General features: G+C 54.6%; 54 protein-coding genes and 1 pseudogene (2 of these 55 only partly in view). 38 read left to right on the forward strand and 17 right to left on the reverse strand.

All coding sequences use genetic code 11. The annotated features are described in order from the left end of the window. Window positions 1–218, forward strand: the end of a protein-coding gene (locus E4Z61_RS15000; protein ID WP_135323465.1) for a DUF2238 domain-containing protein. Its footprint begins 415 nt before the window's first position; the window shows 218 of its 633 coding nt (coding positions 416–633); the start codon falls outside the window, past its left edge; it ends in the stop codon at window positions 216–218. Between the two features lie 44 nt (window positions 219–262). Here the strand turns inward: E4Z61_RS15000 and melA are convergent, their stop codons facing one another. Then, window positions 263–1,618 carry an alpha-galactosidase gene (gene melA / locus E4Z61_RS15005; protein ID WP_135323466.1) on the reverse strand — a complete coding sequence of 452 codons (1,356 nt, stop codon included), beginning with the start codon at window positions 1,616–1,618 and terminating at the stop codon, window positions 263–265. 271 nt (window positions 1,619–1,889) lie between these two features. On the opposite strand from melA, the gene melR reads away from it, so the two are divergent. The 7 genes from melR to pmrB all read left to right on the forward strand — a co-directional run bounded on the left by melR (window position 1,890) and on the right by pmrB (window position 11,360). Next, on the forward strand, window positions 1,890–2,822 hold the full coding sequence (gene melR, locus E4Z61_RS15010; RefSeq protein ID WP_135323467.1) for a transcriptional regulator MelR: 933 nt from the start codon (window positions 1,890–1,892) through the stop codon (window positions 2,820–2,822). Window positions 2,823–3,022: 200 nt separating this feature from the next. Beyond that, complete coding sequence (gene adiA / locus E4Z61_RS15015; protein ID WP_135323468.1) at window positions 3,023–5,290, forward strand: arginine decarboxylase; 2,268 nt, start codon at window positions 3,023–3,025, stop codon at window positions 5,288–5,290. 314 nt (window positions 5,291–5,604) lie between these two features. Then, window positions 5,605–6,366 (forward strand): AraC family transcriptional regulator, encoded by a 762-nt coding sequence (locus E4Z61_RS15020; protein WP_135323469.1) that lies wholly within the window; start codon window positions 5,605–5,607, stop codon window positions 6,364–6,366. Between the two features lie 126 nt (window positions 6,367–6,492). Then, entirely contained in the window at window positions 6,493–7,830 is a 1,338-nt protein-coding gene (gene adiC / locus E4Z61_RS15025; protein WP_135323470.1) for an arginine/agmatine antiporter, read from the forward strand. A 136-nt stretch (window positions 7,831–7,966) separates the two neighbouring features. Continuing rightward, window positions 7,967–9,604, forward strand: a complete 1,638-nt coding sequence (eptA, locus tag E4Z61_RS15030; protein ID WP_135323471.1) for a phosphoethanolamine transferase EptA — start codon at window positions 7,967–7,969, stop codon at window positions 9,602–9,604. A 4-nt stretch (window positions 9,605–9,608) separates the two neighbouring features. After that, complete coding sequence (gene pmrA, locus E4Z61_RS15035) at window positions 9,609–10,277, forward strand: two-component system response regulator PmrA (RefSeq protein WP_135323472.1); 669 nt, start codon at window positions 9,609–9,611, stop codon at window positions 10,275–10,277. A gap of 51 nt (window positions 10,278–10,328) precedes the next feature. Next, on the forward strand, window positions 10,329–11,360 hold the full coding sequence (gene pmrB / locus E4Z61_RS15040) for a two-component system sensor histidine kinase PmrB (protein WP_420808716.1): 1,032 nt from the start codon (window positions 10,329–10,331) through the stop codon (window positions 11,358–11,360). Here the strand turns inward: pmrB and pmrR are convergent. Together pmrR and proP are read right to left on the reverse strand one after the other, a co-directional pair. Continuing rightward, on the reverse strand, window positions 11,354–11,443 hold the full coding sequence (gene pmrR, locus E4Z61_RS24410) for an LpxT activity modulator PmrR (RefSeq protein WP_003826741.1): 90 nt from the start codon (window positions 11,441–11,443) through the stop codon (window positions 11,354–11,356). The genes pmrB and pmrR overlap by 7 nt on opposite strands. Before the next feature lie 81 nt (window positions 11,444–11,524). After that, on the reverse strand, window positions 11,525–13,027 hold the full coding sequence (gene proP / locus E4Z61_RS15050; protein WP_135323473.1) for a glycine betaine/L-proline transporter ProP: 1,503 nt from the start codon (window positions 13,025–13,027) through the stop codon (window positions 11,525–11,527). 697 nt (window positions 13,028–13,724) lie between these two features. Between proP and kdgT the strand changes: the two genes are divergently transcribed. Next, on the forward strand, window positions 13,725–14,723 hold the full coding sequence (gene kdgT, locus E4Z61_RS15055; protein ID WP_135323474.1) for a 2-keto-3-deoxygluconate transporter: 999 nt from the start codon (window positions 13,725–13,727) through the stop codon (window positions 14,721–14,723). 29 nt (window positions 14,724–14,752) lie between these two features. On the opposite strand, the gene E4Z61_RS15060 is transcribed toward kdgT, so the two are convergent. After that, on the reverse strand, window positions 14,753–15,646 hold the full coding sequence (locus tag E4Z61_RS15060; protein ID WP_135323475.1) for a diguanylate cyclase regulator RdcB family protein: 894 nt from the start codon (window positions 15,644–15,646) through the stop codon (window positions 14,753–14,755). Beyond that, a complete protein-coding gene (gene crfC / locus E4Z61_RS15065) occupies window positions 15,643–17,997 on the reverse strand; it encodes a clamp-binding protein CrfC (protein WP_135323476.1) in 2,355 nt (784 codons plus the stop codon). Before crfC ends, E4Z61_RS15060 begins: the two co-directional genes overlap by 4 nt. Before the next feature lie 553 nt (window positions 17,998–18,550). Between crfC and E4Z61_RS15070 the strand changes: the two genes are divergently transcribed. From E4Z61_RS15070 to cbrB, 17 genes are all read left to right on the forward strand, one after another. After that, a complete protein-coding gene (locus E4Z61_RS15070) occupies window positions 18,551–18,886 on the forward strand; it encodes a zinc ribbon domain-containing protein YjdM (RefSeq protein WP_096758651.1) in 336 nt (111 codons plus the stop codon). Between the two features lie 91 nt (window positions 18,887–18,977). Continuing rightward, window positions 18,978–19,427, forward strand: coding sequence for a VOC family metalloprotein YjdN (gene yjdN, locus E4Z61_RS15075; protein ID WP_135323477.1), 450 nt, complete (start codon window positions 18,978–18,980; stop codon window positions 19,425–19,427). Between the two features lie 132 nt (window positions 19,428–19,559). Then, entirely contained in the window at window positions 19,560–20,348 is a 789-nt protein-coding gene (gene phnC / locus E4Z61_RS15080) for a phosphonate ABC transporter ATP-binding protein (RefSeq protein WP_135323478.1), read from the forward strand. A gap of 65 nt (window positions 20,349–20,413) precedes the next feature. Then, window positions 20,414–21,430: a phosphonate ABC transporter substrate-binding protein gene (gene phnD / locus E4Z61_RS15085; RefSeq protein ID WP_135323479.1), complete on the forward strand. Its 1,017-nt coding sequence runs from the start codon at window positions 20,414–20,416 to the stop codon at window positions 21,428–21,430. A gap of 53 nt (window positions 21,431–21,483) precedes the next feature. Continuing rightward, window positions 21,484–22,263: a phosphonate ABC transporter, permease protein PhnE gene (gene phnE, locus E4Z61_RS15090; RefSeq protein ID WP_135323480.1), complete on the forward strand. Its 780-nt coding sequence runs from the start codon at window positions 21,484–21,486 to the stop codon at window positions 22,261–22,263. A gap of 20 nt (window positions 22,264–22,283) precedes the next feature. Next, the gene (gene phnF / locus E4Z61_RS15095) at window positions 22,284–23,009 is read left to right on the forward strand and encodes a phosphonate metabolism transcriptional regulator PhnF (RefSeq protein ID WP_135324949.1); all 726 of its coding nucleotides are present in this window, start codon (window positions 22,284–22,286) and stop codon (window positions 23,007–23,009) included. After that, window positions 23,010–23,462, forward strand: a complete 453-nt coding sequence (gene phnG / locus E4Z61_RS15100) for a phosphonate C-P lyase system protein PhnG (protein WP_135323481.1) — start codon at window positions 23,010–23,012, stop codon at window positions 23,460–23,462. After that, window positions 23,459–24,043 (forward strand): phosphonate C-P lyase system protein PhnH, encoded by a 585-nt coding sequence (gene phnH / locus E4Z61_RS15105; RefSeq protein WP_135323482.1) that lies wholly within the window; start codon window positions 23,459–23,461, stop codon window positions 24,041–24,043. Before phnG ends, phnH begins: the two co-directional genes overlap by 4 nt. Then, window positions 24,043–25,110: a carbon-phosphorus lyase complex subunit gene (locus E4Z61_RS15110; RefSeq protein WP_135323483.1), complete on the forward strand. Its 1,068-nt coding sequence runs from the start codon at window positions 24,043–24,045 to the stop codon at window positions 25,108–25,110. Before phnH ends, E4Z61_RS15110 begins: the two co-directional genes overlap by 1 nt. Before the next feature lie 46 nt (window positions 25,111–25,156). Further along, window positions 25,157–25,948 carry an alpha-D-ribose 1-methylphosphonate 5-phosphate C-P-lyase PhnJ gene (gene phnJ, locus E4Z61_RS15115; protein ID WP_240703882.1) on the forward strand — a complete coding sequence of 264 codons (792 nt, stop codon included), beginning with the start codon at window positions 25,157–25,159 and terminating at the stop codon, window positions 25,946–25,948. Continuing rightward, window positions 25,945–26,703, forward strand: coding sequence for a phosphonate C-P lyase system protein PhnK (gene phnK / locus E4Z61_RS15120; protein ID WP_135323485.1), 759 nt, complete (start codon window positions 25,945–25,947; stop codon window positions 26,701–26,703). The genes phnJ and phnK overlap by 4 nt, the downstream gene beginning before the upstream one ends. 9 nt (window positions 26,704–26,712) lie before the next feature. Beyond that, window positions 26,713–27,393 (forward strand): phosphonate C-P lyase system protein PhnL, encoded by a 681-nt coding sequence (phnL, locus tag E4Z61_RS15125; RefSeq protein ID WP_135323486.1) that lies wholly within the window; start codon window positions 26,713–26,715, stop codon window positions 27,391–27,393. Continuing rightward, complete coding sequence (gene phnM, locus E4Z61_RS15130) at window positions 27,390–28,526, forward strand: alpha-D-ribose 1-methylphosphonate 5-triphosphate diphosphatase (protein ID WP_135323487.1); 1,137 nt, start codon at window positions 27,390–27,392, stop codon at window positions 28,524–28,526. Before phnL ends, phnM begins: the two co-directional genes overlap by 4 nt. Before the next feature lie 2 nt (window positions 28,527–28,528). Then, window positions 28,529–29,083 carry a ribose 1,5-bisphosphokinase gene (gene phnN / locus E4Z61_RS15135; protein WP_135323488.1) on the forward strand — a complete coding sequence of 185 codons (555 nt, stop codon included), beginning with the start codon at window positions 28,529–28,531 and terminating at the stop codon, window positions 29,081–29,083. Beyond that, on the forward strand, window positions 29,070–29,504 hold the full coding sequence (phnO, locus tag E4Z61_RS15140) for an aminoalkylphosphonate N-acetyltransferase (protein WP_135323489.1): 435 nt from the start codon (window positions 29,070–29,072) through the stop codon (window positions 29,502–29,504). Before phnN ends, phnO begins: the two co-directional genes overlap by 14 nt. Window positions 29,505–29,513: 9 nt before the next feature. Further along, complete coding sequence (gene phnP, locus E4Z61_RS15145; RefSeq protein ID WP_135323490.1) at window positions 29,514–30,272, forward strand: phosphonate metabolism protein PhnP; 759 nt, start codon at window positions 29,514–29,516, stop codon at window positions 30,270–30,272. Window positions 30,273–30,341: 69 nt separating this feature from the next. Next, window positions 30,342–30,782, forward strand: a complete 441-nt coding sequence (gene cbrB, locus E4Z61_RS15150) for an inner membrane protein CbrB (protein ID WP_135323491.1) — start codon at window positions 30,342–30,344, stop codon at window positions 30,780–30,782. 27 nt (window positions 30,783–30,809) lie between these two features. Here the strand turns inward: cbrB and yjdP are convergent, their stop codons facing one another. Beyond that, window positions 30,810–31,139, reverse strand: a complete 330-nt coding sequence (gene yjdP / locus E4Z61_RS15155) for a DDRRRQL repeat protein YjdP (RefSeq protein WP_135323492.1) — start codon at window positions 31,137–31,139, stop codon at window positions 30,810–30,812. A 69-nt stretch (window positions 31,140–31,208) separates the two neighbouring features. Beyond that, a complete protein-coding gene (locus E4Z61_RS15160; RefSeq protein ID WP_135323493.1) occupies window positions 31,209–33,473 on the reverse strand; it encodes a hybrid sensor histidine kinase/response regulator in 2,265 nt (754 codons plus the stop codon). 114 nt (window positions 33,474–33,587) lie between these two features. On the opposite strand from E4Z61_RS15160, the gene E4Z61_RS15170 reads away from it, so the two are divergent. From E4Z61_RS15170 to E4Z61_RS15195, 6 genes are all read left to right on the forward strand, one after another. Beyond that, on the forward strand, window positions 33,588–35,111 hold the full coding sequence (locus E4Z61_RS15170; protein WP_135323494.1) for a sugar ABC transporter ATP-binding protein: 1,524 nt from the start codon (window positions 33,588–33,590) through the stop codon (window positions 35,109–35,111). After that, window positions 35,104–36,099, forward strand: a complete 996-nt coding sequence (locus E4Z61_RS15175; RefSeq protein ID WP_135323495.1) for an ABC transporter permease subunit — start codon at window positions 35,104–35,106, stop codon at window positions 36,097–36,099. The genes E4Z61_RS15170 and E4Z61_RS15175 overlap by 8 nt, the downstream gene beginning before the upstream one ends. A 29-nt stretch (window positions 36,100–36,128) precedes the next feature. Beyond that, window positions 36,129–37,070, forward strand: a complete 942-nt coding sequence (locus E4Z61_RS15180) for an ABC transporter substrate-binding protein (RefSeq protein WP_135323496.1) — start codon at window positions 36,129–36,131, stop codon at window positions 37,068–37,070. 68 nt (window positions 37,071–37,138) lie between these two features. Then, window positions 37,139–37,822: a D-lyxose/D-mannose isomerase gene (locus tag E4Z61_RS15185; protein ID WP_135323497.1), complete on the forward strand. Its 684-nt coding sequence runs from the start codon at window positions 37,139–37,141 to the stop codon at window positions 37,820–37,822. A gap of 14 nt (window positions 37,823–37,836) precedes the next feature. Next, a complete protein-coding gene (locus tag E4Z61_RS15190; RefSeq protein ID WP_135323498.1) occupies window positions 37,837–38,697 on the forward strand; it encodes a ketose 1,6-bisphosphate aldolase in 861 nt (286 codons plus the stop codon). Next, entirely contained in the window at window positions 38,694–39,698 is a 1,005-nt protein-coding gene (locus E4Z61_RS15195) for a carbohydrate kinase family protein (protein ID WP_135323499.1), read from the forward strand. The genes E4Z61_RS15190 and E4Z61_RS15195 overlap by 4 nt, the downstream gene beginning before the upstream one ends. Here the strand turns inward: E4Z61_RS15195 and E4Z61_RS15200 are convergent, their stop codons facing one another. Further along, window positions 39,699–40,430 carry a response regulator gene (locus tag E4Z61_RS15200; protein ID WP_135323500.1) on the reverse strand — a complete coding sequence of 244 codons (732 nt, stop codon included), beginning with the start codon at window positions 40,428–40,430 and terminating at the stop codon, window positions 39,699–39,701. Between the two features lie 288 nt (window positions 40,431–40,718). Here E4Z61_RS15200 and fdhF point away from each other — a divergent pair, with 288 nt between their 5' ends. Beyond that, window positions 40,719–42,866: a formate dehydrogenase subunit alpha gene (fdhF, locus tag E4Z61_RS15205; protein WP_135323501.1), complete on the forward strand. Its 2,148-nt coding sequence runs from the start codon at window positions 40,719–40,721 to the stop codon at window positions 42,864–42,866. A 103-nt stretch (window positions 42,867–42,969) separates the two neighbouring features. Next, complete coding sequence (gene yjcO / locus E4Z61_RS15210) at window positions 42,970–43,659, forward strand: Sel1 family TPR-like repeat protein YjcO (RefSeq protein ID WP_135323502.1); 690 nt, start codon at window positions 42,970–42,972, stop codon at window positions 43,657–43,659. 53 nt (window positions 43,660–43,712) lie between these two features. Here yjcO and gltP read toward each other — a convergent pair whose 3' ends face one another. The 7 genes and pseudogenes from gltP to nrfA all read right to left on the reverse strand — a co-directional run bounded on the left by gltP (window position 43,713) and on the right by nrfA (window position 51,788). Then, window positions 43,713–45,026, reverse strand: coding sequence for a glutamate/aspartate:proton symporter GltP (gltP, locus tag E4Z61_RS15215; protein WP_135323503.1), 1,314 nt, complete (start codon window positions 45,024–45,026; stop codon window positions 43,713–43,715). Between the two features lie 343 nt (window positions 45,027–45,369). Further along, window positions 45,370–45,987 (reverse strand): heme lyase NrfEFG subunit NrfG, encoded by a 618-nt coding sequence (nrfG, locus tag E4Z61_RS15220; protein ID WP_135323504.1) that lies wholly within the window; start codon window positions 45,985–45,987, stop codon window positions 45,370–45,372. Further along, window positions 45,984–48,111: pseudogene (nrfF, locus tag E4Z61_RS15225) on the reverse strand (heme lyase NrfEFG subunit NrfF). Before nrfF ends, nrfG begins: the two are co-directional and overlap by 4 nt. 8 nt (window positions 48,112–48,119) lie before the next feature. Further along, complete coding sequence (gene nrfD, locus E4Z61_RS15230; protein ID WP_135323505.1) at window positions 48,120–49,076, reverse strand: cytochrome c nitrite reductase subunit NrfD; 957 nt, start codon at window positions 49,074–49,076, stop codon at window positions 48,120–48,122. Next, window positions 49,073–49,744: a cytochrome c nitrite reductase Fe-S protein gene (gene nrfC / locus E4Z61_RS15235; RefSeq protein WP_135323506.1), complete on the reverse strand. Its 672-nt coding sequence runs from the start codon at window positions 49,742–49,744 to the stop codon at window positions 49,073–49,075. Before nrfC ends, nrfD begins: the two co-directional genes overlap by 4 nt. Continuing rightward, window positions 49,741–50,307: a cytochrome c nitrite reductase pentaheme subunit gene (nrfB, locus tag E4Z61_RS15240; RefSeq protein ID WP_135323507.1), complete on the reverse strand. Its 567-nt coding sequence runs from the start codon at window positions 50,305–50,307 to the stop codon at window positions 49,741–49,743. The genes nrfC and nrfB overlap by 4 nt, the downstream gene beginning before the upstream one ends. Window positions 50,308–50,351: 44 nt before the next feature. Beyond that, window positions 50,352–51,788: an ammonia-forming nitrite reductase cytochrome c552 subunit gene (nrfA, locus tag E4Z61_RS15245; protein ID WP_135323508.1), complete on the reverse strand. Its 1,437-nt coding sequence runs from the start codon at window positions 51,786–51,788 to the stop codon at window positions 50,352–50,354. Window positions 51,789–52,224: 436 nt separating this feature from the next. Here nrfA and acs point away from each other — a divergent pair, with 436 nt between their 5' ends. The 3 genes from acs to actP all read left to right on the forward strand — a co-directional run bounded on the left by acs (window position 52,225) and on the right by actP (window position 56,377). Continuing rightward, on the forward strand, window positions 52,225–54,183 hold the full coding sequence (acs, locus tag E4Z61_RS15250) for an acetate--CoA ligase (RefSeq protein WP_135323509.1): 1,959 nt from the start codon (window positions 52,225–52,227) through the stop codon (window positions 54,181–54,183). Between the two features lie 233 nt (window positions 54,184–54,416). After that, window positions 54,417–54,731: a DUF485 domain-containing protein gene (locus tag E4Z61_RS15255; RefSeq protein ID WP_045438627.1), complete on the forward strand. Its 315-nt coding sequence runs from the start codon at window positions 54,417–54,419 to the stop codon at window positions 54,729–54,731. Next, window positions 54,728–56,377, forward strand: coding sequence for a cation/acetate symporter ActP (gene actP, locus E4Z61_RS15260; protein ID WP_135323510.1), 1,650 nt, complete (start codon window positions 54,728–54,730; stop codon window positions 56,375–56,377). Before E4Z61_RS15255 ends, actP begins: the two co-directional genes overlap by 4 nt. 44 nt (window positions 56,378–56,421) lie before the next feature. On the opposite strand, the gene E4Z61_RS15265 is transcribed toward actP, so the two are convergent. Continuing rightward, window positions 56,422–57,111, reverse strand: a complete 690-nt coding sequence (locus tag E4Z61_RS15265; protein WP_135323511.1) for an LrgB family protein — start codon at window positions 57,109–57,111, stop codon at window positions 56,422–56,424. Next, entirely contained in the window at window positions 57,104–57,514 is a 411-nt protein-coding gene (locus E4Z61_RS15270) for a CidA/LrgA family protein (RefSeq protein ID WP_135323512.1), read from the reverse strand. The genes E4Z61_RS15265 and E4Z61_RS15270 overlap by 8 nt, the downstream gene beginning before the upstream one ends. 101 nt (window positions 57,515–57,615) lie before the next feature. Between E4Z61_RS15270 and E4Z61_RS15275 the strand changes: the two genes are divergently transcribed. Continuing rightward, window positions 57,616–57,671: the start of a LysR family transcriptional regulator gene (locus E4Z61_RS15275; RefSeq protein ID WP_135323513.1), read on the forward strand. It continues 835 nt past the right edge of the window; 56 of the gene's 891 nt are visible here — the first part of the coding sequence; it begins with the start codon at window positions 57,616–57,618; its stop codon lies off the right edge, out of view.

Here is a 57,671-nt window from a genome sequence, read left to right on the forward strand (position 1 = left end):
TCGCACTGGCGATCAGCGCCACCTACGAACTGATTGAGTGGTGGGCGGCGCTGGCGATGGGACAGGGAGCTGATGACTTCCTTGGCACGCAGGGCGATCCGTGGGATACCCAGTCAGATATGTTCTGCGCCCTGCTTGGCGCGTTAACCACGGTAATCTTGCTGGCACGAGTACATTGCCAACAGCTGCAACGCTATAAGTTAATGAACGCTAACTGATTGCCGGATGTCGATGACGCTAAGCCGGCCTGAGCATCTCCATTTTATCGATGTAACCAGGCTGGCAGCCAGTCGCCGTGAGACGCGATCAGGTCGTCCACCAGCGCATAAATCTCCTCAATCCCCAATACCGCAGCAGTATGCGGATCCATCATCGCCGCGTGATAAACACGATCGCGATTTTCCGTCAGAATGGCTTCCGTTAGCAGGGTCTGAACATTGATATTGGTTTGCATCATGGCCGCCAAATGTGACGGGAGAGTCCCCACCTTCGTTGGCTGAATACCATTCGCATCAACCAGACAAGCTACTTCCACGCAACAGCCTTGCGGCAGGTTATCGATCAGATGGTCATTGCGAACGTTGCCATACACCACGCTCGGTTCACCGGTCCAGATAGCGTTCATGATAGTGCTGGCATATTCGCGCGACGGTTTAATATCGATCCGCGCAGCCGTTTTGTACTCTTCCAGCTCTTTGTTCCAGTTTGCCAGCTGTTCCACACAGCGTTTTGGGTATTCATCCAATGGAACCTTATAACGCTCAATCAGATCCTCACGCCCTGGTTTGATAAACCACGGCGTATACTCCGCGAAATGCTCGGACGACTCAGTGACGAAATAGCCCAGTTTTTTGAACATTTCATAGCGCACAATATTCTGACAACGGGTATTACCGTGAATATTCGGTTTCGGTGCCTGACCGGAATCGTAGGCCGCCAACAGTTCCGGGTAGAGATCCACATAGGTCCCATCAGCCGTTTTACGCTCTAGCTCCAGATAAAACGCCATATGGTTGATCCCGGCGCTGCGATAGCGCAAAGTGGCAGGATCAATATCCAGATCCCGCGCCAGCTCTTCCGCCGTGCCCTGTACTGAATGGCACAACCCAACCTGCTTAATATGCGGATAGCGCGCATACATTGCCCAGGTGTTCATCGCCATCGGGTTGACGTAGTTAAGCATGGTGGCCTGCGGGCAGACTTCGGTCATGTCCTCACAAATCTGCCATAAATGCGGGATGGTACGCAGCGCGCGCATGATGCCACCCGGCCCCAAAGTGTCGGCAATCGTCTGCTCCAGACCATGACGTTTACACACCGCAAAATCGGTGACAGTACAGGGTTCATAACCACCGATCTGGAAAGCGACAACCACAAAATCGGCATCCTGTAATGCCGCTTTTTGATCGGTATAGCAGGTGATACGCCCGGATGCGCCCGTAGAATCCATCAACTTACGCACAACAATGTGCGACTCTTCCAGACGCGTAGGATCGATATCCATCAAGGCGATATGCGCCGACTTTAGCGCTTCACGGTGAAAGATATCCCCGAGGATATTTTTGACGAAAATCGTCGAACCAGCGCCTATAAAGGTAATTTTGGGTGCAGACATCATGACTCTCCAGAAGAACGTTATTGAACACCGTCAGGATGACACGCGGTGTCGATGAAAACCTCCGGCTTCTGTAATGAGCATTCCCAAAAACTCAGATCGCCTTTCCGCCCACGTAGGATCTGAGTTAATGGGATAAAATTAGCCAAAAAGCAGAGTATGCGGCCCAAAATATTGGCTGTGCTGGAGTGCACCTGCCCGATTTGCGTCCCAATTCTCAGTCTTATCTGTGTGCTAATGGCATGATGATGAGCATTCAGGAAATGGAGTGACCATGACGACGCTGCCAACACCGCTTCTCCCTCCCGACCCGCATATGTGCAGTAGCGACGAACAGCAGACCCGCAGCCCGCTGACGCTGTACTCTGAATATCAACGCATGGATATCGAACTGCGCCCACCGCATGCCATGGACGCCAGCCACTGGCATGGTCAGGTTGAGGTCAACGTCCCGTTTGATGGCGACGTTGAGTATGTGATCAATAACGAAGTCGTACAGATGAAACAGGGGCATATCACATTATTCTGGGCCTGCACGCCGCATCAACTCACTTGCCCAGGCACCTGCCAGCAGATGGCGATATTCAATTTACCGATGCACCTGTTTCTCTCCTGGCCGCTAGACCGCGAACTGATCAACCACGTCACGCATGGCATGGTCATTAAATCACTGGCTACGCAGCAGCTCAGCACCTTTGAAGTTCAGCGCTGGCAGCAGGAACTGAGCAACCCGAACGAACAAATTCGTCAACTGGCAATCGACGAAATTGGCCTGATGCTTAAACGCTTTAGCCTGTCGGGCTGGCAACCGATTCTGGTCAATAAAACCTCTCGCACACACAAAAACAGCGTCTCCCGGCATGCACAGTTTTACGTCAGTCAGATGCTGAGTTTTATTGCCGACAACTACGATCAAGCGCTCACCATCAACCACGTCGCGGAGCATGTGAAACTCAATGCCAACTATGCGATGGGGATTTTCCAACGCGTGATGCAACTCACCATGAAGCAATACATTACCGCGATGCGTATTAACCACGTCCGCGCACTGCTGAGCGATACCGATAAAACGATTCTGGATGTCGCGCTGACCGCCGGGTTCCGCTCCAGCAGCCGCTTTTACGACACCTTCAACAAGTTTGTTGGTATGTCGCCACAGCAATACCGCAAGCTGAGCCAACAACGGCGGCAATCCTCAACGGCCTGAGCACCTGGCAATATCACTATCAGCCAAAAAAATAATTCCCCTGTCGATAAACAGGGGACGGAAACGGCTTAATCCATTAACTAACAAATTGTTTATAAAGAATAAAAACCAAAAACAGTCTATTTATTGACCGCTTTACTCACTTATTTATCAGGTAAATACTTGCCCTCGTCACACATCCTCCACTACGGGAAAAGACGATGAAAGTATTAATTGTTGAAAGTGAGTTTCTGCATCAGGACACCTGGGTCGGTAGCGCTGTCGAGCGTCTGGCTGACGCATTAAGCCGCCAAAATGTTACCGTCATTAAGTCCACCTCATTCGACGATGGTTACGCAATACTCGCCGCGAATGAAGCCATTGATTGCCTGATGTTCAGCTATCAAATGGAACAACAAGACGAACACCTGAATGTCAGGCAATTGATCGGTAAGCTCCACGAACGCCAGCAAAATGTCCCTGTTTTCCTGCTGGGCGATCGGGAAAAGGCCACCGCGTCTCTGGATCGCGACCTGCTGGAGCTTGTCGATGAATTCGCCTGGATTCTGGAAGATAGCGCTGACTTTATCGCTGGGCGCGCCATTGCGGCGATGACCCGCTACCGTCAACAGTTGTTACCGCCGCTGTTCAACGCTCTGATGAAATACAGCAATGTCCATGAGTATTCCTGGGCAGCACCTGGCCACCAGGGCGGTGTCGGTTTCACCAAGACCCCTGCTGGTCGCCTGTACCATGACTACTACGGAGAGAACCTGTTCCGTACCGACATGGGGATTGAACGTACCAATCTCGGTTCTTTACTCGACCATACCGGCGCATTTGGCGAAAGCGAAAAAAATGCCGCCCGCGTGTTTGGTGCCGACCGTTCCTGGTCCGTTGTGGTCGGGACTTCCGGCTCTAACCGCACCATCATGCAAGCCTGCATGACCGACAACGACGTCGTAGTGCTGGATCGTAACTGCCATAAATCCATAGAACAGGGGCTGATCCTCACTGGGGCAAAACCAGTTTACATGGTGCCAAGCCGCAACCGTTACGGCATTATCGGGCCTATCTACCCGCAGGAAATGCAGCCTGAAACATTGCAGAAAAAAATCAGCGAAAGCCCGCTGACGAAAGGCAAAGCCGGGCAGAAACCGTCATACAGCGTCGTAACCAACTGTACCTACGACGGTGTTTGCTACAACGCCAAAGAGGCGCAGGACCTGCTGGCACAAACCAGCGATCGCATCCACTTCGATGAAGCCTGGTACGGTTATGCCCGCTTCAACCCAATTTATGCCGATCACTACGCCATGCGTGGTGCGCCGGGCGATCATAACGGTCCTACCGTTTTTGCCACACATTCCACCCACAAACTGCTGAATGCGCTCTCTCAGGCCTCTTACATTCATGTCCGTGAAGGTCGTGGAGCAGTAAACTTCTCCCGCTTTAACCAAGCGTACATGATGCACGCTACCACCTCGCCGCTGTATGCTATCTGCGCATCAAACGACGTGGCAGTCTCCATGATGGACGGCAACAGCGGTCTGTCTCTTACCCAGGAAGTGATCGACGAAGCAGTTGATTTCCGTCAGGCGATGGCTCGGTTGTATAAAGAATTCACCGCCGAAGGCGACTGGTTCTTCAAACCGTGGAACAAAGAGGTGGTCACCGATCCGCAGACCGGTAAAACCTATGACTTTGCCGACGCTCCCGCCACATTGTTGGCAACCGATCAGAACTGCTGGGTGATGCGTCCGGGTGAATCCTGGCACGGCTTTAAAGACCTGCCGGATAACTGGAGCATGCTGGATCCCATTAAAGTCAGCATTCTGGCACCGGGAATGGGCGACGATGGTGAACTGGAAGAGAGCGGCGTACCGGCAGCACTGGTTACCGCATGGCTTGGCCGTCACGGTATCGTACCGACCCGTACCACCGACTTCCAGATTATGTTCCTGTTCTCAATGGGGATCACCCGTGGGAAATGGGGCACGCTTATCAACACACTGTGCTCATTCAAACACCATTACGATGCCAATACCCCGTTGTCGCAGGTGATGCCAGAACTGGTAGAGGAACATCCTGACACTTACTCAAATATGGGTATTCACGATCTAGGCGACACAATGTTTGCCTGGCTGAAAGAAAACAACCCTGGCAGCAAACTCAATGCGGCCTACTCCGGTCTGCCAGATGCGGATATTACCCCACGAGACGCCTATAACGCGATTGTGAGTGACAACGTTGAGATGGTAGCCATTGAAAATCTGGCGGGACGCATTGCGGCAAACTCTGTGATCCCTTACCCACCGGGAATTCCGATGCTGCTATCCGGCGAAAACTTTGGCGATGCCAACAGCCCACAAATTGGGTACCTGCGTTCGTTGCAGTCCTGGGACCACCACTTCCCTGGATTTGAACATGAAACCGAAGGAACGGAAATTATCGACGGCGTGTATCACGTCATGTGCGTGAAAGCATAATGTCTCTTTTTAGATAGTCTGCTTTTGAAGGTTGATATGTGCTGATTGAGTGATTCCTGAGTATTGCTGCAAAACAATAACACTGTCATACCTTTTGCGCGGGCCCACCCCGCGCTTTTTTTATACGCAAAATAGTGCATTTACACTTTCGTAAAATATTGTGTACACTGCGAAAATTCCTAGAAATATTGTAATTACTTTAAATCACGCTATTTTAACGCAGGTCTAGATTCATCATACAATTTTATTTGACCGATATGGCTCGCCTGATGGTGAGTTACGGTATTTTATGTTCATATTCCTGGAGTTTGGGTATGAGGGTTTGCAGCAGAGCAGCTTGTGTTGTTGTATTAACGGAGAAGGATGTTTGGTTAAGGATTAACGGAAAAGAAGCTATCAGTTTAAAAGCTAATCACATGGCGCTGGTGGCGTGCGATAATAATATTATCGATTTCTCATCACTTAATAACGCACTGGTCGTACATATCAGTCGTGAAATTATTAAAGACTATCTTCGATTTTTAAACAAAGATCTGTCACAGATCCCTCCCTGGCAACGTAGTGCCAACCCGGTGATGACCGCCGTCTGTCTGACGCCGGATGTTTTTCGGGTGGCCGCCCAACACAGCGTGATGGAAACCCTGAGCGAAGGTGAATGCGAGCGTACTCGTTCGCTCCTGTTCACCGTGTTATCACGCTTTCTCGACAGTAAAAAGTTCATCTCCCTGCTGATGCATATGTTACGCAACCGTATCAGCGACTGCGTGTACCACATTATCGAGAGCGATATCCATAAAGACTGGAATTTAAGTATGGTCGCCAGCTGTTTATGCCTGAGTCCCAGTTTGTTAAAGAAAAAGCTCAAAAATGAAAATACCAGTTACAGTCAAATAATAACCACGTGTCGTATGCGTTATGCCGTCAATCAACTAATGATGGACGAAAAAAACATTTCACAGGTCTCCCAACTGTGCGGATATAACAGTACGTCATACTTTATTTCCGTATTCAAAGAGTTCTATGGAATGACGCCGCTGCATTATGTTAGTCAGCATCGGGAGCAATCCGCTGCTTGATTTTTAATCATTTAGCGATGAGCCATAATAATATCAGCATTGGCGATACCCCCCTTTGCCATAATTCAATTATCTTCTGAAGAGGTATGATACGTCGTCATTTATCCTTATTAGGAGTTAAGAAATATGTCGACGGATGCTGATGCTCACAAAGTGGGCTTAATCCCCGTCACCTTAATGGTGTCGGGGAATATTATGGGTTCCGGTGTATTCCTGCTACCCGCCAACCTGGCGTCAACTGGCGGGATTGCAATCTACGGATGGTTGGTCACGATTATCGGCGCGCTGGCACTGTCGATGGTGTACGCCAAAATGTCGTCCTTAGACTCCAGTCCCGGTGGTTCTTACGCTTATGCCCGCCGCTGCTTCGGCCCCTTCTTAGGTTACCAAACCAACGTCCTGTACTGGCTGGCCTGCTGGATCGGTAACATCGCGATGGTGGTTATTGGCGTGGGTTACCTGAGCTACTTCTTCCCCATCTTAAAAGATCCGCTAGTCCTGACGCTGACCTGCGTCGCCGTACTGTGGCTCTTCGTGTTGTTGAACATTGTCGGCCCGAAAATGATCACCCGCGTGCAAGCCGTCGCGACGGTACTGGCGCTGGTACCGATTGTCGGGATTGCCGTCTTCGGCTGGTTCTGGTTCCGCGGTGAAACCTATATGGCGGCCTGGAACGTCAGTGGCATGAACACCTTCGGCGCGATTCAGAGCACCTTAAACGTCACTCTGTGGTCATTCATTGGGGTAGAAAGCGCCTCTGTGGCGGCCGGTGTGGTCAAGAACCCTAAACGTAACGTTCCTATCGCCACCATTGGTGGGGTGCTAATTGCCGCCGTCTGCTACGTGCTTTCCACCACGGCGATTATGGGCATGATCCCTAACGCGGCGCTGCGCGTTTCGGCCTCACCATTTGGCGATGCGGCGCGAATGGCGCTCGGCGACACAGCCGGGGCGATTGTCTCCTTCTGTGCCGCTGCCGGGTGTCTCGGTTCACTGGGCGGTTGGACGCTGCTTGCCGGACAAACTGCAAAAGCAGCGGCCGATGACGGTCTGTTCCCGCCAATTTTCGCCCGCGTCAACAAAGCCGGTACGCCGGTTGCGGGGTTAATTATCGTCGGGATCCTGATGACCATCTTCCAGTTCAGTAGCATGTCGCCGAACGCCGCCAAAGAGTTTGGCCTGGTCTCTTCTGTCTCGGTCATCTTTACGCTGGTGCCTTACCTGTATACCTGTGCCGCCTTGCTGCTGCTGGGTCATGGTCACTTTGGTAAAGCGCGACCAATGTATTTACTGGTGACTTTCGTGGCATTTGTTTACTGCATATGGGCGGTTGTCGGCTCTGGCGCCAAAGAAGTGATGTGGTCATTCGTGATGATGATGGTCATCACCGCTCTGTATGCCCTCAATTACAACCGTGTCCATAAAAACCCGTATCCATTGGATGCCCCGGTTAACAATAACTAATGTAAGCGGCAGTGGTGAATATAGGCCGGATCAGGCATGGCCATCATCCGGCCTAAAGCCAATATTAAGTTCTTAAGGTTGGCTTAACTTTACTTTGCGAGGATCTGCCCCACTTAGTCGATGGAATTTCCTCTTAATGTTAAAGCTCCTGTTTAAAAGACCGACTCTCGGACAAATCAGCTGGCTTCTGCTGATCTCTTTTTATCTTGCCACTTTCCTGAACATTGCGTTCTATAAGCAGGTGCTGCAGGACCTTCCGCTAGATTCTCTGCGCAACGTGCTGGTGTTTTTATCCATGCCGGTGGTGGCCTTCAGCGTCATGAACATTGTGCTGACGCTGGCTTCGTTCCTGTGGCTTAACCGCCCGCTGGCCTGCATTTTCATTCTGGTGGGCGCATCTGCCCAGTATTTCATCATGACCTACGGCATCATCATCGACCGTTCGATGATTGCCAATATGATGGATACCACGCCCGCAGAAACCTTCGCCCTGATGACACCGCAAATGATCTTAACTCTCGGGCTGAGCGGCATCCTGGCGGCAGCGATTGCCTGCTGGATCAAAATCAAACCGGCGACTCCGGTATTACGTAGCGTGCTGTATCGGGGGGCAAATATCCTGGTCTCGGTACTGCTGATCGTACTGGTCGCCGCCCTCTTCTACAAAAATTACGCCTCACTGTTTCGCAACAACAAAGAGCTGGTTAAATCTCTCAGCCCATCCAATAGCATCGTGGCCACCTCATCCTGGTATTCGCACCAGCGTCTGGCAGATTTGCCGCTGGTACGTATCGGCGAAGATGCCCATCGCAATCCATTAATGCTGAAAGAAAAGCGTAAAAACCTCACCATTGTGGTGCTCGGCGAAACCTCGCGCGGCGATAACTTCTCGCTGTCGGGGTATTCACGCCAGACCAACCCGTTGCTGGAAAAAGATAACGTGGTCTATTTCCCGCGCACCACTTCCTGCGGGACGGCGACGGCGGTATCCGTGCCCTGCATGTTCTCTGACATGCCGCGCGCGCATTATGATGAAGAGCTGGCACACCATCAGGAAGGCGTACTCGACATCATTCAGCGAGCGGGAATAAACGTGCTGTGGAATGATAACGACGGCGGATGTAAAGGCGCATGCGACCGCGTACCGCACCAGAATATGACCAAGCTGAATCTGCCGGGGCAGTGCATCGACGGCGAATGCTACGACGAGGTCCTGTTCCACGGGTTGGAAACGTACATTAACAACCTTCAGGGCGACAGCGTGATCGTGCTGCATACCATTGGCAGCCACGGCCCGACCTATTACAACCGCTATCCGCCACAGTTCAAGAAATTTACCCCAACCTGCGACACCAACGAGATCCAGGCCTGCTCGCAGCAGCAACTCGTGAATACTTACGACAACACCATTCTGTACGTTGACTATATTGTTGATAAAGCAATCAATATACTGAAAGCGCATCAGGATAATTTCACCACCAGCCTGGTCTATCTTTCCGATCACGGTGAATCCTTGGGGGAAAATGGCGTCTATTTGCACGGTCTGCCGTATTCGATTGCGCCAGAGACCCAAAAGCATGTACCGATGCTGCTGTGGCTGTCAGAGGATTACCAACAGCGCTACCAGGTCTCGCAAACATGTTTGCAAAAACGGGCAAGCGCAGAAGATTTCTCACAGGATAATTTATTCTCAACCCTGCTGGGATTAACGGGCGTACAGACCAAGTATTACCAGGGCGTAGATGATATTCTGCAGCCATGCAGGGGAGGCTAACTGAATGAAAATTCTGATTGTTGAAGACGACACGCTGTTATTGCAGGGACTGATCCTTGCCGCGCAAACGGAAGGCTATGCCTGCGACGGCGTGTCAACCGCCCGTGCCGCAGAGCAGTGCCTGGAGACCGGGCACTATAGTTTGGTGGTGCTGGATCTCGGCTTACCTGACGAAGACGGTCTGCATTTTCTCAACCGCATCAGGCAGAAAAAATACACCCTGCCGGTGCTGATCCTCACCGCCCGTGACACGCTCAAAGACCGTATCGCCGGGCTGGACGTCGGCGCCGATGACTATCTGGTCAAACCGTTCGCGCTGGAAGAACTGCATGCCCGTATTCGGGCGCTGCTGCGTCGCCATAACAATCAGGGTGAAAGCGAGTTGATTGTCGGTAACCTGACGCTGAATATTGGCCGCCGCCAGGTATGGATGGACGGACAAGAGGTTATCTTAACGCCAAAAGAGCACGCGCTGCTGTCACGACTGATGCTCAAAGCGGGCAGCCCGGTACACCGGGAAATCCTGTATAACGATATCTACAGCTGGGATAACGAACCGTCAACCAATACGCTGGAAGTCCACATTCATAACCTGCGCGATAAAGTCGGTAAAGCGCGCATTCGCACGGTCAGGGGATTTGGCTACATGCTGGTTGCCACCGAGGAAAACTAAGTGAAGCTGATACGTTTTTTTAAACAGCCTTTGCCCCTGCGCCATCGTTTAATGCTGACGATCGGCCTGGTTCTGGTGGTCTTTCAGCTGATTAGCACCTTCTGGCTGTGGCATGAAAGCACCGAGCAAATCCAGCTGTTCGAACAGGCGTTACGCGAAAATCGTAACAACGATCGCCACATCATGCATGAGATCCGCGAGGCCATCGCCAGCCTGATCGTCCCCGGCATTTTTATGGTCAGCCTGACGCTACTGATTTGCTATCAGGCGGTGCGGCGAATCACCCGCCCCCTTGCCAACCTGCAAAAAGAGCTCGAGGCGCGCACGGCCGATAACCTGGCCCCCATCGAGATTCGCAGTTCCACCGTTGAGATACAGGCGGTCGTCTCGGCACTCAACGAGCTGGTAACGCGCCTGACCACCACTATCGACAACGAGCGTCTGTTTACCGCCGACGTTGCCCACGAGCTACGCACGCCGTTATCTGGCGTTCGCTTGCATCTGGAATTGCTGTCAAAAACCCACAACGTTGACGTTTCACCGTTAATCGCTCGCCTGGACCAAATGATGGACAGCGTGTCACAGCTGCTGCAGCTTGCTCGCGTGGGCCAGTCGTTTTCAGCGGGGAATTACCAGCATGTCAAACTGCTGGAAGACGTCATACTGCCTTCGTACGATGAACTCAGCACTATGCTGGATCAGCGGCAACAAACGCTTCTATTACCCGAGAGCGCTGCCGATGTCGTGGTGCGCGGCGACGTCACTCTGTTGCGGATGCTGCTGCGAAACCTGGTTGAAAACGCGCATCGTTACAGCCCGGAAGGTACCAATATTACGATAATTCTTCACACGGAACATGATGCAATTATGGCGGTCGAGGACGAAGGGCCGGGCATTGATGAAAGTAAATGCGGAGAGTTAAGCAAAGCGTTTGTGCGCATGGACAGCCGTTTCGGCGGTATTGGGCTGGGACTGAGTATTGTCAGCCGCATCACCCAGCTCCATCGCGGGCAATTCTTTTTACAAAATCGTCCAGGAACCACCGGTACCCGTGCCAGTGTAATACTGGAGAAAGATCAGTAAGAGCTCACCCACACATACAAAAAACTGCTGACTATCAGCACGCTGCACACGGTGGTCAAACTTTCATAGATACGGGTTTTCATGACACTCTCCTCCGATGATAGGGAGGAGAGTTTATCTGACAGAGATTAAGCCAACCTTAAGGCATGACTTGCAGAAAAAGATTACTCATCAATACGCGGATGCTGCTGGACCAGGCGCGTACGCTTAACCTGTAAATCCGCAATTTCCTGATCGATATCTTCAATCTTCTGCTCGATATTATCGTAGTGCTCTCCGAGGATCTCTTTCGCCTCCTGAATATCCGAAGCAGCAGGCGTCGCACCTTTCAGCGGCTGATTGGCCGTCTCTTTCATGGTCACGCCGGTAATTAAACCAACCACCGCAACCACCATCAGATAGTAGGCCGGCATCATCAGATTCTGCGAACTCTCCACCAGCCAGGCGGCCAGCGTCGGTGTCAGACCGGCAATCAATACCGAAATATTAAACGCCGCGGCCAGCGCACTGTAGCGAATGTGCGTCGGGAACATCGCCGGTAACGTTGACGCCATCACCCCGGTAAAGCAGTTGAGGATCACCGCCAGCATCAGCAAACCAGCAAAAATCAGGCCGATGACGTTACTGTTAATCAGGATGAAGGCCGGGATCGCCAGCACAAACAGCGCAATACTACCCATGATCACAAACGGACGACGCCCGAAACGGTCACTGAGCAGCCCCATTACCGGTTGCACAAACAGCATACCAATCATGATGGCAATAATAATCAGCACACCGTGATCTTCAGAGTAATGCAGGTTATGCGACAGATAACTCGGCATGTACGTGAGCAACATGTAGTAGGTCACGTTGGTGGCAATCACCAGACCAGTACACGCCAGCAGGCTACGCCAGTGTTTGGTGGCAATTTCTTTAAACGAAACCTTCGGCCCTTCCTGCAAACCCTGACGGTCGCCCTGCTCCAGTTTATCGACGTGTTGCTGAAATGCCGGAGTTTCTTCCAGCGCGTGACGCAGATACAGACCAATCAACCCTAACGGCAGCGCGATGAAGAACGGAATACGCCAGCCCCACTCAAGGAAGTTTTCCTCACCAACGACGGTCGAGATCAGCACTACCACGCCCGCCCCCAGCACAAACCCGGCGATCGATCCGAAGTCCAGCCAGCTGCCCATAAATCCGCGCTTACGGTCCGGAGAGTATTCCGCGACGAATATCGAGGCACCGGTGTATTCCCCGCCCACCGAAAACCCCTGCGCCATCTTACACAGCAGCAGCAGAATCGGTGCCCAGATACCAATCGAGGCATACGACGGGATAAGCCCGATACAGAAGGTACTTATCGACATAATCACAATGGTAATCGCAAGGATCTTCTGGCGACCATATTTATCGCCGAGCATACCGAAGAACAATCCGCCAAGCGGTCGAATCAGGAAGGGAACGGAGAAGGTGGCGAGTGCAGCAACCATCTGCACGCTGGGGTCAGCCCCCGGGAAAAACACTTTACCTAATGCGTAGGCAACAAATCCATAAACACCAAAATCGAACCATTCCATTGCATTACCCAACGATGCTGCGGTAATGGCTTTTCGCAGTTTACCGTCATCAATAATGGTAACGTCGCGAAGCGTAATGGGTTTTATTTTTTTCCTTTTTAGCATACCAGTCCTCATAGACTTAGCCCTGTCGCGCACGGAGACTCTCCCAACGCAGCATGCGCTAAGGTCATCGCCGAGCGGGGAATGCACAGGCGCAATCCCTGTAACAAGCGTAGCAGGTTTACTTACACTGACTTGTAATGAGCAGTACAACCGAACCTGTTGACGCCTGATTGGGCGGTTAATGACCTCTTTACCCTAACAGTGTTTAAATTTGTGATCAACTTCACACATAGTTTTTCATTTCGTCAACCTGCGTAAATAAGGTCATTCTCGGTCAACTTTCTTACATGTATTGCTTGAGATTTATTGGCAATTAAATACAAGAAGAAATCGCTTTATTGCACCAACAATCACAGTGGTCACTATTATTCTGCTAGCAAAAAAATCACCTAATCCTTTCACAAAAAGATCACAGCTTTTTTAATAATCAGAGCGCTTAATAATTTTTGCTCGGAATATGTGATGAAGATAACTAAAACATCGTTTTATTTTGATTGAATCGTCGTTCCTATGAATGCACACTAATTCCAGACGCAATATCCCTGGGAGCAGCAACACGCTCAACGTATGCCGCGTTAGATTTTATAAAACAAAGAGATAGCAGTTTTCTTTGTGACAGAACACAAGTAACAATTTGAATTTATTAACTTTTTCCTTCTTTCGCGTGTAATGCCTGCGACAAGATATGAGGACGCTTATGAAAATCAAGGCCACGATTGAACGCATCCCCGGCGGAATGATGTTGATTCCTCTGTTATTAGGTGCGGTATTAAATACGTTAGCTCCTGATACCGGTGCATATTTCGGTTCATTTACCAAAGGAATGATTAGCGGCACTGTTCCCATTCTGGCAGTATGGTTCTTTTGTATCGGTGCTTCTATTGATTTACGGGCAACCGGAACGGTATTACGCAAGTCCGGTACGCTGGTATTAACCAAAATAGCCGTGGCCTGGGCAGTGGCAATGATTGCCGCATCATTTATTCCTGATACCGGTATTCAAACCGGGTTCTTTGCGGGTCTTTCCGTACTGGCGATTGTCTCTGCGATGGACATGACCAACGGGGGGCTGTACGCCAGCCTGATGAATCAATACGGTACCAAAGAAGAGTCCGGCGCGTTCGTTCTGATGTCTCTGGAATCCGGCCCGCTGATGACCATGGTCATTCTGGGTTCTGCAGGTCTCGCCTCCTTTGAGCCACACCATTTTGTCGGTGCCGTATTACCGTTCCTGATTGGCTTTACGCTGGGTAATCTGGATCACGACCTGCGTTCTTTCTTCAGCAAAGCGACGCCAGTGTTGATTCCGTTCTTCGGTTTCGCTCTGGGGAATACCATTAACCTGAGCGTCATCGTTGACACCGGTCTGCTGGGTATCCTGCTGGGCGTCGCGGTCATCGTGATTACTGGTATCCCGCTGATTATTGCTGACCGTGTGATCGGTGGCGGAAACGGTACGGCGGGCGTTGCAGCCTCTTCTGCAGCCGGTGCTGCGGTAGCAAACCCGGTGATTATCGCCCAGATTAACCCGGCATTTGAACCGGTTGCCGCCTCCGCTACCGCGTTGGTTGCCGCCAGCGTCATTGTCACGGCGATTCTGGTACCCATTATCACCGCCCTGTACGCCAAACGGTTTAACAAAGCGCCGGTCGCCGCAGAAACGGCAACCACACCGGCAGACTCACTGCACCACTAAGTTTGTTACTGCCGACTCACCGTCCCCTCTCAGCACCTGAGAGGGGACGGTGCAAAAATCTCTTCCACCATCGCATCCACCAGCCGCTTCGCCGAACACAGCCTCGGCATCCCCAGCGCCACATTTTGCCACCGCTGCGTCACCGACCAGCTCACCGGGTGCCGCTGTGCATCACACCAGTCGCCAAGCCAGCTCAGCATATCGCTGTGCTCGCTCGAACCGCCAACGGCAGGCGAATTAAGCCAATGATGATAATAATGACGCGTAGTGGGCGCGGCGTTCACACTGTGCGCCAGCGCCAGGCTCGCCATCGTGCGGAGATTATCTTTGAGCATCGCCACCACGTCAGCATTGCCCAGCCGGCAAGCATCGCCAAACGCCCCCCAGCGCAGTTCCTCCAGCGCAACAAAGCAGCGTCCCGGCAACGACCAGCCGTCATAGGCGCCAGCCCGCCAGCGGGTAAAAATTTGTTCGCTGTGCGCGCCTGCCTGAACGGTCAACCCGCGCTGCGTCAGCGCCTTTTCTTTATGAGCACTGCGTTGGCTAAACCAGCCGGAGAGTATATTGATCTGCTGCATCATGCCGGGCGTGGATTGCCCGCGCGGACGTTCCGACTCTTGCAGAAACATCAGTCGTTCGGCAATACGCACCAGCGCCAGATGCCCCGGATCAATCATGCCCGCCAGTTTCTCCACCAGCTTCAGGCGCATCATCAGGTTTTCGCTGGAGACGCCCGCCATCACCCATGCACGCAGTTGCGTCTGGGATAACACTTCCTGCGTCAGGCGCGCGCGCAGCCGCCGCTGTTGTTGCAGAAAACCGCCGGAACGTTTGGTTTCATCTCCCTGAACCAGATCGACCATAAACTTCGGGTAAACGCACTCCAGCGTCCGCCCGGGGCCTTCCAGTAACACGTTCGTCATGTATGCTCAGCTGCAAAAAGGGTGTGAATATCGTCACGTAGCAAGCGCGAATCTTCATAAATCCATGACGCGATCGCAATACGGTGCTGCAATTGTTCACTCAATGCGGTCACGGCAGATTCGTTTTGCTGACGCAGAACCAGGCTCTCACGCAGGCTCGCCTGCAATTGCGCCAGGCACAGTGAGAAATCCGCAAAAAAAGTCGCCATGCCTGCCGTAACGGAAATATCGACCTGCGCCGCTAAAGCTTTACGAATTTGTTGGCAAAACAGGGTGACATACTGCACAAGGCTGTTGTGCAGAACATTGATATCAATGAGGTAACGCGTTTTCGTGGCAGCATAATCGTTCCATCCCCAGTTCGGCTGGTTCAACCAACGCGAGAACGTATCCCGCACTCCGCCCGCAGGTGATGTCGCTTCATCCAACGGCGTATCCTGCTCAATCGCTTCGTTGAACAACTGACGGGTATTGAAGTTAAACATCGCCGAATGAAACGCCGGAAAGCGGATCCGTGCGCGGAACCCGGTATGGCTCAACTCCTCTTTCACCCGCTGCTCAATGGGCCGCATGGCGTCATTCAATGCCCGCGACAACGTCGACTCGAGCTGCTCAAAACGCAGCGCTAAATCACGGCTGATACTCTCCTGCGCCGCCAGCAGGACGACTTCACAGGACGAGCGAATTTTATCTAAGACAATTTTCGCTTGTCCTTCATCATGCAACACCAGCATTTCTCCGGCCATTTCCGCCGCCGTAATGGCAGCTCCCATGCTGTGTTGTGACATCCTCAGCACGCTTTCTTTTTCAAAGAGCGTATCGATACTGCGCAGGATCTCTGCCTGTTGCTGATTGATAAACGCGGTGGTCGCCTCCAGAGCCAGATCAACTTCGTGTTTAACCTCATCGCTCACCTGCTCCTGACCGACCTGGATCTGCTGCATATCGTCTTCAATATGGCTGATGTTCAGCCGCAGCTTGTCATAGGCAACTGTTAACCCCTGATAGCGAAACTCAAGGTATTCGTGCGCGCTTTGGGCATAGTTCAACAACTTATGTGACGCAGAGCGTAGTGCATAGAGCGAGGCATTGGCGTAGGCGGCATGAATCACGTTCTGAATCGGCTGTTCAAACAATGAGTCTTCCCAGAGTAGATCGGCGGCATGCCGAAGATGCGCGGTATCATCCAGATCGGCGGTGCGCCAGCGCCGACCCAGCGCGGCTTCGGCAAAATCCTGTACCCAACGTTGTTCCTGGTGATCCGGCAACCGCCCGTGCGTCATCAGTTCATGACGCGCGCGGTTCGCCAGATATCCCCACATAGACGAAACCGGATAAATACGCTCAGGCGTAATGCTGCCCTTCATCAACGTGCCGGAAATCAATGCCCGCACCTGCTCTTCGTCATCGCTGTTGCGGTCTTTCTGATCGAATTTATTCACCAGGGCATACAGCGGCACCGATTTGCCAACTGCGGTAATCGCCTGGCGCACTTCCTCATCCGAAATCGACTTCAACTGGGTGTAGTCCATCACCGCCAGTACCGCAGAAGACCGCGCCAGCTGTTCATTCAACATCTTTTGTAAATGCGGCTGTCCGGCTTCATTTGGCCCCGGCGTATCCAGCAGGGTCAATTGCCCCGGATAGCTTGCCTGTCCGGCCAGATGCACAAACTCCACCTCAATAACCGGAATATTTTCTATCGCGGCGTACGCTGAAAAAGGAAAATCAACCTCCAGCGCTTTTGACAGACGTACCAGATCGTTCAGGCTCTTAAGACACTGGAAAATAGGTTCTGCGCCTAAATAATACCGTTCAAACGCCACGCCGTTTTCAATACGCTGCAGCAGCGTATTCATATCCTTATCAATTTCCAGCTCATGGGTCAGAGACTGGCGATCGCACTCCCGCACGCGCTGCTGCAAGATTTTCATTAAGGCATCGATCGGCGCGACATGGGAAAAATGCAGCACTGGCTCTTTCTGGCCTGGCGTATGGCGAATCAGCGTCGGCAGGGCCGTCATCGGCCGATTACGATTGGGTAAAACTTCCGTCCCCACAATCGCATTAATCGTCGTCGATTTTCCCGCCTTCATGGTGCCGACGATAGCCAGCACCATTTCCAGGCGAGTGATCTTACGTAGCTCATTATTGAGCGTTGCTTGCTGGACATCCATGCCACGCGCGCTGAAATGCAGGGACTGTACGTGTCCACTATGCTCGCCTTTTTTCAGCTCGACATTGTCCAACGACGTCGTTGGCAATTTTTGCAACTGCCTGAGATGGTCAAGAGAGAGCATCAGCAAGCGTTCAGCTTCCTGACTTAATTCATATATTGTCTGTGTGTACATGGAAAATCTTTCCTTAACGCAAATAACCTAACTTTTATTTAGCCAAATCGTTTTATTTATGGATTTTTGGCTTTTATAATTACGTGTGGAAATAATTAAAATTAAAACAACCAATTGATATTATTAAATTAATATTTGTTGTATAACCGCTGGCCTGATGCCTCTCCCTTACTGTAATAAGTAAGGAAGATAAACAGCGTAGTTCAGTTTTAAAAAATGCCAGCTTAATTCCCCTACCTAAATTAAGGGGTAATGAGTTATCCACTCACAATAATTAAGCCATACTGAGAGCCATGTTGCCTATGAATATCAGGTGGTTCGCCTCACCTTAACTTAAATAACAAAGCGTAGCAATTTACCTTAAAAAATAATCAGTCAGGCTTTCAAGGTCAGGAAAGTACAGGTATTGCTACCGGTATCTGCGCCATATCCGTGTGTTGAATCGGACAGTAGTCCCGACAACCGCAGGGATTTTATGTATAATTGCGGCCTTTTTCGGCAATCTGCCATTTTTTGGGCGCTTTTGCCCCTGCTGACTTTTGAGGAAATCCACATGTCATTACCACACTGCCCACAATGCAACTCCGAATACACCTACGAAGATAACGGCATGTTCATCTGCCCGGAATGCGCTCACGAATGGAACGATGCTGAACCCGCTCATGACAGCGACGAACTGATTGTGAAAGACGCCAACGGCAACCTGCTGGCCGACGGCGACAGCGTAACCGTCGTAAAAGATCTGAAGGTTAAAGGTAGTTCTTCAATGCTGAAGATCGGGACCAAAGTAAAAAACATCCGTCTGGTTGAAGGCGACCACAACATCGATTGCAAGATTGATGGATTCGGCCCGATGAAACTGAAATCCGAGTTTGTGAAAAAGAACTGATTCAAATTGCCCGGTGGCGTTACGCTTACCGGGCATACTGTACAAATTTCGAACTACACTTAACTGGCTTCTCTTACCTGAGGTAAAGATCATGCCGTTAAGTCCCTACATCTCCTTCGCAGGCAACTGCGCTGACGCCATTGCGTACTACCAACAAACGCTGGGCGCTGAACTGCTCTACAAAATCAACTTCGGTGAAATGCCCAAATCGGCGCAGGACAGCGAAGAGGGTTGCCCTTCCGCAATGAAATTCCCCGATACCGCCATCGCCCACGCCAATCTGCGCGTTGCGGGTAGCGACATCATGATGAGCGACGGCGTCGCGACGGGAAAAGCCCACTACTCTGGCTTCACACTGGTACTCGATACGCAGGACGTCAGCGAAGGGAAGCGCTGGTTTGATAACCTGGCCGCAAAAGGCCAAATCGAAATGGACTGGCAGGAAACCTTCTGGGCGCACGGTTTCGGTAAAGTCACCGACCAGTACGGCGTGCCGTGGATGATCAACGTCGTCAAACAGCAGCAGCCCCCCACTGAGTAATTGCACGGGAGGCTTGTCCTCCCGTACTGTCATCAAATATCGCTCAACTCTTCATCTTCGAGTAACCATCCCTTAACGAAAACGTCACATTGTTCCGTCACGATGGGGCCACTTTTTTAGGGAGGCCGCATCATGCAAACGGTTATTCGCGTCGAGAAACTCGCCAAATCCTTCAATCAGCATCAGGCGCTGAATGCGGTTGATCTGAACATCTGCTCCGGTGAGATGGTGGCTCTGCTTGGGCCGTCAGGCTCCGGCAAATCCACCCTTTTACGTCATTTAAGCGGCTTGATTACCGGTGATAAATCACCGGGTAGCCACGTCGAGCTATTAGGCCGCACGGTGCAGCGCGAAGGCAGACTGGCGCGCGACATCCGCAAAAGCCGCGCCCACACTGGCTACATCTTCCAGCAGTTCAATCTGGTGAACCGCCTGACCGTACTGGAGAACGTGCTGATTGGCGCGCTCGGTAGCACACCGTTCTGGCGCACCTGCTTTAGCTGGTTTAGCCAGGAACAGAAGCAGCGCGCATTACAGGCGCTGACCCGCGTTGGCATGGCGCACTTTGCGTATCAGCGCGTTTCCACGCTCTCCGGCGGACAGCAGCAGCGCGTCGCCATCGCCCGCGCGCTAATGCAGCAGGCCAAAGTGATCCTCGCCGACGAGCCAATTGCCTCGCTGGACCCGGAATCCGCGCGCATCGTGATGGACACCCTGCGCGACATCAACCAGACCGACGGCATCACCGTAGTGGTCACGCTGCATCAGGTGGATTACGCCCTGCGCTATTGCGAACGCATTGTCGCGCTGCGCCAGGGGAACGTCTTCTTTGATGGCAGCAGCCAGCACTTCGATAACGATCGATTTGATCATCTCTACCGCAGCATGAACCGCGTCGAACAGAACGCGCAGGCTGCTTAATTGAACTGAAAGGACCAGGCAGACAAGTGAAATAGCCTGGAACAATGACTCGTTGAGGAAAAAACATGAGCTATAAGGCCGTTGCCGCGCTGGCGTTCACCAGCATGTTCAGCATCAGTACCTTGTTAAGCCCGGCGCATGCCGAAGAGCAGGAAAAAGCGCTGAACTTTGGCATTATTTCGACCGAATCACAGCAAAACCTGAAGCCGCAGTGGGAACCGTTCCTGAAGGACATGGAAAAGTCGTTGGGGGTAAAAGTGAATGCCTTCTTCGCCCCGGATTACGCCGGGATCATCCAGGGAATGCGCTTTAACAAAGTTGATATCGCCTGGTACGGCAACCTCTCGGCGATGGAAGCGGTGGATCGCGCCAACGGGCAGGTCTTTGCCCAGACCGTCGCCGCCGACGGCTCCCCAGGTTACTGGAGCGTGTTGATCGTTAACAAAGACAGTCCGATCAACAACCTGAACGATCTGATCGCCAAACGCAAGGATCTCACTTTCGGCAACGGCGATCCCAACTCCACCTCTGGCTACCTCGTCCCCGGTTACTACGTCTTTGCCAAAAACAATATTTCTGCCAGCGACTTCAAGCGCACCGTTAATGCCGGGCACGAAACCAACGCCCTGGCCGTCGCGAACAAGCAGGTGGACGTAGCGACTAACAACACCGAAAACCTCGACAAACTGAAAACCTCCGCACCGGACAAACTGAACGCCCTGAAGGTGATCTGGAAGTCGCCGCTGATCCCGGGCGATCCGATCGTCTGGCGCAAAAATCTCTCTGAAACCACCAAGGATAAGGTGTACGACTTCTTCATGAACTACGGCAAAACGCCGGAAGAGAAAGCCACGCTAGAACGCCTGGGTTGGGCACCGTTCCGCGCGTCCAGCGACCTGCAACTGGTGCCGATTCGTCAACTGGCGCTGTTTAAAGAGATGCAGGGCGTGAAAGACAACAAGGGACTGAACGAAGAAGAGAAAACCAGCAAAACCTCCGCGCTGAAAGCGCAGCTTGATGATCTCGACCGCCTGACCGCCGCACTGGGTGCCATGACCAGCGTGACTAAAGCCGTGCAGTGATCTTTTCCCCCTCTCTCCTGCGGGGAAAGGGGGCCAAACCAACGGAGCCAAACATGCAAACCATCACCGTCGCCCCACCCAAGCGTAGCTGGTTCTCGCTGCTGAGCTGGGCCATCCTTCTCGCCGTGCTGGTCGTGTCGTGGAAAGGTGCCGAAATGGCCCCGCTCACGCTGATCGAGGACTCCGGCAATATGGCGACCTTCGCCGCCGACTTCTTCCCGCCAGACTTCAGCCAGTGGCAGGATTATCTCAGCGAAATGGCCGTCACGTTGCAAATCGCCGTCTGGGGGACCGCCCTCGCCGTAGTGCTGTCGATTCCTTTCGGCCTGATGTGCGCCGATAACCTCGTTCCGTGGTGGATTTACCAGCCAATGCGTCGCCTGATGGACGCCTGCCGCGCCATCAATGAAATGGTCTTCGCCATGCTGTTTGTCGTTGCCGTTGGCCTCGGCCCGTTCGCTGGGGTGATGGCGCTGTTTATCCACACCACCGGGGTGCTCTCCAAGCTGCTGTCCGAAGCGGTAGAAGCCATTGAGCCGGGTCCGGTCGAAGGCATTCGCGCCACCGGTGCCAACAAGATTGAAGAGATCCTCTACGGCGTTCTGCCGCAGGTCATGCCGCTACTTATCTCCTACTCGCTGTACCGCTTTGAGTCCAACGTCCGCTCCGCCACGGTGGTTGGGATGGTCGGCGCAGGCGGCATTGGCGTGACCTTGTGGGAGGCGATTCGCGGATTCCAGTTCCAGCAAACCTGCGCCCTGATGGTGTTAATCATCGTCACCGTCAGCCTGCTGGATTTCCTCTCCCAGCGTTTGCGTAAGCACTTTATCTGATGAGCGAGGCATTGATTGCTATGCACTTGTCTACACATCCGACCAGTTATCCGACGCGTTATCAGGAGATTGCCGCGAGACTTGAGCAGGAGCTTCGTCAACATTATCGCTGCGGCGACTATCTGCCCGCCGAGCATCAGTTGGCCGCGCGCTATGAGGTCAACCGCCACACCCTGCGCCGCGCCATCGACCAGTTGGTTGAGCGCGGTTGGGTACAGCGTCGCCAGGGCGTCGGCGTACTGGTGCTAATGCGCCCGTTCGATTACCCGCTCAACGCCCAGGCGCGTTTCAGTCAGAACCTGCTGGACCAGGGTAGCCATCCCACCAGCGAAAAGCTGCTTGCGGTGCTGCGCCCGGCCTCCCGCCACATTGCCGACGCGCTCAGTATTAACGAGGGCGATAACGTGATTCACCTGCGCACCCTGCGCCGGGTAAACGGCATCGCGCTGTGTCTTATCGACCACTACTTTTCCGACCTCACCCTCTGGCCGCTGCTGCAGGGCTTTAACAGCGGTTCACTGCACGACTATCTGCGCGAGCAGTCGGGTCTGATGCTCAAGCGCACGCAGACGCGTATCAGCGCCCGTCGCGCCCAGGCCAAAGAGAGCAAGGTGCTGGAAATCCCCAATATGGCGCCGCTGTTGTGCGTGCGCACCCTGAACCACCGTGAAGGCGAAGCGCACGCGGCGGAATACTCCGTCAGCCTGACCCGCGCCGACATGATCGAATTCACTATGGAGCACTGAATGCATTTCGATACCGCCACCCGCCAGCGCTGGATGCGCGCGCTGGCTTACAGCAACGCCGAAGACCTGAATACGCGAATCAACGTGCTCAAATTGACGCCGGACTATGAACTTATCCGCGCACCCGAAAGCGGGCTGATGCAGATCCAGGCCCGTATGGGCGGCACCGGCAACCGCTTCTTTGCCGGCGACACCACGCTTACCCGTGCAGTAGTGCGCCTGAAGAGCGGCACGCTGGGTTACAGCTACCTGCTGGGACGCAACAAACAGCATGCCGAGCAGTGCGCGGTGATTGACGCGCTGCTGCAGGAACAAACGCATTTCCAGAGCCTAATGGAAACCTTAATTGCCCCGCTGGAAGCGGAACGCGATGCGCTGATTAGCGCACGCCGTGCCGAAGTCAACGCCAGCCGGGTCGACTTCTTCACGCTGGTACGCGGAGATAACGCATGACCTTACAAACCGCTTTTAATTTACCCGTTCAGGATGCTCAGCAGAGCTTTCGTCGCCTGCTGAAGGCCATGAGTGAGCCGGGCGTAATCGTCGCTCTGCATCAACTGAAACACGGCTGGCAGCCGCTGGGCCTGGCGACCACCAGCGTGCTGCTGACTCTGGTCGACGGCGACACGCCGGTCTGGCTGGCGCCGTCGATGGATAACGATATCGCCCGGCAGAACCTGCGTTTTCACACCAACGCGCCGTTGGTGGATCAGCCGCAGCTGGCAGCCTTTGCCGTCGCCGATGAACGCATCAGCAGCGATCAGCTTAACGCCCTCTCTGCCGGTTCCGCCGTAGCACCAGAAACCAGCGCCACGCTGATTGTGCAAGTCTCTGGCTTAAGCGGTGGACGCATGTTGCGTCTGACAGGCGCTGGTATCGCCGAAGAGCGCATGATCGCACCACAGCTACCGGAATGTCTGATTCATGAACTCACCGAACGCCCGCACCCGTTCCCGCTGGGGGTCGATCTGATCCTCACCTGCGGCGAACGCCTGCTGGCTATTCCGCGAACCACCCATGTGGAGGTGTGCTGATGTACGTTGCCGTCAAAGGGGGCGAAAAGGCGATAGCCAACGCCCACGCCCTGCAGGAAAACCGACGCCGGGGCGATGAAACCATTGCCGAACTGAGCGTGGCGCAAATCGAACAGCAGATGAACCTGGCAGTCGATCGCGTGATGACCGAAGGCGGTATTGCTGACCGTGAACTGGCAGCGCTGGCGCTCAAGCAGGCCAGCGGCGATAACGTCGAAGCCATCTTTTTGCTCCGCGCCTACCGCACTACGCTGGCAAAGGTGGCGGTCAGTGAACCGGTTAACAGCGCAGAAATGCGCCTTGAGCGCCGAATCTCGGCGGTCTACAAGGATATTCCCGGCGGGCAGCTGTTGGGTCCAACCTATGACTACACCCATCGCCTGCTGGATTTTACCCTGCTGGCCAATGGCGAAACGCCGCCCCTATGCAACGAAGACGGCGCGCAGGACGCCTCCCCGCATGTCTTTTCCCTGCTGGCCAACCAGGGACTGGCAAAGCGTGAAGAGGATGATGGTGCCACGCCAGACGACATCACCCGCACGCCACCGGTTTACCCCTGTTCACGTGCTTCACGCCTGCAACAGCTGATGCGCGGCGACGAAGGGTATCTGCTGGCACTGGCCTACTCCACCCAGCGTGGTTACGGGCGCAATCACCCGTTTGCCGCAGAGATCCGCAGCGGCTATGTGGCACTAGAAACGGTACCGGAAGAGCTGGGATTTGCGGTGAACGTCGGCGAACTGCTGATGACCGAATGTGAAATGGTCAACGGTTTTGTCGCACCGGAGAACGAAGCGCCTCATTTTACCCGCGGCTACGGGCTGGTGTTCGGCATGAGCGAACGTAAAGCGATGGCGATGGCGCTGGTAGACCGCGCCCTACAGGCACCTGACTACGATGAAACGGTCACCGGACCGGCGCAGGACGAAGAATTCGTGCTGGCGCATGCGGATAACGTCGAGGCGGCGGGTTTTGTTTCGCACCTCAAACTTCCCCATTACGTCGATTTCCAGGCCGAACTGGAACTGCTTAAACGACTGCAACAGGAGGCCACCCGTGACCGCTAATCTCTCCGGCTACAACTTCGCGTATCTTGATGAGCAGACCAAGCGCATGATCCGCCGTGCAATTCTGAAAGCAGTGGCGATCCCCGGCTATCAGGTACCATTTGGCGGACGTGAAATGCCAATGCCTTACGGCTGGGGCACCGGCGGTATTCAGCTTACCGCCAGCGTAATTGGTGAGCCGGACGTGCTGAAGGTGATCGACCAGGGCGCGGATGACACCACCAACGCCGTGTCGATCCGCAATTTTTTCAGGCACGTAACCGGGGTGAACACCACCGAACGCACGGAAGATGCCACGCTGATCCAGACCCGACATCGCATCCCGGAAACGCCGCTAACAGAAGATCAGATAATCATCTTTCAGGTGCCGATCCCCGAGCCGCTGCGCTTTATCGAACCGCGTGAAACGGAAACCCGCACCATGCACGCGCTGGAAGAGTACGGCATCATGCAGGTGAAACTGTATGAAGATATCGCCCGCTTCGGCCATATCGCCACCACTTACGCCTATCCGGTGAAGGTCAATGGCCGCTACGTCATGGACCCGTCGCCTATCCCAAAATTCGACAACCCAAAGATGGACAGGATGCCGGCCCTGCAACTGTTTGGCGCAGGTCGTGAAAAGCGTATCTATGCCGTCCCCCCCTATACCCGAGTCGAAAGCCTCGATTTCGACGATCACCCGTTTAGCGTGCAGAGCTGGGATGAGCCCTGCGCCATCTGCGGCTCAACCCACAGTTATCTCGACGAAGTGGTGCTCGATGACAGCGGCAAACGAATGTTTGTCTGCTCCGACACCGACTACTGCCGCCAACAGAGCGAGGCCCTCAGCAAATGATGCAACCGCTGCTTTCTGTCAATAACCTGACCCATCTCTACGCGCCGGGCAAAGGCTTCAGCGATGTCTCTTTTGACCTGTGGCCTGGCGAAGTGCTGGGTATCGTCGGCGAGTCCGGCTCCGGCAAAACCACGCTACTGAAGTCGATCTCCTCACGGCTGACGCCGCAGTCTGGCGACATTTTGTATCAGAACCGTTCGCTGTACGGCATGAGCGAAGCCGACCGTCGCCGCCTGCTACGCACCGAATGGGGTGTGGTACATCAGCACCCGATGGACGGCCTGCGCCGTCAGGTTTCGGCGGGCGGTAATATCGGTGAACGCCTGATGGCCACCGGCGCGCGCCACTATGGCGATATCCGCGCCACCGCCCAGCGTTGGCTGGAGGAAGTAGAAATTCCCTCCTCGCGCATCGACGACCTGCCGACCACCTTTTCCGGCGGTATGCAGCAACGTTTACAGATTGCCCGCAACCTCGTCACCCATCCCAAACTGGTGTTTATGGACGAGCCCACCGGCGGGCTGGACGTCTCCGTACAGGCCAAATTGCTGGACCTGCTGCGCGGGCTGGTGGTGGAACTGGATCTGGCGGTAGTGATTGTCACCCATGATTTGGGCGTGGCGCGTCTGCTGGCGGACCGTTTGCTGGTAATGAAACAAGGTCAGGTGGTGGAAAGTGGGTTGACCGACCGCGTGCTCGACGATCCTCATCATCCGTACACCCAATTGCTGGTGTCGTCCGTACTGCAGAACTAAGAGGCTCAAATGATTCGCGTAGAAAACGTCAGTAAAACCTTTGTGCTGCATCAGCAAAACGGCGTGCGTCTGCCGGTGCTCCACAACGCCACCCTGGAAGTGAAGAACGGGGAATGCGTGGTGCTGCACGGCCACTCCGGTAGCGGAAAATCAACGCTGCTGCGTTCGCTGTACGCCAACTATCTGCCGGATGAAGGGCACATCCACATTCGCCACAGCGATGAATGGGTGGACCTGGTGCAAGCCCCGGCACGCAAAGTGCTGGAAGTGCGCCGCTCGACCATTGGCTGGGTCAGCCAGTTTCTGCGCGTGATCCCCAGGGTCTCGGCGCTGGACGTGGTGATGCAGCCGCTGCTGGACCTGGGCGTTTCCCGCGAAGCGTGCGCGACCAAAGCAGCCCGCCTGTTGGAACGCCTGAACGTACCAGAACAGCTGTGGCATCTCGCGCCTTCGACCTTTTCCGGCGGTGAGCAGCAGCGCGTCAACATTGCCCGTGGCTTTATTGTCGATTATCCGATTTTACTGCTCGATGAACCCACCGCGTCGCTGGACAGCAAAAATAGCGATGCCGTGGTGGCGCTGATTGAAGAAGCGAAAGCACGCGGCGCGGCGATTGTCGGTATTTTTCACGATGAGACCGTGCGCGAGCGCGTGGCGGACCGTTTGCATCTGATGGGAGCAACAGCATGATTATCAACAATGTAAAGCTGGTGCTGGAAGACGATGTGGTGCAGGGATCGCTAGAAATACAGGACGGGATAATCCGCGCCTTTGCAGAAAGTCAGAGCCGTCTGCCAGAAGCGCTGGACGGCGAAGGCGGCTGGCTGCTGCCGGGGCTTATCGAACTGCATACTGATAATCTCGACAAATTCTTCACCCCGCGCCCGAAGGTCGACTGGCCTGCCCACTCAGCGATGAGCAGCCATGACGCGCTTATGGTCGCCAGCGGCATTACCACCGTGCTGGATGCGGTAGCGATTGGCGATGTGCGTGACGGCGGCGACCGCCTGGAAAATCTGGAAAAGATGATCAACGCCGTGGAAGAAACTCAGAAGCGTGGGGTCAACCGCGCCGAGCACCGCCTGCATCTGCGCTGTGAGTTGCCGCATCACACCACCCTGCCGCTGTTTGAAAAGCTGGTTGGTCGTGAGCCAGTGACACTGGTTTCACTGATGGACCACTCACCGGGCCAGCGCCAGTTCGCTAACCGCGAAAAATACCGTGAGTATTATCAGGGCAAGTATTCGCTCACCGATGAACAAATGGCCCGTTACGAAGAGGAACAGTTAGCCTTGGCGGCACGCTGGTCACAGCCTAACCGCACGGCGATTGCACAGATGTGCCGCGAACGCCGAATTGCACTGGCAAGCCACGACGACGCCACCCATGACCATGTGCTCGAATCACATCAACTTGGCAGCGTGATCGCCGAATTTCCCACCACTTTCGAAGCTGCAGAAGCCTCACGCCAACACGGGATGAACGTGCTGATGGGCGCACCAAACATCGTGCGCGGCGGCTCCCACTCCGGCAATGTGGCGGCGCATAAGCTGGCGGAACTGGGGCTGCTGGATATCCTCTCTTCCGATTACTACCCGGCCAGCCTGCTCGACGCGGCGTTTCGCGTAGCGGACGACAGCGCCAACCGCTTCACGCTGCCACAGGCAATTCGCCTGGTCACCGGCAACCCGGCACGGGCGCTGAATCTCGACGATCGTGGCGTCATCGCCGAAGGGAAACGCGCGGATCTGGTGCTGGCGCACCGCAAAGGCGATCACATTCATATCGATCACGTCTGGCGTCAGGGAAAAAGGGTGTTCTGACTATGGGAAAACTGATCTGGCTGATGGGGCCATCCGGCTCCGGTAAGGACAGCCTGCTGGCAGAGCTTCGCCAACAGGAACAGGCGCAACTACTGGTGGCACATCGCTACATCACCCGAGCGGCCAACGCCGGGAATGAAAACCACATCGCCCTCAGTGAACAGGAATTTTTTACCCGTGCCGGGCAAAACCTGCTGGCACTGAGCTGGCATGCCAATGGCTTGTACTACGGCGTCGGCGTAGAGATTGACCTCTGGCTGCACGCCGGGTTTGACGTGGTGGTGAACGGCTCCCGCGCCCATCTGCCTCAGGCGCAATCACGCTATGGCGCCTCCCTGCTCCCCATCTGCCTCCAGGTGTCTCCAGACATTTTACGCCAGCGCCTGCAGGTGCGCGGACGCGAGAGCGAAACGGAAATCGCCGCCCGCCTCGAACGCGCCGCCCGCTACGCGCCGTTTGACTGTCACACGCTTAATAATGATGGAAGTTTGCTACAGTCAGTCGATACATTACTCACACTGATGGGACGCAAGGAGAAGAAACATGTCTGTCTGTGAATTACGCCGCGCAACGCTTTACGATGTCGATGCGGTTTACGCGCTGGTCTGTGAACTGAAGCAGGGAAAATTTGACCTCCAGGCCTTTAGCGCTGGGTATGCGGCCAATCTGCAGGATCACAACATGAGCTACCAGCTGGCGCTGCTCGACGGGCTGGTCGTCGGAATGATTGGACTGCATCTGCAGTTTCACCTGCACCACGCTAACTGGATCGGCGAGATCCAGGAACTGGTGGTGATGCCACAGGCACGCGGGCTAAAAGTGGGCAGCCAGTTACTGACCTGGGCCGAAGAGACGGCACGTGAAGCGGGCGCAGAAATGACCGAGCTTTCCACCAGTATTCAACGCCACGACGCGCACCGTTTTTATCTGCGCGAAGGCTATTCACAGAGCCATTTTCGCTTCACCAAGCTGTTGTAAGGGGATGTTATGAGTCTGACCATCACGCTGACGGGCACCGGCGGTGCGCAACTGGTGCCGGTTTTTGGCTGTGACTGCCCCGCCTGCCAACGGGCGCGTTTACAGCCGCAATACCGTCGCCGCCCCTGTAGCGGTGTGGTCAAATTCAACAATACGGTGACGCTGCTCGACGCGGGGATCCCGCATCTGATGGACGACTGGCCCGCTGGCAGCTTCCGTCAGTTTCTGCTCACCCATTACCATATGGATCATGTGCAAGGACTGTTTCCTCTACGCTGGGGCGTGGGGAAAACCATCCCGGTATACGGGCCGCCGGATGCACAAGGCTGTGACGATCTGTTTAAGCATCCCGGCATTCTCGATTTTAGTCATACCGTCGAACCGTTTGTGGTCTTTGATCTCCAGGGCTTACAGGTTACTCCATTGCCGCTCAACCACTCAAAGCTGACATTTGGTTATCTGCTGGAGACCGCACACAGCCGCGTAGCGTGGTTGTCGGATACCGCCGGGCTGCCCGATAAGACGCTGAAATTTCTCCACAATAATCAGCCACAGGTAATTATTATCGACTGCAGCCATGCTCCACGCGCACAACCGCCACGCAATCACTGCGATTTAAATACCGTCATCGCGTTGAACGAGGTGATCCGCTGTCCACGGGTGATCCTGACGCACATCAGCCATCAGTTCGACGCGTGGATGATGGACAATCCTCTACCAGCAGGCATTGAAGCCGGATATGACGGGATGGAGATTGTGCTGGATTAGCCCACTTCACGCGCGCTTCACACTCCAGGCCTATGCTCCCTGCACATTGTTCAATTTGAAGGGAATCGCATGACCCGAACACGACGTATCATCCACCACGCCAGTTGGTTCACGCTGCTGGGGCCGTTTATCGGCATGCTGTTAACCATTATCGGTCTGATGTGCATAACGTCTGATTCAGCCATGCGCCTGCTGGCCGACATTCTGCACATGTTTTCGCTGTTTATTACGCTGACATGGATAATCGGTGCGATTCCCGCGCTACTGACGGGCATCATCGTCGCCAATCTGCCCGTCGGGATCTACCTTTGCCGCTGGCTACGTGCTCTTGCCGGTAGCACGATTGGCGGCACTATCGCGCTACTGTATGAATTTATGCCACATGGCTTAACGGTGCGCAGTCTCTTCAACCACAATTTTATGTGGCTGGTGGTTGTCGCAGGCCTGTTTGCCGGCGGTATATTGAGCTGGCTGGCCCCTGCTCTTCCCGGAAAGGGGAAACAGAAATGATCGTCGCGAAAAAAGGTGAATAGGGCGTTAACGATCGTAATCGTATTCCATTCTGCGCTCATCATCTTCAAGCTGACGCCGTTCCTGATCGAGCTGGCGCTGGCGATCGTCTAACTGACGACGACGGTCTTCAAACTGGCGGCGGCGATCATTATATTGCCTGCGGCGATCATCACTCATCTGTCGCTGCCAGCTTTCATCACGCGAGTCATCGTAATCCCGATTATTATCAGGCTTATAGGCATCGCTGACGGCACGTTGAATATTGCCGATGGCGTCATCAATAATATCCGCATGCGCCGAAACGGTGGGCAGCATCAGCAAACTAAACAAAAAGAGCATCGGGGAGCGTTTCATCAAGCCAGCCTCAAAAAGAAACTCGCTCCACGGTAATCAAAGCGCTTGCTCGCGAGTAGCGGAGGAATCTCAATTACGCGAGTGGCGCAGCGCCTGCGCCAGTTCCCCCCGGGTAAAGGGCTTACGCAATAACGCCACGTCCGGCAGCGCAGGGTTATGCGCCGGACGCAAATCCTGGCCGCTGATCAGCAAGATGGTCAGCTGCGGGTATTGCTTCAACGCATGGTTAACCACATCCACGCCGCTTAACCCGCCAGGTAGCATGAGGTCGCTGACAAGAATATCAATCTCTGAGGAAGCCGCCAGCATATGCATGGCCTGCTCGCCGTTGGCGGCCTCCAGCGTCAGATACCCCAGCAGATGCAACTGCTCACACAGCGTCTGGCGTACGTCGGCCTCATCTTCGAGCACCAACACCAGTTTTTCGCCACTGTTCGCCGCATGTTCCGCTGTCGGTTCTGCCTGAATCTGTACCGGTACAATAGCGCGGGGAAGCTGTAACCGGACCGTGGTTCCCTGCCCCGGCGCGCTCTCAATTTCCACCCGACCACCGGACTGGCGCACAAAGCCGTACACCATCGACAGCCCTAATCCGCTGCCGCTACCGGTCTGTTTGGTGGTGAAAAACGGTTCGAAGACCTGGGCTTTAATCTCCTGCGACATCCCGCAGCCCTGGTCAGCTACCTCCAACATCACCATGTCCTGCTTACGCCCGTCGCTGCGCGTGACCCGCTGATTCCAGCTACGAATTTTAATCGTGCCCGTCTGCCCGTCCATTGCATCACGGGCGTTCATCACCAGATTGATAATGGCGTTTTCCAATTGGCTTACGTCGATCCACGCGGGCCAGGCGGGCGACTGGGCTTCAATTTCCAGCGTCAGCGTGTTAGGTAGCGAATGACGCATCAGTTCGCCCAGGTTTTCCAGTAATGTTTTCAGCTCCACCGCATGCGGATGCAAAGACTGTTTGCGCGAAAAGGCCAACAGTCGCTGGGTCAGCATCGCCCCGCGCTCGGCCGCTTTTAGCGCCCGGTTGATACGCGGCGCATCGGGAGAATCCGGATTGACCAAATCCAGACTGCCGATAATCACCGCCAGCAGGTTATTGAAATCATGCGCTAATCCACCCGTCAACTGCCCCACCGCCTTCAGCTTTTGGCTGTGCAGCAGCGCTTCTTCCAGCTCCTGACGTTCGGTACGGTCGATTTCCATCTGCGTGGTTTTTTCTTTCAGCAGCCGGGTGGTGTGCTCGAGTGACGCCGTATTGCGGGCAAACACGCTAAAGGCGCGGGCCAGTTCGCCCAGTTCATCACGGCGTTGCAGGGCCGGGACGCTGACATCTGATTCCCCATGCGCCAGGCGGGTCATCGCCCGCGAGATAGCCGTCAGGTTGGAACCAAGATTGCGGTAGATATACCAGCCGGCAAAACCGGTGATCACCATCGCCAGCAGCGCAAAAGTCATGATAAACAGCGCGCCGGACTGTAACTCCTGATGACTTTGCGCCACCCGCTGTTCGGATATAATCGCCACCTGCGAGGCATACTGGTTGATGTCGCTGTTGAGGATTGCCACCAGCGCTTTGATATGAAACATATACCAACTGATCGCCAGATCGCTCTGCTCCAGCGCGGACGAAAGCGGCTCCAGCTTATGCAGTTCCTGGTTGAAATCGCTCAGAATGCGGCTCACCAGTACATTCGTGTTTTGCAGGCCAAAAGCAGGCATCACGTCGCCCAACTGTTTGATCACCGAGCGCGGCGCGGGCGTGCCAATGGCGGCGACGATCAGGCGATCCATCTGCGTAAGCAACGCGTCATCTTGCGCGCCGGTGAGTTTTTGCAGATGTCGCAAGTAACTTTGATTCTGGTACAGCGAACTGAGCAGCGCATTACGTTCCTGATGCCGCAACTGTCCGCGCTGTAGCATGCCTTCTACGCTACTTTGCAGCTCATTACTGCGTTGGATAATACGCTCGACCAGCCCCGGCTCCTGCTGCGCCAGCGGCGCGTTGGCCAGTTGTTCCAGCGAATGCTTCAGCGCGCGTTGGGTCTCCTGTAGCCGTTCCGCTTCACCTTTGTATTCCAGTGCGCCCACCACCTGCGACAGCCGCACCGCCGCCGTCGCCACGTTCGCCGTGTCGCGCGCCAGATTCATGCTGCCGGTCATGTCGTCAACCGTTTGCTGTTGCACCTGCTCCTGGATCTGACTGGCATGCTGAAAACCCAGCACCGCAACGCCGCTCACCATCAGCGTGACCGCGACCACCAGCAGGTTAAAGAACAGCAGTCGCCCGCGCGCACTGGCGAAAAAGTGACGTCCGGGTTGCGGCATATCACGCTCCATGAAGAAAAATCGCAATATGACAAATATGAACGGCTTCTGACATTTTGCATTTACATTCCTGTGATGGACTGCTGATATCGGCCACCCCGCAGGAGATCCGTTATGAGCAAGACACCGGTTCTGGAAATGCGCAATATTGCCAAAGCATTTGGCAAATTTTATGCGCTGAAAGGGGTCGATTTGACGGTCTGGCCCGGTGAGATCCACGCGCTGATGGGCGAAAACGGTGCGGGAAAAAGCACCCTGATGAAGATCCTTGCTGGCGCCTATACCGCCACCAGTGGTGAGATCCTGATTGACGGCCAGCCTTTTCATATTCGTGGGCCAAAGGATGCGCTTAGTGCAGGCATTACGCTGATTTATCAGGAGATGCAGCTCGCACCAAATCTTACAGTAGCGGAAAATATCTTCCTCGGCAGCGAACTGTCGCGTGGTGGCCTGGTCCAGCGTAAAGAGATGGTGATGCAGGCGCAAAAGGTCATCGACCGGCTTGGCGCGCAGTTTAAGGCCAGCGATCGCGTGATGACGTTGACCATCGCCGAACAGCAGCAGGTGGAAATCGCCCGCGCCCTGCACCGTAACAGCCGCATCCTGGTAATGGATGAACCCACCGCCGCCCTCTCCTCACGTGAAACTCACCGCCTGTTTGAGCTAATCATGCGCCTGCGCGATGAAGGGATGGCGATTATCTACATCAGCCACCGCATGGCAGAAGTATATGAACTCTCGGATCGTGTCAGCGTATTACGCGATGGGCAGTACGTCGGCAGCTTAACCCGTGACAAGCTTAACGCCTCTGAACTGGTGCGCATGATGGTCGGTCGCCCGTTAAGCGATCTGTTCAACAAAGAGCGCGATATCCCCTTAGGCAAAGCGCGCCTGAACGTGCATCACCTGACCGACGGCAACAAAGTTCAGCCGTGCAGTTTACTGGTGCGTTCCGGGGAAATTGTCGGTCTGGCCGGGCTGGTCGGCGCCGGGCGCTCCGAACTGGCGCAGCTGATTTTTGGTGTGCGCAAAGCTATCGGCGGCATGATTGAAGTCGACGGCGAGCCGGTGGTTGTCCACTCCCCGCGTGAAGCAATCGACCACGGCATTGGCTTTCTGACCGAGAACCGCAAAGAACAGGGGCTGTTTTTGGAACTGGCGGCAGCAGAGAACATCACCATGGCGACGCTGGAGCGTGACGCCAACTGGGGCATGCTCGATCGCAAAAAAGCGCAGGCCATTTCCGATGACGCCATCCAGTTGCTCAATATTCGCGTGCCGCATGCGCAGGTCCGCGCGGGCGGCTTGTCCGGCGGCAACCAGCAAAAATTACTGATCTCGCGCTGGGTGGCAATTGGCCCACGGATTTTGATCCTTGATGAACCCACGCGCGGCGTGGACGTCGGTGCCAAAAGCGAGATCTACCGGATCATGAACGATATGGCGCGCAAAGGCGTAGCGATCCTGATGATCTCCAGTGAGTTGCCGGAAGTCGTCGGCATGAGCGATCGGGTGTATGTGATGCGCGAAGGCAGCATTGCCGGAGAACTGAACGGACAGAGCATTACCCAGGAAAACATTATGACGCTGGCAACCGGCGTGAACGACTCCCACCATCAGGCGGTACCCCATGAATAATTCAACCACTCCCCGGCAGGTGGCGAAATCCGCCTCCGCAAAAAAAATGCTGATGGGCGATTTGATGCAAACAGTCGGTATCTTGCCCATTTTGATCCTGATTGTGGCGGTATTTGGTTTTATCGCACCAAACTTTTTTACCGAAAGTAACTTGCTGAACATCACGCGTCAGGCGTCGATCAACATCGTGCTGGCGGCGGGCATGACTTTCATCATTCTCACCGGCGGGATCGATCTTTCCGTGGGCTCGATTCTCGGCACCACCGCAGTGGCGGCGATGGTCGTTTCTCTTATTCCGGAGCTGGCGATGCTGTCGATTCCGGCGGCGCTGATGCTCGGCCTGGTGCTGGGGCTGTTTAATGGCGCGCTGGTCGCCTTTGCCGGACTGCCGCCGTTTATTGTCACGCTCGGGACGTATACGGCGCTGCGTGGCGCGGCCTATCTGTTGGCGGACGGCACCACGGTGATTAACTCCAATATCAGTTTCGAGTGGATTGGTAACAACTATTTGGGGCCAATCCCATGGCTGGTGGTGATTGCGCTGGCGGTCATTGCGGTGTGCTGGTTCATTCTGCGCCGCACGACGCTCGGCGTTCATATCTACGCAGTAGGCGGCAATATGCAGGCCGCACGCTTAACCGGCATCAAAGTGTGGTTGGTGCTGTTATTCGTCTACGGCATGAGTGGACTGCTTTCCGGTCTTGGCGGGGTGATGAGCGCCTCGCGGCTGTACAGCGCCAACGGCAACTTAGGCATGGGCTATGAGCTGGACGCCATCGCGGCGGTGATCCTCGGCGGCACCAGTTTTGTCGGCGGGATTGGCACCATCACCGGCACGCTGGTGGGGGCACTGATTATCGCCACGCTCAATAACGGCATGACGCTGATGGGCGTGTCTTATTTCTGGCAACTGGTGATCAAAGGGGCGGTGATCATCATAGCGGTGCTGATCGACAAATACCGTACCCGACACCATCAAAGTGCATAACAACAACATCTTACCCTGAGGAATTCCCTATGCGTTTGAAGCCATTAGTGACTGCGATCTGTGCTGGCGCACTGCTTGCCGCTACGCCTTATGTGCAGGCAAAAGAACTGAAATCAATCGGCGTAACGGTGGGCGATCTTGCCAACCCGTTCTTCGTGCAGATAACCAAAGGCGCGGAGCTGGAAGCGCGCAAACTGGCGGGGGATAACGTCAAAGTGACGCTGGTTTCCAGCGGCTACGATCTGGGGCAGCAGGTGTCGCAAATCGACAACTTTATTGCCGCCAAAGTCGACATGATCATCCTTAACGCCGCCGACTCTAAAGGCATCGGCCCGGCGGTAAAACGCGCGAAAGACGCAGGGATTGTGGTGGTCGCCGTTGACGTGGCGGCGGAAGGCGCAGACGCCACCATCACCTCCGATAACACCCAGGCGGGTGAAATGGCCTGTAAATACATTACCGACCGCCTAAAAGGCAAAGGCAACGTGGTCATCATCAACGGGCCTCCGGTTTCCGCCGTGCAGAACCGCGTGGAAGGCTGCCAGACCGAGTTCAAACGCCACCCGGACATCAAGGTGCTGTCGCATAATCAGAACGCCAAGGGCAGTCGTGAAGGCGGTCTGGAGATCATGACCGCCCTGCTGGCGGCCAATCCGAAGATCGACGGCGTGTTTGCGATTAACGATCCCACCGCGATCGGTGCCGATCTGGCGGCAAAACAGGCACAACGTAGCGAGTTCTTTATCGTCGGCGTTGACGGATCGCCAGACGGTGAAGAAGCGCTGAAGCGCGAAAATTCATTATTTGTGGCGACTCCGGCACAAGATCCACAGGTGATGGCTGCCAAAGCGGTCGAAATCGGCTATGACATATTGCAGGGGAAACCCGCACCGAAAGAGCCCGTGCTGATCCCGGTGACGATGATCGATAAAAACAATGTCGGCAGCTATAAGGGTTGGACGGTGAAATAATCCGCCAATGCAACGCCGGATGGCGGCATCAATGCCCTGTCCGGCATGATATAAGGAGAATTCTGCCCATGAAACGCTCCGCAATAAACGAAATCCTTGGCCACACGCGCCAGTTTTTTTCTCTGCACGATGTGCACCTGCCACCTTTCGCCAGTTTCCCGCCAACCCAATGGCGCAAGCTCGACGCCAGTGCCTGGAGCGAAGTTTTCGACCTCAAGCTCGGTTGGGATGTCACCGCGTTCGGCGGCAACAATTTCGCCGCACAAGGGTTAACGCTGTTCACCCTGCGCAATGGTTCGCCGAAAGGCATGCCTTTTGAGAAATGCTACGCCGAGAAAATCATGCATGTTCGCGATGCACAGGTGACACCGATGCATTTTCACTGGCGCAAACGCGAAGACATTATCAATCGCGGCGGCGGTAATTTAATTGTGGAACTGTGGAATGCGGGGATCCGGGAGCAAAAGGAGGACAGCGACGTTAGCGTGGTGATTGACGGCTGTCGACAAACCCATGCGGCGGGCAGCCAGTTGCGCCTGACGCCCGGTGAAAGTATCTGCCTGCCGCCGGGACTGTATCACAGCTTCTGGGCGGAAGAAGGGTTTGGCGATGTGCTGGTTGGCGAAGTTTCCTCGGTCAATGATGACGACCACGATAACCATTTCCTGCAACCTATCGCCCGCTACAACGACATTGAAGAAGATGAACCGGCGCTGCTGGTGCTGTGTAACGAGTATCGCCTGTTCCGCTAACCAAGGAGCGCATTATGCCGTTGATATCTCTCGCTGATGGCCTTGCCCATGCCCGCGAGCACCGCTATGCCTTAGGGGCGTTTAACGTTCTGGATTCACATTTCCTGCGCGCGCTGTTTGCCGCTGCAAAGCAGGAACGTTCACCGTTTATCATCAACATCGCCGAAGTACATTTTAAATATATCTCGCTGGATTCCCTTGTCGAAGCGGTCAAGTTCGAAGCCGCCAGGCATGACATTCCGGTGGTGCTGAATCTTGATCACGGTCTGCACTTTGAGTCAGTGGTGCGAGCGCTACGCTTAGGATTCAGTTCAGTGATGTTCGATGGCTCCACGCTGGAGTACGAAGAAAATATCCGTCAGACCCGCGAAGTGGTGAAGATGTGCCACGCCGTCGGCGTGTCGGTGGAAGCTGAGTTGGGCGCAGTAGGTGGCGATGAAGGTGGCGCGCTGTACGGTCATGCCGACGAATCACTGTTTACCGACCCGATGCTGGCGCGGGATTTCGTCGACAGAACCGGAATTGACGCGCTGGCAGTCGCCATTGGTAATGCGCACGGCAAATACAAAGGCGAACCCAAACTCGACTTCCCGCGTCTGGACGCCATTCGCCAGCAGGCAGCAATCCCGCTGGTGCTACACGGCGGTTCCGGCATCAGCAACGACGATTTTCGTCGTGCTATTGAGCTCGGCATTCACAAAATTAACTTCTACACCGGCATGTCGCAGGCGGCGTTGTCAGCAGTCGAATCACGGATGAGCAACCGCCAGCCGCTGTACGACGAATTTGCCGAACTGCTGCTAAGTATTGAAGAAGCCATTACTGATACCGTTTCAGAACAGATGCGCATTTTTGGCAGCGCGGAGCAGATCTGATGGAACGTAAAGGCATAATTGCCGCAGGTAATATGCTGGTCGATCATGTACATCAGATTGTGCAGTGGCCGGAACGCGGCTGGCTGGCGGAGATCACCCGCAGCGAACGTGCCACGGGCGGTGCGCCGCTGAACGTGCTGCTGACGCTGGCGAAAATGCACACCGGTTTGCCGCTGCAGGCGGTGGGGTTAATCGGCCAGGACAGCGACGGCGATTACATCATGGCAATGCTGGAGCAGTATCACGTTAATCGTCAGCACGTGCAGCGCACCACTTTCGCGCCCACCTCGATGTCGCAGGTAATGACCGACCCGAGCGGTCAGCGCACCTTTTTCCACTCACCCGGCGCCAACCGGCTGCTGGATCTTCCCGCCTTTGAGCAACTGGATACTTCGATGAAAATCTTCCATCTCGGTTATCTGCTGCTGCTCGACAGTCTGGATATGCCAGATGTGGAATTTGGCACTCGTAGCGCACGGCTACTGGCGCAAATGCGCGACAACGGCTTTGAAACATCGCTGGATCTGGTCTCACGCAAGGGCGACCCGCGCTACCAGCCGCTGGTGATGCCTGCGCTGCGCCATCTCGACTATCTGGTGATTAACGAGTTGGAGGCCGGGGAGTTTAGCGGGCTGGAAATTCGTCAGCCCAACGGCGAGCTGCATATCCCGCACATCGCCACTGCCGCGCGCGAACTGCTGGATGCAGGCGTGCGCCAACGGGTGGTGATCCACTGCCCGGAAGGTGCCTGGGGTGAAGCGCCGGATCGGGAGGGCGTCTGGATCCCATCACAATACCTGGCGCAGGAGGAGATCGTTGGCAGCGTCGGGGCGGGAGATGCGTTTTGCGCCGGTTTCCTGTATGGCTGTCATGAGCGCTGCTCACTGGAAGAGAGCATCCGGCTAGCACACGCCTGCGCGCGGGCCAGTTTGCTGTGCGCCAACGCGATAGACGGCGCGAAAACGCTGGCAGAGTTAAAAACTGCAATGACTGATGCCTGATTACGCCGCCTTGTCGTGATGCTGCACATCGGCGGCGAATACATAGCCCAGCCCGCGCAGGGTTTTGATCAGCATTGGCTGATGCGGGTTGTTCTCTATTTTTCGCCGCAGCCGCATGATTAACACATCGATGGTGCGATCAAACACTTCGACGCTGTCACTGCGTGTGAGTTCTAAAAGTTGCTCGCGACTCAGCACCCGACGGGCGTTTTGGGCCAGCGCCAGCAGCAGGCTGTATTCGCCCTGCGTAAGGTCAACATTCAGTTGCTGAGGATTACGCAACTGGCAGCCCGCTGTATCCAGATGCCAGCCATTAAACGAAAGCCCGGTGGTTTGCACACCTGCACTTTCAGGTGTGAGCACGCCTACACGTCTGAGCACCGCCTTCACCCGTGCCACCAACACGCGCGCGTTGAACGGTTTACCGATGTAGTCGTCAGCACCCATTTCCAGCCCGACGACCACATCCGATTCGCTACCCATACCGGTCAGCATCACCACTGGCAGGCCGGGTCTCATCTTTTGTACCTGCTGCAACACCATCAAACCGTTGATATCAGGCAACATCATGTCCAGCAGTACCAGGGCGATATCTGGCTGCGTCTCAATGCTGCGCAACGCCTCCTGGCCGCTATGACAGGCGGTCACTGCAAAGACATGCTCGCTCAGCACGTCCTGTAAAAGCGTGCAGATCGCCACGTCATCATCCACAACCAGTATCGCCGGCTTCATTGTTTTTCCCCATCTCGCGCCAACTCAAATGAGTGTGAATGATTCTGCGCAGAGTGACAGCGATAAGGCGCAAGCACATGCGGGAAACATAACCTCGGTCACACTGCCAGACCGTCACACCCTGGGGATTCGTCACGTCAAATATGACGACAGCCTGTTTTTCGTCAGGGTTTTGCGCAAATTATGCCCGTATTATCGGCTGATGCCCCTGATAAAAACATGGCATAAAAGATGCATAACAAAAACGACAAGCGCGTATGCGCGATTTGATTAACTGGAGCGAGACCGATGAAAAAAGTCGTCACGGTTTGCCCATATTGCGCATCAGGTTGCAAAATCAACCTGGTGGTCGATAACGGCAAAATCGTCCGGGCTGAGGCGGCGCAGGGGAAAACCAACCAGGGTACCTTGTGTCTGAAAGGCTACTATGGCTGGGATTTTATCAACGATACCCAGATCCTAACCCCTCGCCTGAAAACCCCAATGATCCGTCGCCAACGTGGCGGCAAACTGGAATCTGTTTCCTGGGATGAAGCGCTGGATTACGTGGCTAACCGCCTGAGCGCTATCAAAGCGAAGTATGGCCCGGACGCCATTCAGACGACCGGTTCATCTCGCGGAACGGGTAATGAAACCAACTATGTAATGCAAAAATTCGCACGCGCCGTTATTGGTACCAATAACGTTGACTGCTGCGCTCGCGTCTGACACGGCCCTTCGGTTGCAGGTCTGCACCAATCGGTCGGTAACGGCGCAATGAGTAATGCGATTAACGAAATTGATAACACCGATTTAGTGTTTATTTTCGGGTACAACCCGGCGGATTCCCACCCTATCGTGGCGAATCACGTGATTAACGCTAAACGCAACGGGGCGAAAATTATCGTCTGCGATCCGCGCAAAATTGAAACCGCGCGCATTGCCGACATGCACATCGCGTTAAGAAACGGCTCGAACATCGCGCTGCTCAACGCTATGGGTCATGTCATCATCGAAGAAAAACTGTACGACCAGGCGTTCGTGGCCTCGCGTACGGAAGGCTTTGAAGAGTACAGCAAGATTGTCGAAGGCTATACGCCGGAGTCCGTTGAAGACATTACTGGCGTAAGCGCTCAGGAAATTCGTCAGGCTGCGCGTATGTACGCATCGGCAAAAAGCGCGGCTATCCTGTGGGGCATGGGTGTAACCCAGTTCTATCAGGGTGTGGAAACCGTGCGTTCACTGACCAGCCTCGCCATGCTGACCGGCAACCTCGGTAAGCCAAGCGTGGGCGTTAACCCGGTTCGTGGCCAGAACAACGTTCAGGGCGCGTGCGACATGGGTGCGCTGCCGGATACCTATCCGGGCTATCAGTACGTTAAGTTCCCGGAAAACCGCGAGAAATTCGCTAAAGCCTGGGGCGTGGAAAGCTTACCTGCACATACCGGCTATCGCATCAGCGAGCTGCCGCACCGTGCGGCACATGGCGAAGTACGCGCGGCGTACATTATGGGTGAAGATCCGTTACAGACCGATGCTGAACTCTCCGCAGTGCGCAAAGGCTTTGAGGATCTGGAACTGGTCATCGTGCAGGATATCTTCATGACCAAAACCGCCGCTGCCGCAGACGTTATTTTACCGTCTACGTCATGGGGTGAGCATGAAGGTGTCTACTCTGCCGCAGACCGTGGCTTCCAGCGCTTCTTTAAAGCGGTTGAGCCGAAGTGGGATCTGAAAACGGACTGGCAGATTATCAGTGAAATCGCCACCCGTATGGGCTACCCGATGCACTACAACAACACCCAAGAAATCTGGGATGAGTTGCGTCATCTGTGCCCGGATTTCTACGGCGCTACCTACGAGAAGATGGGTGAACTGGGCTATATCCAGTGGCCTTGCCGCGATACGTCGGATGCCGACCAGGGGACCTCTTACCTCTTCAAAGAAAAGTTCGACACCCCGAACGGTCTGGCGCAGTTCTTCACCTGTGACTGGGTCGCGCCAATCGACAAGCTCACTGAAGAGTACCCAATGGTACTGTCGACGGTGCGTGAAGTCGGCCACTACTCTTGCCGTTCCATGACCGGCAACTGTGCGGCTCTGGCGGCGTTAGCGGATGAACCGGGCTACGCCCAGATCAACACCGCCGACGCAGAACGTCTGGGTATTCAGGATGAAGATCTGGTATGGGTTAACTCGCGCAAAGGTCGCGTTATCACCCGTGCGGCAGTCAGCGATCGTCCGAACAAAGGCGCGATTTACATGACCTACCAGTGGTGGATTGGGGCATGTAATGAACTGGTAACCGAGAACTTAAGCCCGATTACCAAAACGCCGGAGTACAAGTACTGTGCCGTCAACGTTGAGCGCATTGCCGACCAGCGTACTGCTGAGCAGTATGTGATTGATGAGTACACCAAGCTGAAAGCCAGCCTGCGCGAAAGCGCGATGGGTTAATCCGTTTTCGTACCTGTTCTGCAACAGCCTCCGCCCGGAGGCTGTTTTTTTATCCATACGATCTCTTTATACTGTTCATTCCGTACCCTAAATAAAACTCAAAATGAAACAACTCATTGCATTGATGTTCTTTATGACATTCTTTGCCCATGCCAGTGATACTGAGCCCGGAAGTCAGTATCTACAGGCAGCAGAGGCAGGTGACCGACGCGCACAGTACTTTCTCGCCGATACCTGGTTTAGCTCAGGTGATTTGAGTAAAGCCGAATACTGGGCGCAAAAAGCCGCCGACAACGGCGATCCGGACGCCTGGGCCCTGCTGGCACAAATTAAGATAACCAATCCGGTTAGTCTGGATTTTCCGCAGGCCAAAACGCTGGCTGAAAAGGCAGCCCAGGCGGGCAGTACGAGCGGCGAAATTACCCTGGCACGTATCCTGGTTAACACCCAGGCGGGTCGCCCCAATTATCCCAAAGCTATTACGCTGTTACAAAACGCCTCTGAGAATCTGGAAAGCGACTCTGCCGTCGATGCACAGATGCTGCTCGGGCTGATTTACGCCAACGGCGTAGGCATTCCCGCAGACGATGACAAAGCCACCTGGTATTTCAAACGCAGCTCAGCCATTTCGCGTACCGGGTATTCCGAATACTGGGCCGGGATGATGTTCCTAAACGGCGAGCAGGGTTTTATTGAGAAGAATAAACAGAAGGCGCTGCACTGGCTGAATCTGAGCTGTACGGAAGGGTTTGATACCGGCTGCGAGGAGTTTGAAAAGTTAACCAACGGTTGATGTTTGTCACCTGATGGCGCGATGAACGGCGCCATCAGGCAACCCGCAATCAATTACTGATTGGCGGTCTTATCAAATTTGCCCAAAACCTCACGCTCATAGGCCAGCGCTTTTTTGCGGTCAAATTTGTGTTCCCACTTGGCGATAACCAGCACCGCCAGCGCGTTACCTACCACGTTCAGCGCAGTACGCGCCATATCGAGGATACGGTCAACACCGGCGATAAACGCCAGACCTTCCAGTGGAATACCCACGCTACCCAGCGTCGCCAGCAGCACCACAAATGATACGCCCGGCACGCCCGCGATCCCTTTCGAGGTCACCATCAGCGTCAGCACCAGCACAATTTCCTGCCACAGCGACAGGTCAATGCCGTACAGCTGGGCGATAAAAATCGCGGCGATACTTTGATACAGCGTCGAACCGTCGAGGTTAAACGAGTATCCGGTTGGCACCACGAAGCTGGTAATTGAGGCCGGTGCGCCATAGGCTTCCATCTTCTCAATAATACGCGGCAGCACACTCTCAGAGCTGGCGGTAGAGTAGGCCAGGATCAGCTCGTCTTTCAGGATACGAATCAGGATCCAGATGCTCAAACCGCAGATACGCGCCACGATACCCAGCACTACCAGTGCGAAGAACAGGATGGCGAAATGCACCAGCAGCACCAGCTTCGCCAGCGGCCACAGGGAGGCAAAACCAAAGTTGGCTACAGTGACGGCAATCAGCGCAAAGACACCGACCGGCGCATAACGCATCACCATGTGCGTCACTTTAAACATCGTTTCAGAGATGGAGCGGAACACAGTCACCAGCGGCTCGCGGTGAGTAGCTGGCAGTGAAGACAGACCTAATCCAAACAACACCGAGAAGAAGATAATCGGCAGCATGTCGCCTTTCGCCATCGATGCAACGATGTTGGTCGGCACCAGTGACAAAATCGTACCCATCAGGCCATGCGCGTGGCTCTGCACTTCAGCGGTTGTACTTTGATATTTCGAAATATCCACAGTCGCCAACTGCGACATATCAATCCCGGAACCCGGTTGAAACACGTTCGCCAGCGTAATGCCGAGGATAATGGCGATGGTGGTGATCACTTCGAAATAGAGAATGGTTTTGGCGCCAATACGGCCCAGCTGTTTGGCATCACCAACCCCAGCAATACCGACGACCAGCGTGGAGATGACAATCGGCACAACAATCATTTTAATCAGGTGGATAAAGATATCCCCTGCCGGAGACAGCAGGTTAACCACCAGCCATTCGCGGCTGTCACTGTGGTAATGCAGGTAACTCCCTAGCAAAATGCCCAGCACCATGGCGATAAGAATCTGCCATGCCAGGCTGACTTTCAAATTTTTCATAACAACGGACTTCCTCGATGGAGCGCTATTCCACACGCGTAATGTGGGGATAGTACATACTGAAAGGGTATGAATTGTGTTGCGTTCGTTTATGGAGTTTTTTAACGCTTATTATCATTATCATTAGCGTGGCATTCAGCGCAACCCTCTAAGAACGGGGCCTTTTGCTGAATTTATGCATAAGAATGCGATTTTGTGCTGCTGATGATGAATAACTTTTTGTTATAAAAGAATTTTGATTTGATAAAAAATGAAGAAGTCATGGTGTGAGTTTTTTTTGCCCATTTGTTCGATCGCCTGTTTTTTAAACAGGCAAAATGATGCAAATCACAAAAAAACAAAATTATTTTTGTCGATTCTGCAGCAATTTCGCCATATTAATCGAGTCAATCAGCTGTGCGCGATCCACTCTCGGCGAGTTTAAATCGAGGACCTTTTGCCACTTCAAAATGGCCTGCGCGTAGTCGGCCTGCATAAACGCATCGGAAGCCAGCAGCATCAGCGCGGTGACTTCTGTCGGGTCCAGTGCCAGCGATTTATCGATCATTTCACGGGTGGGCGGCGTCATATGTTGCCCGGCCTGATAGTACAACACCGTCGCCAGCGCCGAATAGATTTCGGCGTTTGCACCGCGCAAACGCAGCGCCTGCTCATAGGCCAGTAGCGCATTATGATACGCGTTTTGCCAAAGATAATATTCACCCAGTTGCGCCCATTGTGTGCTGTCTTGCGGGTTGGCGCGAATTTTTGCTTGCAGCGAAAGCAGCTGTTTTTCTTGAATATTCTCATCAGAAAACGCATGCAGGGGATCTGCCAGTCTCACCTGCTCCTGACGCACCGCCTGCCATTTTGGCGTCATCAGATAAGCCCCAATGCAGGCAGTAACCATCAGTACAGCCGCTGCGGCCAGTCGTTTCACAGGCATCGGACGTAACGGTGCGGAACATTCAGGCTGACTCATCGTTTGTCCTCTTCTACGCGTTGGCACGCTCTCACCCGCCAGATGATCACCCCCACCAGCAGCAGTAACAAACACGGCAGTGCCCACAGCAGCAGCGTTTGCTCATTGAGCGGAGGGTTATACCGGACGAAATCACCGTAACGATCGGTCATCCACGTGGTGATCTCGTCTTCGTTTTTCCCCTCTGCCACCATGTTGTACACCTGATGGCGCATGCTGACCGCCACCGGCGCATTGGATTCCAGTAAGTTTTGATTCTGACACTGCGGGCAGCGCAGTTGGCTAGCAATAGACAGGGCTTTTTCCTGCTGTTGCGGGTTATCAAAGCGCCAGGTGTCCACAACTTGGGCATGCGTCGCGAAGGTGATGAAAAACAGGATGATAAAACCGCAGATACTACGCATCGCGCATCCTCCCCCGCCAGCCGCTGAGCAGCGCACCGAGTACCATCAGCAGCCCACCGCCCCATACCCAACGTACACCGCTTTGCACGTACAGGCGCATCGCGTAGCGGTCCTGTCCGGTTTTTTCGCCGATCACCGCATACCAGTCATGCAGCAAGTTCCAGCGGATACCCGGCTCCATCATTTGCTGGCGACGCGCGGCATAGAAGCGTCTCTCCGGTTGCAGACTGCCGATACGTTTTTCATTCTGCCACAGCGTAATCAGCGCTTTTTCGCTGGTGTAGTTTCCTTTTGCTTCCAGATCGAGGCGTTCGAAACGGAAAACGTAGCCCGCCAGCTCGACCTGCTGCCCTGGACTCAAATTCAGGCTCACTTCCTGACGGCTCCCGCTGGAGAAAACAATCCCTGCAGCAAAAACCAGTACGCCGGTATGCGCCAGCAGCGCCGGAAGCTGGCTTCGCAGCGACGCCTTCCGGCTTCTGATCGTCGCCAGCACGATGACCACCAGCATCAGCAGGCCAAACGGCAGCGTCGCGCGGTTGAAATAAGGTGCGCCAACGGAAAGTCGTCCCCAGCCAAACAGACCGTAGATCATCGGGTACAGCGTGCCAATCAGCACGATCAGCAGTACCGCGCAAAAGAGCAGCAGCGCAACCAGAATCAACATCTCACGCGACCAGCCGCCAAAACGCGCAGTCTGGCGTACATCCCGCGCCCGCCAGGCGTACAGCCCGAGAGAAGCCAGACTTAACACGGTAAACAGCGCAAACAGCGGCGCGGCACGGACGTTATCCAGCGCGAAGGCATGCACAGAAACCAGAATGCCGGAACGCACAATCAGCGTGCCAAGCAGCGATAAAATCAGCGTGACAATCGCCAGCAGCAGCGACCAATGCTGGAAGCCTCTGCGCTGGCGCGAGACGTACAGGCTATGCAGTAGCGCGCTGGCGGACAACCAGGGTAATAAGGAGGCATTTTCTACCGGGTCCCAGAACCACCAACCGCCCCAGCCCAGTTCGCAGTACGCCCACCAGGAACCGAGGATAATCCCCAGCGTCAGGGCGCACCAGCCGGGCAGCGCCCAGCGCCAGCATACCCAGGCAATCTGTGCGTTAAACCCGCCACGCAGCAGCGAGGCCAGCGCCACACCGGCCGCCACCATCAGACCACCGTAGCCCAGATACAGCAGCGGCGGATGCAGGATCAGCCCCAAATGTTGCAGCATCGGGTTCAGGTCGCGCCCTTCAATCGCTGGCGGGAAAATGCGTACAAACGGATCGGACCACACCACCACGAACAGCAGCAGTGAGGCCGTCATCATGGACAGGACGCTTAAGGTCAGCGGAAACAGCGCGTCCGGCTCGCGCCGGGAGCGCCAGGCGAACAGCGCGCTCCAAGCGGAAAGAAACAGCACCCACAGCAGCAGCGATCCTTCATGACCGCCCCACACTGCCGCCAGCTTTAAACCCCACGGCAACAGGCTATAGCTGTGCTGAGCCACGTAAACAACGGAGAAGTCGCTGGTCAGGAAACAGAACACCAGTATGGCAAAAGCCAGCAGCAACAGCGCAAACTGCGTCCATACACCAACGCAGGCCAGACGCATAACGCCCTGCCAGCGCTGGCGGACACCCGCCAACACGGCAAGCGGGGTCAACACGTTGACCCCGAGACTTAACAACAATGCCAGAAAACCGGCTTCAGGAAGGAGTACGTCCAGAAATCACCTTACGCAACGGTTAGCTGACCCGCATAGAGAATAAAAAAGCGCAGCAGCAGCACACCAGTCAGGCTCGCGCCGCACACCGCCAGCACGCCGTGAAACGTCGAGCTGCGATTAGCCCACGGTTTCAGCAGCATCGGCAGGATCAGCCCCAACCCAGCCACGCCAAGCCAGAACCACCAGGTCCAGAAACCGCCGCCCAGCGCCGCAGCCAGTGCGCGCATCTTGCCGTCATCGCCCAACGCCAGCCCGACGAAGAACGCCGCCAGCAGGAAGATTTCCAGCCACACCACCGGGGTTTCCATGCGGTGTACAAAGTGCGCCTCGGTGCTATGCGGGTTACTGCGATGACGCAGCGCCATAGCGATCAGCGCCACCGCCGCACCGGAGGAGATCCCGGAGAACAGGAACAGCACCGGCAGGATCGGGTTATTCAGGAACGGGTAAGATTTCAGTGCCGACAGCAGGAATCCGGTGTAGGCCCCGAGCAGAACCGCCAGCACCAACATCAGCGTCTCAAGCGCACGATGGAACGGCGTGATTAGCGTCAGTAGTTTTGGCACGATCGTCAGTCGCGGCACGAACCGCTGTTGCAGGGCAATCACCTCTTTTTCAAAGATTTTTGCCAGCCACAGCACCAGCACCACCATATATACCTGGAACAGCATGACCCCCATCGACATCACCGAGGTGAAGCTGTAGTGGAACATCAGTTTCCAGAAAGTCCATGGACGCGTCAGGTGAAAGACCAGGATCAGCAGGCCAAGAATAATTGCCCCCGGCCCGAGTACCAGCGTGGTACGAAGTAACGTGCTGTCTGAACCGCCCGCTTCCGGGTGCAGTCGTCGCAACAATACCGACAGCGTCACCAGTCCGGCGGAAATACCGATCAGGAACAGATAGATGGCGATGGGCCAGTCCCACACCAGTGATTCAAAATGGAATGCAGAAGCGGGTGTCATTGGCTCACCTCCCCATATTTAAAGGGAACGCGGTAGACCTTCGGTTTGGTGCCCAGCGCCAGCTTGTAACGGTAGGTATTTTTCTGGTGCAACAGACGAGAGATCTCGCTGTTGGGATCGTCCAGGTTACCAAACGTCAGCGCTTTCGTCGGACATGACTCAACGCAGGCGGGTTGTTTGCCCGCTTTCAGGTTGGTTTTACGGCAGAAGTCGCACTTATCCGCCGTCTTGTTGACCGGATGAATAAAGCGCACGCGGTACGGGCAGGCGGCGATGCAATACTGGCAGCCGACGCACAGATCCGGGTTCACATCCACAATGCCGCTGGCGGCATCGCGATACGATGCCCCCGTCGGACAGACGTCAACACAGGGGGCGTGATCGCAGTGCTGACACGAGTGGCGGAAGAAGCGGTACTTCACATCAGGAAAGGTCCCCAGCGGCTCGCTGCGAATAATCGTCAGACGCGACACGCCTTCCGGCACGTTGTTAACTTCCCGACAGGCGTCCATACAGGCGGTGCAGCCGATGCATAATGACTCATCATGTACCATACCGTAACGCACGCCGTTGATGTTTAACGTCTTCGCCACAACGCGTCCCGCCGTCCCGCTAACAGCCACCAGCGCGCCGACGCCGGTGATAAACTGGCGACGAGAGCAACTCATGGATGCTCCTTAAGCAAGGGAATCGACGCCGGGTTAAAGTTTGGATTGTTACGCTGATCGCTGTGGCAATCGACGCAAATCTTAATCCGTCCTTTATCGCTTAGCGTCTGCATCGTGTCTTGCTTCGGATGCAGTGAGTGACAGCTGGCACAGGCCACTTTAGTCACGTGGACATCGTGCGGCCAGAACGCTTTTTGCAACTGCTCAGGCAGGTGACAGGACATACAGACGCTGTTCTGCTGCTCCACGTTGTACATCGGCTCGTTAAAGCGCATCACATCCTTCACCCCTTCGCGGTGGTTCGGTGACGGCTGGCCGTGACAGTTGGTGCAGGTAACCGGCAGTTTATTATTCGGGTTGATGACTTCTGCATGTTTACCATGCATGCCTTCGGTGTCTGGTTTGTGACAATCCAGACAGGCGGCATCCGGGCTACGCTGTTGGGTTACCGTCCAGCGTTGATCCGATTCCTGTGGTGTGGGTGTGGCGGCATTCCCGCACAGGCTCCAGAACAGGCCTGACGCCAGCACCCCAGCAGTTAATAACGAACGTAATACGCTCATATTCACTCCGTTGAGTTATCCGCCCCTTGCGGGGCGGAATGGGGTTATTGGCTTAACAGACCGTTTTTACGCGCCTGGTCTTCCCATTGCGGAATCACCGTTTTGATGAAGTCCTGCTTCTCAGCATTGATTTGCTCCATGTTCAAACCGATCGCCTTCTGGGCTTTCTCTTTGGTAGAGATATCCGGTAACGGGATTTCATGCGTGATGCCTTTGGTCGCCAGCAGACGCACCAGTTTGGTACGCGCATCGGCGGCTTTATCCATCGCGCTACCCAACATGCGCAGACCTTCTTCCGGCGCGTGCATGTGAATACCGTGCGAAGCGATTGACAGATCCCAGCGCCATTGCGCGTGACGGATATCTTCCAGAATCGGCTTCATTTCGGCTTCCGTTGCGCCCGCATCCCATGCCGCTTTCGCTTCGAAGTGGGCATGTACCAGCTGATCTTCAACCTTGATTTTCAGGTCATGAATCGCTTGTTTACGCTCGGCGACAACTTTTTGCAGGGACGCTTTGTCCTGGGTGTGGCAGTTGGCGCAGGTCTGAGGGAAGTTATCGAACGGGTTACCAATTTTATGGTCGGTGTAGATCTTGCCTTCGGCGTTTTGCACTTTCGGCATGTGACAGTCAATACAGGTCACGTTGTTCTTGCCATGAATGCCCGCAGTCCAGGTTTCATATTCCGGGTGCTGTGCTTTCAGCATTGGCGTTTTAGACAGGGAGTTAGTCCAGTCAGAGAATGCAATGGCGTCGTAGTATTTCTCCATGTTCTCGACTTTCATCCCCTCGTCCCACGGGAACTTAACGGCTTTGTTTTTACCGTCGAAGTAGTACTCCACGTGGCACTGGCCGCAGACCATGGACTGCTGGTCAAAGCGACCGGCTTTATCAAACGGTTTGCCAATAGTTTCCATTGCGCGTTCCGCGTAAGGACGAGACAGCGTCAATTCAGGCTTACCTTTGGCGAAATCTGGCGATGCGGTGTTATGGCAATCGCCGCAGCCTAAGTTGTTAACAATTTCTGGGCCGCCGCGAGCCCATTTGCCGTGGAAGTAACCGTCTTCCCCGTCTTTCTGGATCAGACGCGCTACGTCCGGGCTTTTACAGCTCCAGCAAGCCATCGGCAGCGGGCCGTCTTCCGCCGTTTTTGGCGCGCCGGTACGTAAGGTTTCACGGACATCGGTCACGGCATACGCGTGTCCACGCGGTTTGTTGTAATCACGCGAGAATGGATATCCCGCCCACAGAATCACCAGTCGCGGATCTTCTGCCAGCGCATCTTCACGTGCGGACTGCTCCGACGTGGCTTTCCATGAGAGATATTGATCGGGATGCTGAGGGGCGAAAGTTTCATTCTTCGCTTCAACGGTGACGGTTTTTGCGGGTACTGGGGTTTGTTCAGCGTGAACGGCAGAGATAAATAAAAACGGTAATATCAGGCTGAAAAAACGGAGTACGGGTGATTTTGTCCTTGCCATAGAGGGGGTCTCATCCAGATGACGCCATTGTCTGCAATGGCGATTCTTTTATTGTTTTCCATAACAGCAACCACACGCATACTGTCATGACATTGCTCCACCCTCTTTTTAACAAAAAGCCACACTAAAAATGTTGTTTTTAATCAATTGTAAGTGCATGTAAAATACCACTTTAGAGTTATTACCCCCCTTTAACCTCTCACTCTTTTGTCTATTCCCGATACAGATCACCTTTTCAACAGCTTTCATATAACTGCATGTTATCGCGAGATTTAATCAATTTTTGCTAGTTCCCTTCAAAAATCAGTTTGCCGCTAATTTGCACAATTCGGTTATTGCGTGATCTGCCGCTCAAATCCCAAACAAAACTCCCAAAGCCCCTACATTTAACGTTTATGAGACATATTATTAACATCCTACAAGGAGAACAAAAGCCATGAGCCAAATACATAAACACGCTATTCCCGCAAATATTGCGGATCGTTGCCTGATAAATCCGGAGCAGTACGACGCGAAATACCAACAATCTATTACTGACCCCGATACATTTTGGGGCGAACAGGGAAAAATTCTTGATTGGATCAAACCGTACAGCAAGGTAAAGAACACCTCTTTTGCACCTGGCAACGTATCCATCAAATGGTACGAAGACGGCACGCTGAATCTGGCAGCTAACTGCCTTGACCGCCATCTTGAGGATAACGGCGATCGCACCGCCATCATTTGGGAAGGCGATGACGCCACCCAAAGCAAACATATTACCTATCGCGAACTGCATCACGACGTTTGCCGTTTTGCCAATACATTGCTGGATTTAGGCATTAAAAAAGGCGATGTGGTAGCGATCTATATGCCAATGGTCCCGGAGGCTGCGGTGGCTATGCTCGCTTGCGCCCGTATTGGCGCGGTGCATTCGGTCATCTTCGGTGGATTTTCGCCGGAAGCCGTTGCCGGACGTATCATCGACTCCAATTCACGCCTGGTGATCACCGCCGATGAAGGCGTGCGTGCCGGACGCGGCATCCCACTGAAAAAGAACGTGGACGATGCGCTGAAAAATCCGAACGTGAAGACCGTTGAGCACGTGGTGGTCCTCAAACGTACCGGTGGAAAAACGGACTGGCAGGAAGGTCGCGATCTGTGGTGGTCCGATCTTATTGAAAAAGCCAGCCCAGAGCACCAGCCGGAAGAGATGAACGCGGAAGATCCGCTGTTTATTCTGTATACCTCCGGTTCAACCGGTAAGCCAAAAGGCGTGCTGCACACCACCGGCGGGTATCTGGTTTACGCCGCAACTACCTTTAAGTATGTGTTTGATTATCATCAGGGTGATATCTACTGGTGTACCGCTGATGTGGGCTGGGTAACCGGACACAGCTACCTGCTGTACGGACCGCTGGCCTGCGGCGCCACCACGCTGATGTTTGAAGGCGTACCCAACTGGCCAACACCGGCGCGCATGTCGCAGGTCGTTGATAAGCATCAGGTCAATATTCTCTATACAGCCCCAACCGCCATCCGCGCCCTGATGGCAGAAGGCGATAAAGCGATTGAAGGCACCGATCGCTCGTCACTGCGCATTCTGGGTTCCGTCGGCGAGCCGATCAACCCGGAAGCGTGGGAATGGTACTGGAAGAAGATCGGCAACGAAAAATGCCCGGTCGTCGATACCTGGTGGCAGACCGAAACCGGAGGTTTCATGATCACCCCGCTGCCGGGTGCGACCGAACTGAAAGCCGGTTCGGCAACGCGTCCGTTCTTCGGCGTGCAGCCTGCGATCGTCGATAACGAAGGCAACCCGCTGGAAGGTGCGACCGAAGGCAACCTGGTGATTACCGATTCCTGGCCGGGTCAGGCAAGAACCCTGTTTGGCGATCACGATCGCTTTGAACAGACCTACTTCTCCACCTTCAAAAATATGTACTTCAGCGGTGACGGCGCACGCCGTGACGAAGATGGTTATTACTGGATCACCGGGCGGGTGGACGACGTACTGAACGTTTCCGGCCACCGCCTGGGGACGGCAGAAATCGAATCGGCGCTGGTGTCGCATCCGAAGATTGCCGAAGCCGCAGTGGTGGGTATTCCGCACAATATTAAAGGCCAGGCGATCTACGCCTACGTCACACTCAACCACGGCGAAGAACCGTCGCCTGAGCTGTACGCCGAAGTTCGCAACTGGGTACGTAAAGAGATTGGCCCGCTGGCAACGCCAGACGTGCTGCACTGGACCGACTCACTGCCAAAAACCCGCTCCGGCAAAATTATGCGCCGTATTCTGCGCAAAATTGCGGCGGGCGATACCAGCAATCTGGGCGATACCTCGACTCTCGCCGATCCTGGCGTGGTAGAGAAACTGCTCGAAGAGAAGCAGGCCATCGCAATGCCTTCATAACCATAACCGTGAAATACCCGATGGCGCACAGCTATCGGGCCTACAAATCTGACCCTACCCTCTCTTCACCGGGAGGGAAATATAAAAACCTCCCCCAAAGGATTTCGCGTTACAGGAAGGCGGCAAGCAAGCATATCCCCAAGAGCATAGTTCACTATGTGACTGGGGTAGGCGAGTGCGGCCAACGAACCTGTAGCGCGAAAGACGCAGGGGGACCTCTGGAGAGCTCTGTGATGAATGACAATATTTATCAGCGGATAGAAGACAGTGCGCGTTTCAGGGAATTAGTTGAAAAAAGGCAACGGTTTGCCGCTGTTCTGTCCATCATCATGCTGGTGGTTTATATCAGCTTTATTTTACTGATTGCCTTTGCGCCTGGCTGGCTGGGAACACCGCTGCATGCGGGAACCAGCGTTACCCGAGGTATTCCGATTGGAGTGGGCGTGATCCTTATCTCCTTCATCCTGACTGGGATCTATATCTGGCGGGCAAACGGTGAATTCGATCGTCTTAACAATGCAGTTCTGCACGAGGTTAAAGCATCATGAAGAGAGTCCTGACGGCGCTTGCCGCCACGCTGCCCTTCGCCGCAAACGCGGCGGATGCTATTAGCGGTGCAGTCCAACGCCAGCCAACCAACTGGCAGGCGATTGTCATGTTCCTTATTTTCGTCATCTTTACGCTCGGCATTACCTACTGGGCGTCTAAGCGCGTGCGTTCGCGTAACGACTATTACACCGCTGGCGGCAACATCACCGGCTTCCAGAACGGGCTGGCGATCGCGGGCGACTATATGTCAGCGGCCTCGTTTCTGGGGATTTCTGCGCTGGTATTTACTTCCGGTTATGACGGACTGATTTACTCGCTCGGCTTCCTGGTCGGCTGGCCGATTATCCTGTTCCTGATCGCCGAACGTCTGCGTAACCTCGGTCGTTATACCTTTGCCGACGTCGCCTCTTACCGTCTGAAACAGGGTCCAATCCGTATTCTGTCGGCCTGCGGTTCGCTGGTGGTGGTTGCTCTGTACCTGATTGCCCAGATGGTCGGTGCCGGTAAGCTTATCCAGTTGCTGTTCGGTCTGAATTATCACATTGCCGTGGTGCTGGTTGGTGTACTGATGATGATGTACGTTCTGTTCGGCGGCATGCTGGCAACCACGTGGGTGCAAATCATCAAAGCCGTACTGTTGCTGTTCGGTGCCAGCTTTATGGCTTTCATGGTCATGAAACACGTTGGCTTCAGCTTCAACAATCTGTTCACCGAAGCGATGGCGGTACACCCGAAAGGCTCCGCGATTATGAGCCCGGGCGGTCTGGTAAAAGATCCAATATCGGCGCTGTCGTTAGGCCTTGGATTGATGTTCGGTACGGCTGGTCTGCCGCATATTCTGATGCGTTTCTTCACGGTCAGCGATGCCCGCGAAGCGCGTAAGAGCGTGTTCTACGCCACCGGCTTTATGGGTTATTTCTACATCCTGACCTTTATCATCGGCTTTGGCGCGATCATGCTGGTGGGTGCGAACCCGGCGTACAAAGATGCGGCTGGCGCGCTGATCGGCGGTAACAACATGGCTGCGGTGCATCTGGCCAACGCGGTGGGCGGTAACCTGTTCCTCGGCTTTATCTCGGCAGTGGCATTCGCCACCATTCTGGCGGTTGTTGCCGGTCTGACGTTGGCGGGTGCTTCAGCGGTATCTCACGACCTGTACGCTAACGTGTTCCGTAAAGGCGCAACCGAGCGTGAAGAACTGAAAGTCTCGAAAATCACCGTGCTGGTGCTGGGCGTCATTGCCATCCTGCTCGGCGTGATGTTTGAAAACCAGAACATCGCCTTCATGGTGGGCCTGGCGTTTGCCATCGCGGCAAGCTGCAACTTCCCGATCATCCTGCTTTCCATGTACTGGTCGCGTCTGACCACGCGTGGCGCAATGCTGGGTGGCTGGTTAGGTCTGATAACAGCGGTGGTATTGATGGTGCTTGGCCCAACGATTTGGGTGCAAATCCTCGGTCACGAAAAAGCCATTTTCCCGTATGAATACCCGGCACTGTTCTCCATCAGCGTGGCGTTCCTCGGTATCTGGTTCTTCTCTGCCACCGATAATTCCGCAGAAGGTAACCGCGAACGTGAGCAATTCCGTGCTCAGTTCATCCGTTCCCAAACCGGGTACGGCGTAGAACAAGGTCGCGCGCACTAACCTCCCTTTCCCTCCGGCTCTCGGGCCGGAGGAACCATCTTTTCTCAGAACATCACTCTCGCGACCAGCGGTGCCACCAGCACCATCACCACGCCGGAAAGCATCATCACCAGGCTGGCAATCACCCCTTCCTGCTGACCGAGTTCATAAGAACGTGCAGTGCCCGCGCCGTGCGACGCCGCACCAAATCCGGCCCCTTTCGCCATGCCTTCGCGGATTGAAAGACGCAAAAATAGCATGTCGCCAACCGCCATTCCGAACACGCCAGTGATCACCACAAACAACGCCACCAGATCTGGCTGCCCGCCCAGCGGTTCTGCCGCCGCCAGCGCAAATGGCGTGGTCACGGAGCGCACCGCCAGGCTACGTTGGATCTCATCGGGCAACATCAATAAGCGAGCCAGCCAAACCGAACTGGTGACAGCCACCAGTGTTGCCGTGACCACACCTGCCGTCAGCGACATCCAGTGGCGCTTAATCACCGCGAGGTTATCGTAAACCGGCACGGCAAACGCAATGGTCGCCGGCCCTAGTAGCCACATCAGCCAGTGCGATTCACCAATATAGTTTTGCCAGGAGATATGCCCGAACACCAGCATCAACACCAGCAACGCTGGCGTGAGGACCAGCGGCATCAGCGGTAATTTGCGAAAACGGCGATACAAACGCTTGTTGGCAAAATAGATGCCCAACGTAATTACCAGACACAGCACGCTTAACTGGAAATTACTCACGGTTTAACCTGCTCATTTCATAGCGATACACTTTATCGACCACCCACGCCGTTGCGCCGAGCACCATAAGCGTACTGATCGCAATAACAGCAAAAATACGCCAGCCATCGACCAGCAGCAGGTGCGTATAATTAACCACTGCGACCACCGCCGGGACAAAAAACAGCAGCATTTCAGCCAACAGCCAGCGGGCGCCTGCGCGTATCCAGCTAAGTGGGATCACCCGGCACACAATCAGCGCCAACATCAGTACCATCCCGACCAGGTTGGCGGGGAGTGGCAGATGCAGCCAAGAGACAAGATATTGGGCAAAAACAAATAAACCTGCGTACAACAGAACCTGAACGGGGATCTGGAGTCGATGAATAACGGCAGGCGTCACGCGGCTTATCGCCACAGCCATAAGGGAGTGTCCGTAAAAAATAGAGAGCGCCAGTATAGAGACCCACCTCCCTGGACTGAAATGAATTAAACTCATTGCAGGCATAGTCTTAAGGAATAATGATGGATATCAGAACACTGCGATATTTTGTTGAAGTGGTTCGCCAGCAGAGTTTTAC

The organism is Citrobacter tructae, from assembly GCF_004684345.1.
In the GTDB taxonomy this organism is placed as follows: Bacteria; Pseudomonadota; Gammaproteobacteria; order Enterobacterales; family Enterobacteriaceae; genus Citrobacter; species Citrobacter tructae.

Excerpts from the sequence above, each read along its gene's own strand:
- nrfC (WP_135323506.1), bottom strand. The coding sequence starts at position 49,744 with ATGAGTTGCTCTCGTCGCCAGTTTATCACCGGCGTCGGCGCGCTGGTG.
- nrfG (WP_135323504.1), bottom strand. The coding sequence starts at position 45,987 with ATGAGTCAGCCTGAATGTTCCGCACCGTTACGTCCGATGCCTGTGAAA.
- E4Z61_RS15255 (WP_045438627.1), top strand. The coding sequence starts at position 54,417 with ATGAATGACAATATTTATCAGCGGATAGAAGACAGTGCGCGTTTCAGG.
- E4Z61_RS15190 (WP_135323498.1), top strand. The coding sequence starts at position 37,837 with ATGCCGTTGATATCTCTCGCTGATGGCCTTGCCCATGCCCGCGAGCAC.
- eptA (WP_135323471.1), top strand. The coding sequence starts at position 7,967 with ATGTTAAAGCTCCTGTTTAAAAGACCGACTCTCGGACAAATCAGCTGG.
- adiA (WP_135323468.1), top strand. The coding sequence starts at position 3,023 with ATGAAAGTATTAATTGTTGAAAGTGAGTTTCTGCATCAGGACACCTGG.
- phnK (WP_135323485.1), top strand. The coding sequence starts at position 25,945 with ATGATGCAACCGCTGCTTTCTGTCAATAACCTGACCCATCTCTACGCG.
- nrfB (WP_135323507.1), bottom strand. The coding sequence starts at position 50,307 with ATGAGCGTATTACGTTCGTTATTAACTGCTGGGGTGCTGGCGTCAGGC.
- phnM (WP_135323487.1), top strand. The coding sequence starts at position 27,390 with ATGATTATCAACAATGTAAAGCTGGTGCTGGAAGACGATGTGGTGCAG.
- cbrB (WP_135323491.1), top strand. The coding sequence starts at position 30,342 with ATGACCCGAACACGACGTATCATCCACCACGCCAGTTGGTTCACGCTG.
- phnG (WP_135323481.1), top strand. The coding sequence starts at position 23,010 with ATGCATTTCGATACCGCCACCCGCCAGCGCTGGATGCGCGCGCTGGCT.
- E4Z61_RS15270 (WP_135323512.1), bottom strand. The coding sequence starts at position 57,514 with ATGGCTGTGGCGATAAGCCGCGTGACGCCTGCCGTTATTCATCGACTC.
- pmrR (WP_003826741.1), bottom strand. The coding sequence starts at position 11,443 with ATGAAAACCCGTATCTATGAAAGTTTGACCACCGTGTGCAGCGTGCTG.
- gltP (WP_135323503.1), bottom strand. The coding sequence starts at position 45,026 with ATGAAAAATTTGAAAGTCAGCCTGGCATGGCAGATTCTTATCGCCATG.
- E4Z61_RS15020 (WP_135323469.1), top strand. The coding sequence starts at position 5,605 with ATGAGGGTTTGCAGCAGAGCAGCTTGTGTTGTTGTATTAACGGAGAAG.
- yjcO (WP_135323502.1), top strand. The coding sequence starts at position 42,970 with ATGAAACAACTCATTGCATTGATGTTCTTTATGACATTCTTTGCCCAT.
- E4Z61_RS15170 (WP_135323494.1), top strand. The coding sequence starts at position 33,588 with ATGAGCAAGACACCGGTTCTGGAAATGCGCAATATTGCCAAAGCATTT.
- acs (WP_135323509.1), top strand. The coding sequence starts at position 52,225 with ATGAGCCAAATACATAAACACGCTATTCCCGCAAATATTGCGGATCGT.
- E4Z61_RS15180 (WP_135323496.1), top strand. The coding sequence starts at position 36,129 with ATGCGTTTGAAGCCATTAGTGACTGCGATCTGTGCTGGCGCACTGCTT.
- phnD (WP_135323479.1), top strand. The coding sequence starts at position 20,414 with ATGAGCTATAAGGCCGTTGCCGCGCTGGCGTTCACCAGCATGTTCAGC.
- actP (WP_135323510.1), top strand. The coding sequence starts at position 54,728 with ATGAAGAGAGTCCTGACGGCGCTTGCCGCCACGCTGCCCTTCGCCGCA.
- nrfD (WP_135323505.1), bottom strand. The coding sequence starts at position 49,076 with ATGACACCCGCTTCTGCATTCCATTTTGAATCACTGGTGTGGGACTGG.
- kdgT (WP_135323474.1), top strand. The coding sequence starts at position 13,725 with ATGAAAATCAAGGCCACGATTGAACGCATCCCCGGCGGAATGATGTTG.
- phnC (WP_135323478.1), top strand. The coding sequence starts at position 19,560 with ATGCAAACGGTTATTCGCGTCGAGAAACTCGCCAAATCCTTCAATCAG.
- proP (WP_135323473.1), bottom strand. The coding sequence starts at position 13,027 with ATGCTAAAAAGGAAAAAAATAAAACCCATTACGCTTCGCGACGTTACC.
- E4Z61_RS15160 (WP_135323493.1), bottom strand. The coding sequence starts at position 33,473 with ATGCCGCAACCCGGACGTCACTTTTTCGCCAGTGCGCGCGGGCGACTG.
- E4Z61_RS15070 (WP_096758651.1), top strand. The coding sequence starts at position 18,551 with ATGTCATTACCACACTGCCCACAATGCAACTCCGAATACACCTACGAA.
- melR (WP_135323467.1), top strand. The coding sequence starts at position 1,890 with ATGACGACGCTGCCAACACCGCTTCTCCCTCCCGACCCGCATATGTGC.
- nrfA (WP_135323508.1), bottom strand. The coding sequence starts at position 51,788 with ATGGCAAGGACAAAATCACCCGTACTCCGTTTTTTCAGCCTGATATTA.
- yjdN (WP_135323477.1), top strand. The coding sequence starts at position 18,978 with ATGCCGTTAAGTCCCTACATCTCCTTCGCAGGCAACTGCGCTGACGCC.
- phnL (WP_135323486.1), top strand. The coding sequence starts at position 26,713 with ATGATTCGCGTAGAAAACGTCAGTAAAACCTTTGTGCTGCATCAGCAA.
- yjdP (WP_135323492.1), bottom strand. The coding sequence starts at position 31,139 with ATGAAACGCTCCCCGATGCTCTTTTTGTTTAGTTTGCTGATGCTGCCC.
- phnH (WP_135323482.1), top strand. The coding sequence starts at position 23,459 with ATGACCTTACAAACCGCTTTTAATTTACCCGTTCAGGATGCTCAGCAG.
- E4Z61_RS15175 (WP_135323495.1), top strand. The coding sequence starts at position 35,104 with ATGAATAATTCAACCACTCCCCGGCAGGTGGCGAAATCCGCCTCCGCA.
- melA (WP_135323466.1), bottom strand. The coding sequence starts at position 1,618 with ATGATGTCTGCACCCAAAATTACCTTTATAGGCGCTGGTTCGACGATT.
- E4Z61_RS15200 (WP_135323500.1), bottom strand. The coding sequence starts at position 40,430 with ATGAAGCCGGCGATACTGGTTGTGGATGATGACGTGGCGATCTGCACG.
- phnF (WP_135324949.1), top strand. The coding sequence starts at position 22,284 with ATGCACTTGTCTACACATCCGACCAGTTATCCGACGCGTTATCAGGAG.
- E4Z61_RS15185 (WP_135323497.1), top strand. The coding sequence starts at position 37,139 with ATGAAACGCTCCGCAATAAACGAAATCCTTGGCCACACGCGCCAGTTT.
- phnJ (WP_240703882.1), top strand. The coding sequence starts at position 25,157 with ATGATCCGCCGTGCAATTCTGAAAGCAGTGGCGATCCCCGGCTATCAG.
- phnE (WP_135323480.1), top strand. The coding sequence starts at position 21,484 with ATGCAAACCATCACCGTCGCCCCACCCAAGCGTAGCTGGTTCTCGCTG.
- phnN (WP_135323488.1), top strand. The coding sequence starts at position 28,529 with ATGGGAAAACTGATCTGGCTGATGGGGCCATCCGGCTCCGGTAAGGAC.
- crfC (WP_135323476.1), bottom strand. The coding sequence starts at position 17,997 with ATGTACACACAGACAATATATGAATTAAGTCAGGAAGCTGAACGCTTG.
- phnO (WP_135323489.1), top strand. The coding sequence starts at position 29,070 with ATGTCTGTCTGTGAATTACGCCGCGCAACGCTTTACGATGTCGATGCG.
- pmrB (WP_420808716.1), top strand. The coding sequence starts at position 10,329 with ATGCTGACGATCGGCCTGGTTCTGGTGGTCTTTCAGCTGATTAGCACC.
- adiC (WP_135323470.1), top strand. The coding sequence starts at position 6,493 with ATGTCGACGGATGCTGATGCTCACAAAGTGGGCTTAATCCCCGTCACC.
- E4Z61_RS15060 (WP_135323475.1), bottom strand. The coding sequence starts at position 15,646 with ATGACGAACGTGTTACTGGAAGGCCCCGGGCGGACGCTGGAGTGCGTT.
- phnP (WP_135323490.1), top strand. The coding sequence starts at position 29,514 with ATGAGTCTGACCATCACGCTGACGGGCACCGGCGGTGCGCAACTGGTG.
- E4Z61_RS15110 (WP_135323483.1), top strand. The coding sequence starts at position 24,043 with ATGTACGTTGCCGTCAAAGGGGGCGAAAAGGCGATAGCCAACGCCCAC.
- pmrA (WP_135323472.1), top strand. The coding sequence starts at position 9,609 with ATGAAAATTCTGATTGTTGAAGACGACACGCTGTTATTGCAGGGACTG.